Annotated in this window: 53 protein-coding genes and 1 pseudogene (2 of these 54 running past the window's edge); 35 read left to right on the forward strand and 19 right to left on the reverse strand. The window is 63.7% G+C overall.

All coding sequences use genetic code 11. The features are described 5' to 3' along the window. Positions 1-209: the beginning of a TatD family hydrolase gene (locus AAHK21_RS22925; RefSeq protein WP_367858421.1), read on the reverse strand. The gene continues 598 nt to the left of window position 1, outside the view; the window shows 209 of its 807 coding nt (coding positions 1-209); the start codon lies at positions 207-209; its stop codon lies off the left edge, out of view. A gap of 158 nt (positions 210-367) precedes the next feature. Here AAHK21_RS22925 and AAHK21_RS22930 point away from each other — a divergent pair, with 158 nt between their 5' ends. The 4 genes from AAHK21_RS22930 to greB all read left to right on the forward strand — a co-directional run bounded on the left by AAHK21_RS22930 (position 368) and on the right by greB (position 3,435). Next, positions 368-1,774, forward strand: coding sequence for a transglycosylase SLT domain-containing protein (locus AAHK21_RS22930; protein WP_367858422.1), 1,407 nt, complete (start codon positions 368-370; stop codon positions 1,772-1,774). A gap of 114 nt (positions 1,775-1,888) precedes the next feature. Further along, complete coding sequence (locus tag AAHK21_RS22935) at positions 1,889-2,323, forward strand: DoxX family protein (RefSeq protein ID WP_367858423.1); 435 nt, start codon at positions 1,889-1,891, stop codon at positions 2,321-2,323. Between the two features lie 228 nt (positions 2,324-2,551). Further along, positions 2,552-2,860 (forward strand): hypothetical protein, encoded by a 309-nt coding sequence (locus AAHK21_RS22940; RefSeq protein WP_046854898.1) that lies wholly within the window; start codon positions 2,552-2,554, stop codon positions 2,858-2,860. 89 nt (positions 2,861-2,949) lie between these two features. Continuing rightward, positions 2,950-3,435: a transcription elongation factor GreB gene (greB, locus tag AAHK21_RS22945; RefSeq protein ID WP_367858424.1), complete on the forward strand. Its 486-nt coding sequence runs from the start codon at positions 2,950-2,952 to the stop codon at positions 3,433-3,435. Here the strand turns inward: greB and AAHK21_RS22950 are convergent. Further along, positions 3,411-4,871 carry a PLP-dependent aminotransferase family protein gene (locus tag AAHK21_RS22950; protein WP_367858425.1) on the reverse strand — a complete coding sequence of 487 codons (1,461 nt, stop codon included), beginning with the start codon at positions 4,869-4,871 and terminating at the stop codon, positions 3,411-3,413. The two genes, greB and AAHK21_RS22950, sit on opposite strands and share 25 nt — an antisense overlap. 175 nt (positions 4,872-5,046) lie before the next feature. Between AAHK21_RS22950 and AAHK21_RS22955 the strand changes: the two genes are divergently transcribed. Next, complete coding sequence (locus tag AAHK21_RS22955; protein WP_367858426.1) at positions 5,047-6,585, forward strand: FAD/NAD(P)-binding protein; 1,539 nt, start codon at positions 5,047-5,049, stop codon at positions 6,583-6,585. Further along, complete coding sequence (locus AAHK21_RS22960; RefSeq protein ID WP_367858427.1) at positions 6,582-7,784, forward strand: MFS transporter; 1,203 nt, start codon at positions 6,582-6,584, stop codon at positions 7,782-7,784. Before AAHK21_RS22955 ends, AAHK21_RS22960 begins: the two co-directional genes overlap by 4 nt. A 9-nt stretch (positions 7,785-7,793) precedes the next feature. Here AAHK21_RS22960 and AAHK21_RS22965 read toward each other — a convergent pair whose 3' ends face one another. After that, entirely contained in the window at positions 7,794-10,301 is a 2,508-nt protein-coding gene (locus tag AAHK21_RS22965) for an ABC transporter permease (RefSeq protein ID WP_367858428.1), read from the reverse strand. Beyond that, complete coding sequence (locus AAHK21_RS22970) at positions 10,301-10,984, reverse strand: ABC transporter ATP-binding protein (protein WP_028692620.1); 684 nt, start codon at positions 10,982-10,984, stop codon at positions 10,301-10,303. The genes AAHK21_RS22965 and AAHK21_RS22970 overlap by 1 nt, the downstream gene beginning before the upstream one ends. 10 nt (positions 10,985-10,994) lie before the next feature. Between AAHK21_RS22970 and AAHK21_RS22975 the strand changes: the two genes are divergently transcribed. From AAHK21_RS22975 to AAHK21_RS22985, 3 genes are all read left to right on the forward strand, one after another. Further along, positions 10,995-11,600 carry an arylesterase gene (locus tag AAHK21_RS22975; RefSeq protein WP_046854903.1) on the forward strand — a complete coding sequence of 202 codons (606 nt, stop codon included), beginning with the start codon at positions 10,995-10,997 and terminating at the stop codon, positions 11,598-11,600. Positions 11,601-11,658: 58 nt separating this feature from the next. Continuing rightward, positions 11,659-11,940 carry a hypothetical protein gene (locus AAHK21_RS22980; RefSeq protein WP_046854904.1) on the forward strand — a complete coding sequence of 94 codons (282 nt, stop codon included), beginning with the start codon at positions 11,659-11,661 and terminating at the stop codon, positions 11,938-11,940. A 95-nt stretch (positions 11,941-12,035) separates the two neighbouring features. Continuing rightward, a complete protein-coding gene (locus AAHK21_RS22985; RefSeq protein ID WP_046854905.1) occupies positions 12,036-13,010 on the forward strand; it encodes a L,D-transpeptidase family protein in 975 nt (324 codons plus the stop codon). Positions 13,011-13,255: 245 nt separating this feature from the next. On the opposite strand, the gene oprI is transcribed toward AAHK21_RS22985, so the two are convergent. Further along, positions 13,256-13,507, reverse strand: coding sequence for an outer membrane lipoprotei OprI (gene oprI, locus AAHK21_RS22990; protein ID WP_003259780.1), 252 nt, complete (start codon positions 13,505-13,507; stop codon positions 13,256-13,258). Positions 13,508-13,998: 491 nt separating this feature from the next. Here oprI and AAHK21_RS22995 point away from each other — a divergent pair, with 491 nt between their 5' ends. Continuing rightward, complete coding sequence (locus tag AAHK21_RS22995; RefSeq protein WP_031315036.1) at positions 13,999-14,280, forward strand: GNAT family N-acetyltransferase; 282 nt, start codon at positions 13,999-14,001, stop codon at positions 14,278-14,280. Between the two features lie 62 nt (positions 14,281-14,342). Here the strand turns inward: AAHK21_RS22995 and AAHK21_RS23000 are convergent, their stop codons facing one another. After that, a complete protein-coding gene (locus tag AAHK21_RS23000; RefSeq protein WP_367858429.1) occupies positions 14,343-15,419 on the reverse strand; it encodes a 3-deoxy-7-phosphoheptulonate synthase in 1,077 nt (358 codons plus the stop codon). 260 nt (positions 15,420-15,679) lie between these two features. On the opposite strand from AAHK21_RS23000, the gene AAHK21_RS23005 reads away from it, so the two are divergent. From AAHK21_RS23005 to cysB, 3 genes are all read left to right on the forward strand, one after another. Next, entirely contained in the window at positions 15,680-16,642 is a 963-nt protein-coding gene (locus tag AAHK21_RS23005; RefSeq protein ID WP_367858430.1) for a putative 2-dehydropantoate 2-reductase, read from the forward strand. 95 nt (positions 16,643-16,737) lie between these two features. Beyond that, positions 16,738-17,235: a universal stress protein gene (locus tag AAHK21_RS23010; protein WP_046854907.1), complete on the forward strand. Its 498-nt coding sequence runs from the start codon at positions 16,738-16,740 to the stop codon at positions 17,233-17,235. Positions 17,236-17,362: 127 nt separating this feature from the next. After that, positions 17,363-18,337, forward strand: a complete 975-nt coding sequence (cysB, locus tag AAHK21_RS23015) for an HTH-type transcriptional regulator CysB (protein ID WP_011533140.1) — start codon at positions 17,363-17,365, stop codon at positions 18,335-18,337. A gap of 37 nt (positions 18,338-18,374) precedes the next feature. On the opposite strand, the gene AAHK21_RS23020 is transcribed toward cysB, so the two are convergent. The 5 genes from AAHK21_RS23020 to AAHK21_RS23040 all read right to left on the reverse strand — a co-directional run bounded on the left by AAHK21_RS23020 (position 18,375) and on the right by AAHK21_RS23040 (position 23,858). After that, positions 18,375-19,109 (reverse strand): phosphoadenylyl-sulfate reductase, encoded by a 735-nt coding sequence (locus AAHK21_RS23020; RefSeq protein ID WP_050705067.1) that lies wholly within the window; start codon positions 19,107-19,109, stop codon positions 18,375-18,377. 113 nt (positions 19,110-19,222) lie between these two features. Further along, on the reverse strand, positions 19,223-20,566 hold the full coding sequence (gene pabB, locus AAHK21_RS23025; RefSeq protein WP_367858431.1) for an aminodeoxychorismate synthase component I: 1,344 nt from the start codon (positions 20,564-20,566) through the stop codon (positions 19,223-19,225). A 234-nt stretch (positions 20,567-20,800) separates the two neighbouring features. After that, a complete protein-coding gene (locus AAHK21_RS23030) occupies positions 20,801-21,781 on the reverse strand; it encodes an alpha-L-glutamate ligase-like protein (RefSeq protein WP_038706442.1) in 981 nt (326 codons plus the stop codon). Further along, on the reverse strand, positions 21,781-23,316 hold the full coding sequence (locus tag AAHK21_RS23035; RefSeq protein ID WP_046854910.1) for an inactive transglutaminase family protein: 1,536 nt from the start codon (positions 23,314-23,316) through the stop codon (positions 21,781-21,783). Before AAHK21_RS23035 ends, AAHK21_RS23030 begins: the two co-directional genes overlap by 1 nt. 5 nt (positions 23,317-23,321) lie before the next feature. After that, on the reverse strand, positions 23,322-23,858 hold the full coding sequence (locus AAHK21_RS23040) for an ATP-dependent zinc protease (protein WP_023629916.1): 537 nt from the start codon (positions 23,856-23,858) through the stop codon (positions 23,322-23,324). Positions 23,859-24,143: 285 nt separating this feature from the next. Here AAHK21_RS23040 and AAHK21_RS23045 point away from each other — a divergent pair, with 285 nt between their 5' ends. The 5 genes from AAHK21_RS23045 to prpF all read left to right on the forward strand — a co-directional run bounded on the left by AAHK21_RS23045 (position 24,144) and on the right by prpF (position 31,070). Beyond that, the gene (locus AAHK21_RS23045; protein WP_023629917.1) at positions 24,144-24,860 is read left to right on the forward strand and encodes a GntR family transcriptional regulator; all 717 of its coding nucleotides are present in this window, start codon (positions 24,144-24,146) and stop codon (positions 24,858-24,860) included. Then, positions 24,857-25,747, forward strand: coding sequence for a methylisocitrate lyase (gene prpB, locus AAHK21_RS23050; protein WP_038706441.1), 891 nt, complete (start codon positions 24,857-24,859; stop codon positions 25,745-25,747). Before AAHK21_RS23045 ends, prpB begins: the two co-directional genes overlap by 4 nt. 95 nt (positions 25,748-25,842) lie before the next feature. Next, positions 25,843-26,970: a 2-methylcitrate synthase gene (gene prpC / locus AAHK21_RS23055; RefSeq protein ID WP_046854911.1), complete on the forward strand. Its 1,128-nt coding sequence runs from the start codon at positions 25,843-25,845 to the stop codon at positions 26,968-26,970. Between the two features lie 156 nt (positions 26,971-27,126). Beyond that, positions 27,127-29,715, forward strand: a complete 2,589-nt coding sequence (gene acnD, locus AAHK21_RS23060; RefSeq protein ID WP_367858432.1) for a Fe/S-dependent 2-methylisocitrate dehydratase AcnD — start codon at positions 27,127-27,129, stop codon at positions 29,713-29,715. A 164-nt stretch (positions 29,716-29,879) separates the two neighbouring features. Beyond that, a complete protein-coding gene (gene prpF, locus AAHK21_RS23065; RefSeq protein ID WP_367858433.1) occupies positions 29,880-31,070 on the forward strand; it encodes a 2-methylaconitate cis-trans isomerase PrpF in 1,191 nt (396 codons plus the stop codon). 210 nt (positions 31,071-31,280) lie between these two features. On the opposite strand, the gene AAHK21_RS23070 is transcribed toward prpF, so the two are convergent. Further along, entirely contained in the window at positions 31,281-32,849 is a 1,569-nt protein-coding gene (locus tag AAHK21_RS23070; RefSeq protein WP_367858434.1) for a winged helix-turn-helix domain-containing tetratricopeptide repeat protein, read from the reverse strand. Between the two features lie 237 nt (positions 32,850-33,086). Between AAHK21_RS23070 and AAHK21_RS23075 the strand changes: the two genes are divergently transcribed. From AAHK21_RS23075 to AAHK21_RS23090, 4 genes are all read left to right on the forward strand, one after another. Then, the gene (locus AAHK21_RS23075) at positions 33,087-33,830 is read left to right on the forward strand and encodes an SDR family oxidoreductase (protein WP_367858435.1); all 744 of its coding nucleotides are present in this window, start codon (positions 33,087-33,089) and stop codon (positions 33,828-33,830) included. A gap of 45 nt (positions 33,831-33,875) precedes the next feature. After that, positions 33,876-34,304: a cupin domain-containing protein gene (locus AAHK21_RS23080; protein WP_367858436.1), complete on the forward strand. Its 429-nt coding sequence runs from the start codon at positions 33,876-33,878 to the stop codon at positions 34,302-34,304. Between the two features lie 66 nt (positions 34,305-34,370). Then, complete coding sequence (locus AAHK21_RS23085) at positions 34,371-35,441, forward strand: HlyD family secretion protein (protein ID WP_367858437.1); 1,071 nt, start codon at positions 34,371-34,373, stop codon at positions 35,439-35,441. Beyond that, entirely contained in the window at positions 35,438-37,093 is a 1,656-nt protein-coding gene (locus tag AAHK21_RS23090; RefSeq protein ID WP_367858438.1) for an MFS transporter, read from the forward strand. The genes AAHK21_RS23085 and AAHK21_RS23090 overlap by 4 nt, the downstream gene beginning before the upstream one ends. 72 nt (positions 37,094-37,165) lie before the next feature. Here the strand turns inward: AAHK21_RS23090 and AAHK21_RS23095 are convergent, their stop codons facing one another. The 3 genes from AAHK21_RS23095 to AAHK21_RS23105 form a co-directional block, all read right to left on the reverse strand. Beyond that, a complete protein-coding gene (locus AAHK21_RS23095) occupies positions 37,166-38,101 on the reverse strand; it encodes a cyclase family protein (protein ID WP_367858439.1) in 936 nt (311 codons plus the stop codon). Between the two features lie 250 nt (positions 38,102-38,351). After that, positions 38,352-38,945 carry a hypothetical protein gene (locus AAHK21_RS23100; RefSeq protein WP_367858440.1) on the reverse strand — a complete coding sequence of 198 codons (594 nt, stop codon included), beginning with the start codon at positions 38,943-38,945 and terminating at the stop codon, positions 38,352-38,354. A 240-nt stretch (positions 38,946-39,185) separates the two neighbouring features. Further along, entirely contained in the window at positions 39,186-40,286 is a 1,101-nt protein-coding gene (locus tag AAHK21_RS23105; RefSeq protein WP_038706149.1) for a mechanosensitive ion channel family protein, read from the reverse strand. 295 nt (positions 40,287-40,581) lie between these two features. Between AAHK21_RS23105 and AAHK21_RS23110 the strand changes: the two genes are divergently transcribed. Then, entirely contained in the window at positions 40,582-40,770 is a 189-nt protein-coding gene (locus tag AAHK21_RS23110) for a hypothetical protein (RefSeq protein ID WP_367858441.1), read from the forward strand. A 238-nt stretch (positions 40,771-41,008) separates the two neighbouring features. On the opposite strand, the pseudogene AAHK21_RS23115 reads toward AAHK21_RS23110, so the two are convergent. Continuing rightward, positions 41,009-41,284, reverse strand: a pseudogene (locus AAHK21_RS23115) (short chain dehydrogenase); the annotation flags it as partial. Positions 41,285-41,478: 194 nt separating this feature from the next. Between AAHK21_RS23115 and AAHK21_RS23120 the strand changes: the two are divergent. Continuing rightward, on the forward strand, positions 41,479-41,859 hold the full coding sequence (locus AAHK21_RS23120) for a termination factor Rho (protein WP_367858442.1): 381 nt from the start codon (positions 41,479-41,481) through the stop codon (positions 41,857-41,859). Positions 41,860-41,930: 71 nt separating this feature from the next. On the opposite strand, the gene AAHK21_RS23125 is transcribed toward AAHK21_RS23120, so the two are convergent. Beyond that, on the reverse strand, positions 41,931-42,833 hold the full coding sequence (locus AAHK21_RS23125) for a LysR substrate-binding domain-containing protein (protein WP_367858443.1): 903 nt from the start codon (positions 42,831-42,833) through the stop codon (positions 41,931-41,933). A 116-nt stretch (positions 42,834-42,949) separates the two neighbouring features. Here AAHK21_RS23125 and AAHK21_RS23130 point away from each other — a divergent pair, with 116 nt between their 5' ends. Beyond that, entirely contained in the window at positions 42,950-43,405 is a 456-nt protein-coding gene (locus AAHK21_RS23130; protein ID WP_367858444.1) for a PACE efflux transporter, read from the forward strand. Positions 43,406-43,443: 38 nt separating this feature from the next. On the opposite strand, the gene AAHK21_RS23135 is transcribed toward AAHK21_RS23130, so the two are convergent. After that, on the reverse strand, positions 43,444-43,662 hold the full coding sequence (locus AAHK21_RS23135; RefSeq protein WP_023630431.1) for a hypothetical protein: 219 nt from the start codon (positions 43,660-43,662) through the stop codon (positions 43,444-43,446). Positions 43,663-43,960: 298 nt separating this feature from the next. Between AAHK21_RS23135 and AAHK21_RS23140 the strand changes: the two genes are divergently transcribed. The 3 genes from AAHK21_RS23140 (at position 43,961) to AAHK21_RS23150 (ending at position 47,615) form a co-directional block, all read left to right on the forward strand. Then, on the forward strand, positions 43,961-44,821 hold the full coding sequence (locus AAHK21_RS23140) for an RNA ligase family protein (RefSeq protein WP_367858445.1): 861 nt from the start codon (positions 43,961-43,963) through the stop codon (positions 44,819-44,821). Positions 44,822-44,835: 14 nt separating this feature from the next. Continuing rightward, positions 44,836-45,981 (forward strand): AAA family ATPase, encoded by a 1,146-nt coding sequence (locus AAHK21_RS23145; protein ID WP_367858446.1) that lies wholly within the window; start codon positions 44,836-44,838, stop codon positions 45,979-45,981. A 233-nt stretch (positions 45,982-46,214) separates the two neighbouring features. After that, a complete protein-coding gene (locus AAHK21_RS23150) occupies positions 46,215-47,615 on the forward strand; it encodes an MATE family efflux transporter (RefSeq protein ID WP_367858447.1) in 1,401 nt (466 codons plus the stop codon). Positions 47,616-47,845: 230 nt separating this feature from the next. On the opposite strand, the gene AAHK21_RS23155 is transcribed toward AAHK21_RS23150, so the two are convergent. Continuing rightward, the gene (locus AAHK21_RS23155) at positions 47,846-48,760 is read right to left on the reverse strand and encodes a LysR family transcriptional regulator (protein ID WP_023629001.1); all 915 of its coding nucleotides are present in this window, start codon (positions 48,758-48,760) and stop codon (positions 47,846-47,848) included. Between the two features lie 102 nt (positions 48,761-48,862). Between AAHK21_RS23155 and AAHK21_RS23160 the strand changes: the two genes are divergently transcribed. The 7 genes from AAHK21_RS23160 to AAHK21_RS23190 all read left to right on the forward strand — a co-directional run. Next, positions 48,863-49,831, forward strand: a complete 969-nt coding sequence (locus AAHK21_RS23160) for an ABC transporter substrate-binding protein (protein WP_367858448.1) — start codon at positions 48,863-48,865, stop codon at positions 49,829-49,831. Positions 49,832-49,907: 76 nt separating this feature from the next. Continuing rightward, the gene (locus AAHK21_RS23165; RefSeq protein ID WP_046855584.1) at positions 49,908-50,759 is read left to right on the forward strand and encodes a proline/glycine betaine ABC transporter permease; all 852 of its coding nucleotides are present in this window, start codon (positions 49,908-49,910) and stop codon (positions 50,757-50,759) included. Then, positions 50,756-51,589 (forward strand): glycine betaine/L-proline ABC transporter ATP-binding protein, encoded by an 834-nt coding sequence (locus tag AAHK21_RS23170; protein ID WP_023628998.1) that lies wholly within the window; start codon positions 50,756-50,758, stop codon positions 51,587-51,589. Before AAHK21_RS23165 ends, AAHK21_RS23170 begins: the two co-directional genes overlap by 4 nt. Positions 51,590-51,601: 12 nt before the next feature. Next, entirely contained in the window at positions 51,602-53,125 is a 1,524-nt protein-coding gene (gene hutH, locus AAHK21_RS23175) for a histidine ammonia-lyase (protein ID WP_367858449.1), read from the forward strand. Between the two features lie 152 nt (positions 53,126-53,277). Continuing rightward, positions 53,278-54,411, forward strand: a complete 1,134-nt coding sequence (locus AAHK21_RS23180; protein ID WP_367858450.1) for an alanine--glyoxylate aminotransferase family protein — start codon at positions 53,278-53,280, stop codon at positions 54,409-54,411. Between the two features lie 22 nt (positions 54,412-54,433). Continuing rightward, on the forward strand, positions 54,434-54,985 hold the full coding sequence (locus AAHK21_RS23185) for a YdeI/OmpD-associated family protein (protein WP_367858451.1): 552 nt from the start codon (positions 54,434-54,436) through the stop codon (positions 54,983-54,985). 704 nt (positions 54,986-55,689) lie between these two features. Then, positions 55,690-56,050 carry the start of an ATP-binding protein gene (locus tag AAHK21_RS23190; RefSeq protein WP_367858452.1) on the forward strand. Its footprint extends 797 nt past the window's final position, so the window shows 361 of its 1,158 coding nt (coding positions 1-361); the start codon lies at positions 55,690-55,692; the stop codon falls past the right edge of the window.

Consider the following 56,050-nt stretch of genomic DNA (forward strand, 5'->3'; position numbering starts at 1 on the left):
TGGGGGTGCACGCCGGCAGTACTGAACAGACGCTGGCCGGGTTCGTCCAGGCGTTGGCACAGTTCCAGCGCTTCGGCGCTGACATCCAGACTGGTGCCGGTGAGGACCATCTGTGCCACGCCGGCTTCCACGGCACGCTCGACGATAGCGGTCTGCTGGTCGCGGAAACTGCTGTTGGTCAGGTTGACGCCGATATCGATCAGTTGCATGGTGCTACCTCTTGCCGCAGGGCGGCCAGCATAGCAAAAACCGCGATATCGCGAAAAAACCAAGAACTTCAAACGTTTGCCGTGGTCTGTTGCGGTCATTTATCACGGATCGATCACAGCGCATGGTGCCTGCCAACCGCCCTCGGACCCTTACCGCCATGGTGCGAACCTTTTTCACCAGCCTGTTGCTGTCCGGGTTGCTGGCCGCCGGGCCGGTCGCTGCCGGCGAAGCGGGGCCGCAGCAGCATGTGCCAGCCAGCCAGGCCCGTGACCTGGCGCAGATCCGCTCGAGCAAGGTGCTGCGGGTGCTGGTCAACCAGAGCCGCAACAGTTCCGGCGAGGTTAAGGGTGAACCGGTCGGGATCGAGTACTACCGCCTGCGTGGCCTGGAGCACGCCCTCAATGCCCGGGTCGCCGACGGCCAGGAAATCACCCTGAAGATAATCCCCCGCGCCAAGGAGCAGTTACTCGGTGCGCTGCAGCGCGGCGAGGGCGATCTTGCCGCGCCCGGTGAACTGCTTGACCCCGGCCTGGTGCGCGGCGTCGAGGCCAGCGCCCCGGTGCTCGACCAGGTTCCCCTGCAACTGGTCGGGCGCAAGGGCGAGCGCGGCTACAACCGTGCCGAACAGCTGTCCGGGCGCACCATCGCCCTGACCACCGCCAGTGCCGCGGGGCCGGCGATCGAGGCGATCAACCAGCAGTTGGCGCTGCGCAAGCGGGCACCGATCAAGGTGGAGTGGGTCGACCCGACGCTGGCGGTGGAGGATGTGCTGGAGATGGTCCAGGCGGGCATCTACCCGCTTACCGTGGTGGAGCGTCCCATCGCCCAGCGCTGGGCGCGGGTGATGCCGCGCCTGCGGGTCGACAGCAAGCTGCAGCTGGCTCCGCCCCAGGCCATGCGCTGGTATCTGCGCAAGGATGCGCCGATGTTGCGCACGGCGGTGGACCGCTTCCTGGCCACCTACCGCGCGCCCGACAACCAGGACGCGGCGTTCGAGCGTATCTACCGGCGCCAGTACCGGGTGCACAATCCATTGGCCCGCCAGGACCGCCAGCGCCTGGCCGCGTTGCGCCCGGTGCTGCAGAAACATGGCGGCGACCAGCAGTTCGACTGGCTCAACCTGGCCGCCCTGGCGTTCAAGGAGTCCACCCTCGATCCCAAGGCGCGCGGCACCGGCGGTGCCCACGGGCTGATGCAGATCACGCCGTCGGCGGCCCAGCGGGTAGGCGTGAGCAACACCGCCACGGTGGATGGCAACGTCCAGGCCAGCGCCCGCTACCTGGCGCTGATCCGCCGCAAGTTCTTCGCCAGCCCCCAGCTCAACGAGCGCGAGCGCATGGCGTTCATCCTGGCCGCCTACAACCTCGGGCCGGAGCGGGTCCAGGCCATGCGCGCCGAAGCCCGGCGACGGGGGCTCAACGGCAACCAGTGGTTCTTCCAGACCGAGCGCATCGCCATGGAGCAGGTGGGCATGGGGCCGGTGAACTTCGTCAACAGCGTCAACAAGTACTACCTTGCGTTCAACCGCGAGCGCGCCTCCCTGGAGCGGGTGGCCAAACGCTAATTAAATCTAATTATTCGATATGATTTACGCGATTATTGCGATTTTCTTATTCGATGATTTGATTATGATGGCGCCCATCCAACACACACACCTGCTCAAACAAGGAAGCACCTCATGAACAATTCCCTGAAAGCCCTTTTCACCACCCGCGCCGGCTACGGCCTGAGCGTCGTGCGCATCCTGGTCGGTGTCATCTTCATGGCCCACGGCGCGCAGAAACTCTTCGGCCTGTTCGGTGGCTACGGCCTGGAAGGCACCGGCCAGTGGATGGAAAGCATCGGCCTGGCTCCGGGCTACCTCATGGCCCTGCTGTCCGGCAGCGCCGAGTTCTTTGGCGGCCTGGCGCTGGTGCTCGGCCTTTTGGCCCGCCCGGCTGCGCTGGCGCTAAGCGTGACCCTGGTAGTGGCGATCTTCTCGGTGCATATCGGCAACGGGCTGTTCATGTCCAACAACGGTTATGAGTTCGCCCTGGCGCTGCTGGCCGGCACCGTGGCTGTGCTGATCGAAGGCGCGGGCCGCCTGTCGCTGGACCGTGTGATCGCACGCTGAAACAAAGCTGCAAGCTTCAAGCCTCAAGCTGCAAGTGGTCAAAGCGATCGACTTGCAGCTTGTAACTTGCGGCGTGTCCCTCTAGCATACCGATTGCGCCGATTTAAACAGCTACTTGCGGGGCGCAGGAAGGGCCCCCGACGGGTCTTCCGAAATACCGCTAAAGCGCTGGTTCGGTGACGCCTCCCACCGCTGCCCAGCGGGATCAGCGAGGCGGAGAGAGACTCCATGAGTTGCCCACGTACCAGTGTCTGTTTGACCCCCCTGGCCAAGAACCAGGCTTCCCGTACCCCGCGCATCCTGCTCGGCGGCCAGCATCAACCCACGCTTTTGCGCAATCTCGATGGCTTCTCCCGGCGTAAGGGCCAGGCCTGTGCCTTCCTCATCCAGTTCTCCGACAGCTGTGACCAGCTCGATCAGTACGGCAACGACCGCTTCGACCTGGCCGTGATCCAGGCCCCCGCGGCGCAGGATGCCGACGAGGTCATCGGCCAGCTCACCCGCATCGCCCGCCAGGGGCTGATCACCCGCCGTTGAGCGGCGTGTCGCGGCCAGGCGTTTTTCGTTAAGCTCGGTCTCTCGGTGGGCGCCTTGCGCCTGCTGTGGATGCGCTGAGGAGACAGTCGTTGAGCACCAACATCATTACCACCGAAGGTCACGCGGCCCTGAAAAAGGAGCTCGATCATCTGTGGCGGGTCTATCGCCCGGAAATCACCCAGAAGGTTACCTGGGCTGCCTCGCTGGGCGACCGCAGCGAGAACGCCGACTACCAGTACAACAAGAAGCTGCTGCGCGAGATCGACCGCCGCGTGCGTTACCTGCGCAAGCGCCTGGAAGACGTCAGGGTGGTCGAGTACTCGCCCCAGCAGGAGGGCAAGGTGTTCTTCGGCGCCTGGGTGGACATCGAGAACGATGACGGCGAGCAGTTGCGCTTTCGCATCGTCGGCTATGACGAGATCCACGGGCGCAACGACTATATCTCCATCGACTCGCCCATGGCCCGGGCGTTGCTCAAGAAGGAGGAGGGCGACGAGGTGGTGGTGCATACCCCCACGGGTGAGGCGACCTGGTACGTCAACCGAATCAGCTACCCGGGCAGCGATGCCCGATAGACCTCTACCAGCACCTTTGCCGCTGCTGCGATCTGCTCGTCGGTGAGCGCTGCATAACCGATCAGCACGCCGGCGGGCCAGGTGTGCCGGCGGCAGAACAGGCCGATCGGCTGCAACACCAGCCCGCGTTGCCGGGCCCGCTCGCAGAACGCCTGCTCACTGACGCCATCGGGCAACCAGAGGACGAAGTGCAGGCCGGATTGCTCGCCGCTGACGGTCATGCCTAACTCTGCCGCGAGACGCTCGAGCAGCAGGTCGCGGCGGCGTTGGTAGGTCTGCCTTGCGATGCGCAGGTGCCGTTCATAGTGACCGCGCAGCAGATACTGGCGCACCGTCCGCTGGGCGATGATCCCCGGCGTCTGCCCCGTTGCCGCCAGCCAGTCGATGAACCGTGCGCGCAAGGTTCGCGGTACAACCGCGAAGCCCAGCCTCAGCCCGCTGAACAAGGTCTTGTTGAAACTGCCGCAGAACAGCACCCGGTCATGCTGGTCGAGCGCCTTGATCGCCGGCAGTGGCGCGCAGGCATAGTTGTATTCGCTGTCGTAGTCATCCTCGACGATGTAGCCATCGCGGGTCTGTGCCCAGTCCAGCAGCGCCTGCCGTCGCTGGACGCTCATGCAGATGCCCAGCGGAGCCTGGTGCGCTGGCGTGGTGTGCACCGCGCGGACGTTGTCGTGCCTGGCCAGTTGTTCGACGTCCAGGCCTGCCTGGTCCACGGCGACGCAGATCACCCGCCTGCCGGTCTGTTCGAACATGCGTGCGGCCCAGGAGTAGCCCGGATCCTCCAGGGCGATGGCGTCGTCCTGTTCCAGCCATTGGCTGATGAAGTGCAGGCTGTGGCGAATGCCCTGGGTCACGACGATATCCTCGACGTCGCACTCGATGCCCCGATAGAGGCGGATGTGCGCCGCGATAGCCTTGCGCAGCAACATGTCACCTGCGTGCGGAACGCTCTCGGTGATTGTCGCAAGGGCATCGGCGGCCAGTTGCAGATGACGCTGTTCAAGCAGCGTCGGGTCTGCCAGCCGGGCGACGAAGGGCACGCCTGTCTGCAGCCTGGCTTCTGGCAGGGCAGCAGGGCTGAGGCAGGGCGCGGGCTCGCGGGGGCAAGCGAGAGTGGCCAGGGACTGGTCGTTGGCCGCGATCAGCGCGTCGGGACGCAGCGGTGCGACCACTGAGCCCGCGCCTTGTCGGCGCAGGATGCAACCTTCCAGGGCGAGTTGTTCGAAAACCAGCTCGACAGTGCCCCGCGCCACACCCCACCGCTGGGCGAGGGTGCGGGTGGAGGGCAGACGTGTGCCGGGCGCCAGATGGCCACAGGCGAGCAGATCTTGCAGGAAGGCATAGAGCAGTTGGTGCTTGCGGGCCGAAGGTTTGGCGGACAGCTCGAACGGCAGGGCAAGGTCAAGGGCAAGGGGTTGTTTGCCTCTGGCCATAAGTGGTCCACATGCAGGAAGGCTTAATGGACCTTCATGGTATCCAGCGCAGTCCCTAAGCTCAATCCACGTAACAATTTGTTGCGGTGCGCAGAGAAGCGCGCCCGGTTCTGCTGCGCGCGCGTTTCGGGCGTTGACGGAGCCGGTATTCATTCTTTGAAGGAGTCAACGAGTCATGACGGTTCTGCAGTTGTTGCCTGTCCCATCGGCGTCGCAGCGCGGCCACGCGTCGCTGCGGGTCGCGATCATCGGCGGGGGGGCGACGGCGATCACGCTGATAGACGCCATCGAACTGCGCGCGCAGCAGGATGGCCTGGACGTGGAGATCACTGTGTACGAGGCCGATCCACGTATCGGTCCAGGCAGGGCCTACCAACACGATGGCGATTACGGCCTGCTCAATCGGCAGGCGTGTTTCATGTCGATCAAGCGCCAGGATCCCGGGCATTTCGTCGACTGGCTCAAGGCGCACCATGGCGAAGAACTGGCCAGTCAGGAGTTCCTGCCGCGACGCTACTTTGGTCAGTACCTGTCGGAGTGCTTCGCCCAGCAGCTAGGCAGTGCACGCCGGCGGGGGCGGCCGATCCAGGTGGTCGCGGCCAGGGCAACGAGCTTGTCGGTGACCGCCGAGGGCGTACTGGTGGGCACTGCTGGCGGTCCGGCGCGCAGCTTCGACCGCGTCGCGGTGTGCATCGGTACCGCAGAACCCCATGATCTGTTCGGCCTTGGTTGCATGCCTCGCTACATAGGCAATCCCTACCCAATGTGGACCCGCTTTGCCGGCATCGGCAGTCATGATCACGTGGCGATCATCGGCACCAGCCTGTCGGCGGTGGATGCCGTGCTGGCCCTCGCCGCGCAAGGCCATCAGGGCCCGATCAGCATGCTGTCGAGAAATGGCTTGCTGCCCGCCGTGCGGATGCCGCACCACGATTTCCAGTACCAGATCCTGACCCCCGAGCTGTTGGCCGGCAAGCGCGATACGGCCGGAAACATAGCCTGGCAGCACTGGTTGCAGATCGTCGCGGACGAGTTGTGTGCCCAGGGCGTGAACATGGACGGCTTGAGTGAGGAACTGGCGCCCGCGCAGTGCGCCAGGGCGCGCCTGGTCCGGCACCTGGCGGCGGCGCAGGCGTGCGCGAAGTGGCTGCCGATACTGGTGGACATCAGCAAGGACTACATCGAGCAGGCCTGGGACAGCCTCAGCGATGGCGACCGACGCGTCTATCTGAGCAATCACCATTGCGTATTCATGAGTCTGTGCAACCCGATGCCGCCGCAGACCGCTGGCAAGTTGTTGCAGTTGCTCGAATCCGGCCAGCTTTCCATCCGGGGTGGCCTCGAAACGGTACAGCCGGTTGATGAACGCAGCTTCATGCTGGTGCACGGTGGCGGCACGGACCAGGTCGACTGGGTGATCAACGCCACCCGCTCCGAGACCGGGGGGATCGGCAAGGTCGGCGAGGCGCTGGTTGGGGCTATGGTCGACAACGGCGTGGCCCAGTTGCACCCGTTCGGTGGCATAAAGGTGGAGTTCGGCTCACACCGGGTCATCGATCGCTACGGCCGGCCGAGCAGCCAGCTTTTCGCACTGGGTCAGCTGGCATCGGGCAATCACTACTACACCAGTTCGCTGCCGATGATCAGCCGGCAGATCGAGCGCCTTCTGCCTGCGTTGCTGGCCCCGCACTACGAACAGGTAATGCTGGCATGAGTGCGCCGAGCGCGAGACCCTGGTTGACCCTGGCGCTGTTGAGCGCCGTCGTGGTGCCGCAGGTGGGGCTGGGCGTGATGGTGCCGGCATCGGCGCGGTTGGCCCAGGACCTCCATGTGGGGGTGGCGAGCGTGCAGAACACGCTTGTGGTGTACATGGTCGGCTACGCCGTATCGGTGATCATGGCCGGGCTGCTTTCCGATCGGTTCGGCCCCAGGGCCGTGCAGTTGGGCGGTCTGGCGCTGGCGCTGGTCGGCGCCTTGCTGGCGGCCAGCGCTGAGGGCTTCACGCTGTTCATCCTCGGCCGTTTGCTGCAATCGCTGGGCGGCTGCGTCAGTACCGTGACCACACGCCTGGTCGTAAGGGAGGTGTACCCCGAAGCGCAGCGCTTGCCGGTTCTGAGCACCCTGGCCTCGGCCATTGCCGTCACGCCTTGCGTGGTGCCATTGCTGGCCGGTGCTGTGCTGCCTGAACTGGGGTGGCGCGGGGTGCTGCTGTGTGCCGGCGCATTCAACCTGCTGGTGTTGCTGGTGTTCGTCGGCTTTACCCGGCCCACGGCAGGCGGCGGGCAGCCGATCGGCTCGGTTGGCGCCATCTGGCGCGTGTACCGGCGCAACATGGGCAACCCTGACTATCGGCGCAATGCGGCCTGCATCAGCCTGGTGTGGATGAGCTACTTCGCGCTGCTGTCGTCTTCGTCCCATGCCTTCCAGCAGGTGCTGGGCTTCAGTGAGCTGGAGTATGGCGCGCTGATCGGCGCCTGTGCCTGTGGCTATGTGGTGGGCAGCACCACCGCGCGGCGCCTGAGCCAGACCCACGACCTGGACGCGCTGCTGGCGCTCGCCGCGATGATCGGCTTGGGAGGTTGCATAGGCCTGTCCCTGGGGCTGCTGCTGGTGGGGCCGGGGACGCTGGTGTTCCTGCTGCCGATGATCGCGCTGCTGGTCTGTACCGGCATGGTCATCCCGATCACGCAGGCAGGGTTGTTGCGTTGCGTCAGCCAGGACGTCGGCATGTCGTCGGGGCAGTTCTTCTTTCTGCAGATGATGGCCGGCGCCCTGTACTCACTGTTCCTCAGTTGCATCCCGCCGCTGGACCTGAACCACCTGGCGATCGCCGTCGCTGCCCCGGTAGTGCTCATGGCGGGGGTGGTGGGGCGGCTGCGCCTGCGTGGTCGTCTGCAGGCCAGCCAGCCCTGAATCCACGGTTCAGCCCTCGCGCAGCACGCTCAGCGGGCTGCTGTTCAGTGCCCGCCGGGTGCCATAGCCACCGGCGGCGCCGATCAGCAGCGCGCCCAGCAGCGGCAGCAGGAGCAGCGCCGGGTGCGGCGCCCAGGCCAGGTCGAAGGCATGACGGTACAGGCCGAAGGTGATCAGCTCGCAGCCCAGTGCCGCGAGCAGGCCGCTGGCGGCGCCGAGCAGGCCGAACTCGATGCGTCTTGCCTTTACCAGCAGCGGGCGTGCCGCTCCCAGCGCCCGCAGCAGGGCACCTTGGCGGATGCGTTCGTCGAGGGTCGCCTGCAGGCCGGCAAACAGTACCGCCAGCCCCGCGGCCAGCACGAACAACAGCACGTACTCCACTGCCAGGGTGACCTGGGCAAGGATGCTGCGCAGCTGGGCGAGCAGTGCATCGACCTGCAGCACGGTCACCGCCGGGAAGGCCCGGGACAGCGCGACGATTTCCTGGTCGTGGCCCGGCGCCAGGTAGAAGCTGGTGAGGTAGGTGGTGGGCAGGCCTTGCAAGGTGCCCGGCTGGAAGATCATGTAGAAGTTGGGCTGGAAACTGTCCCAGTGCACGCTGCGCAGGCTGCTGACCCGGGCCTGGCGTTGCTGGCCGCCGATGTCGAAGGTCAGCAGGTCGCCCAGTTGCAGGTGCAGGCTCTGCGCCAGCTCCGCTTCCACGGAAACCCCGGGGGTTTCATCGTTGGCGGGTGCCTGCTGCCACCATTGGCCGGCGCTCAGGGCGTTGCCCTGGGGCAGCTCGGCGGCCCAGGTCAGGCTGAGGTCACGCTGGATGGCACGTTCGCCGGTGGACTCCTTGCTGACCAGCTGGCGCACCGGCTGCTCGTTGATATGGGTCAGGCGGCCGGGAATTACCGGGTACAGCGGCGCGGCGGTGGCGTTGATCTGGGCCAGGCGCTCGGCAAACGGCTGGCGCTCGTCGGGCAGGATGTTCAGGGCGAAATGATTGGGTGCGTCCTTGGGCAACTGCGCCTGCCAGGTGTCGAGCAGTTCCGCCCGCAGCAGGGCGACCAGGCCCATTGCCAGGAGGATCAGGCCGAAGGCCAGGGCTTGGCCGGCGGCGGCCAGCGGGTGACGCAGCAACTGCCCGAGCCCCAGCCGCCAGGCCAGCGGCGCGCCGGCCAGCAAGCGGCGCAGGCTGCGCAGGCCGAGCAACAGTAATCCACCCAGCAGCAAGGCGGCGATCAGCCCCCCGCCGAGCAGGGCGAAGGTCAGCAGCAAGTCCAGGCTCAGGCGCCACATGATCAGGCCCAGGGCGAGCAGTGCGGCGCCGTACACCAACCAGCTGCTCGGTGGCAGTGGCAGCAGGTCGCGGCGCAGCACTCGCAGCGGCGGCACGCGACCCAGGGCTGCCAGTGGCGGCAAGGCGAAGCCGGCCAGGGCTACCAATCCGGTGCCGATGCCGGCCAGCGCCGGGGTGAGGCCACCGGGCGGCACCTGGCTGGGCAGCAGGCCTTCGAGCAGGCGGAACAACCCCAACTGAGCGAGCCAGCCGAGCAGCGCGCCGATGACTGCGGCGGCGACACCGAGCATTGCCAGTTGCAGGCTATAAAGGCCAAGGGCCTGGTGCCGGGACAGGCCCAGGCAGCGCAGCAGGGCACTGGCATCCAGGCGTCGCGCGGCGTAGCGGCTGGCCGACAAGGCCACGGCGACGCCGGCCAGCAGCACCGCCACCAGGCTCGCCATGTTCAGGTAACGCTCGGCCTTGCCCAGTGCGCCGCCGATCTGCCGGTTACCATCGCGGGTGTCGAGCAGGCGCTGGTTGGCGGCCAGGCTTCTTTCCGCCGTCTGCCGATACTTTTGCAAGGCGTCGATATCACCGCGCCACAGGTCGCGGTAGCTGACCCGGCTGCCGGGCTGGATCACGCCGGTGGCGTCCAGGTCGGCGAGGTTCATCAGCACTCGCGGCGTAAGGCTGTAGAAGTTGCCGGCGCGGTCGGGCTCGTAGGTCAGCACGCGGCTCATGCGCAGGGTCTTCATGCCCACGTCGATGCTGTCGCCGATGGCCAGGCCGAGCGCCGCGAGCAGGCGCGGTTCGACCCAGGCCTCTCCCGGCGCCGGGCCGCCGCCGGGCACTTCCTCGGCGTAGGGTGCCGGGGCGCTGCGCAATTGCCCGCGCAGCGGGTAGGCGGGGTCGGCCGCCTTGATGCTGGAAAGCTGGATGCCGCTGTCGCCACCCACCACGCTGGTGAATTCCACCACCCGCGCATGGCTCAGGCCCAGCGCCGTGCCATCGGTGATCTGCTGTGCGCTGGGCGCAGCACTGCCCTGCAGGACCAGGTCGGCGCCGAGGAACTCGCTGGCGCGCAATTGCATGGCGCCGTTGAGCCGCGCGCCGAAGTAGCCGATGGCGGTACTGGCCGCCACCGCCACCAGCAGGGCGAAGAACAGCACGCGTACTTCGCTGGCGCGCGCGTCACGCAGCAACTGGCGCAGCGCAAGGGTGCACAGGCGTGGGAACGATAGGCGGGTCATCAGGGCTCCAGGGGCGCCACCAGGCGTCCGGCATCCAGGCGGATCAGGCGGCGGCAGCGCTTGGCCAGGCGTTCGTCGTGGGTCACCAGCACCAGGGTGGTGCCGCGCTCCTGGTTCAGTTCGAACAAAAGGTCGCTGATGCGCTCGCCGGTGTGGCTGTCGAGGTTGCCGGTGGGCTCGTCGGCAAACAGCACGGCCGGTTGCGCGGCGAAGGCGCGGGCGATCGCCACCCGCTGCTGCTCGCCGCCGGAGAGCTGGCGCGGGGTGTGGCTCAGGCGTTTGCCCAGGCCGACCCGCTCGAGCAGGCCGCGGGCGTGCTCGCGGGCATCGCGGCGACCGTCGAGCTCCAGCGGCAGCATGACGTTCTCCAGGGCGTTGAGGCTGTCGAGCAACTGGAATGACTGGAACACGAAGCCGACGTGCTCGGCGCGCACCCGGGCGCGCTGGTCCTCGTCGAGGGGGCCGAGATCGTGGCCGGCGAGGATCACCTTGCCGGCGCTGGGGCGGTCGAGCCCGGCGAGCAGGCCCAACAGCGTGGACTTGCCGGAACCGGAGGCACCGACGATGGCCAGGCTGTCGCCCTGGGCGAGGTCGAGGGAGAGGGCGTGGAGGATGGTCAGGTCGCCTTCCGCGCTGGGGACCACTTTGCTAAGGTTCTGCGCAACGAGAATGCTGGGGCCCATGGAGAATCCGATGCGAATGTGGTGGTTGAGTGCCGGTCTGGCCCTGTGTTGCCTGGCCCAGGGCGCGGCGGCGGGAACATTGCTGGTCGTGGGCGATAGTATCAGCGCCGGTTTTGGCCTGGATACCCGCCAGGGTTGGGTCAACCTGCTGCAACAGCAACTGCGCAAGGAGGGTTTTGACGACCAGGTGGTCAATGCCTCCATCAGTGGCGACACCAGCGCGGGCGGCCAGGCGCGGCTGCCGGCGCTGCTTGCAGCGCACAAGCCGGACCTGGTGGTGCTGGAGTTGGGTGGCAACGATGGCCTGCGCGGGCAGCCTCCGCAGCAATTGCAACAGAATCTTGCGGCAATGATCGACCAGTCCCGCGACGCGGGGGCCAAGGTCGTGTTGCTGGGCATGCGCCTGCCCCCCAACTACGGTGTGCGCTACACTACGGCGTTCGCCCAGGTCTACGAGCAACTGGCCACGGAGAAAAAGGTACCGCTGGTGCCGTTTTTCCTCGACGGCGTGGGCGGGGTGCCGGAGCTGATGCAGGCCGATGGCATCCACCCAGCCGCCGCCGCCCAGCAGCGCTTGCTGGAAAATGCCTGGCCGGCGATAAAACCCTTGCTGTGACGCTTTTATCGGGGGCCGCTTTCGGCTAATGTTGCGCCCCCCGTTTCGAGTGCCCCCGATGCCGCGCCCTGCCTGGTCCCTGTACGCCTACCAACTGATCGAGCCCGACGAGCAGCTCGACCTGTTTGCCTGCCAGGAAGTGCGCATCCACCTCGCCGCCCGCCAGCTCGAGCTCGGCGTGCCTGTCGACCGTACCTTGTGCGGTGGCCTGCTGCCCGCGCAGCCGCGCTGGTCGGGCGTCGAGCGGGCCATCTACCGTGACGAGCGCCTGTGTGAGTTGTGCAAGGCAATCCTCGATGCCCAGCGGCGTGGCATGCGCCCGGTGTGGCCGGAACTCTGAGCGCCTTTCATCATCTGAAATGCTTGCGCCTCCCGCTTGTTTCGACGCGGGTGTACAATCGATTCCCTTGACTGACCTTTCGAAGGATTTCCCGGATGTTGCCGCGCTTTCCCGCCGTCACCCGTAGCCTGACCCTGGCCGCCTTGCTGGCGACAGGCCCCGCTGTTGCGCTGGAACTGCCGTTGCCACCCCCCGGTGAGGACGTCGTCGGCCAGGTCCACACCATCCAGGCCAAGTACGAAGACACCTTCGCCGACATCGGCACCGCCAACGACCTGGGCTACCTGGAGATGATCGCCGCCAACCCCGGCGTCGACCCGTGGCTGCCGGGCGCCGGTACCGAGATCATCCTGCCGACCCGCTACATCCTGCCGCCGGGGCCGCGCGAAGGCATCGTCATCAACCTGGCCGAGTACCGTCTCTACTACTACCCGAAAGGGCAGAACGTGGTGCATACCTTCCCGCTGGGTATTGGCCGCGAGGGCTGGGGGTCGCCGATCGCGAACACCAAGATCACCGCCAAGACGCCTAATCCGACCTGGACCCCGCCGGCCTCGATCCGTGCCGAGCACGCCGCCGATGGCGACATCCTGCCGACCGTCGTGCCGGCCGGGCCGGACAACCCGCTGGGTCCGTTCAAGTTCACCCTTGGGGTGCCGGGCTACCTGATCCATGGCTCGAACAAGAAGTTCGGTATTGGCATGCGCACCAGCCACGGCTGCTTCCGCATGCTCAACAACAATGTGCTGACGCTGTCGAAGATGGTCCCGGTGGGTACGCCGGTACGCATCATCAACGAGCCGTACAAGTTCGGTATCAGTGCCGGCAAAGTCTATCTGGAAGCCCACACGCCGCTGGACGATCACGGCAATCCGTCGGTGGTCGACAAGCACACCGCCGTCATCAACGCGCTGCTCAAGCGTGAAGACCTGGCCAACAACTTGCGCATGAACTGGGACATGGTTCGCGATGTGGTCGCTGCCGAAGATGGCATGCCGGTCGAGATCGCCGTGCCCACCAATGGTGCAAGCGCGCCGATGGTGTCGAGCATTCCACCGGAGTTGCAGTAAGCGATTGCCTACGGGTAACTAACTAGCAGGGCACTTTTTGTACAGAGCTAGGGGCCGCCTTGCGGCTCATCGCGGGACAAGCCCCCCCTACAGGTATGCGCGTGTTGCGCTGTAGGGGGGGGCTAGTCCCGCGATGGGGCGCAAAGCGGCCCCTGTTGTTTGGCCTTGCATCAACAGGTTTTCTTCCAGGCAATAAAAAAGCCGACCCACAAGTGGGTCGGCTCCATAACAATCCGTGAGGATTATTACTTGCGGCTGGCTTTGTCCAGCATACGCAGAGCGCGCTCGTTGGCTTCGTCAGCGGTCTGCTGAGCCTTCTGAGCAGCTGCCAGAGCGTCGTCAGCTTTGCGGTAGGCTTCGTCTGCACGAGCCTGGGCGCGAGCTGCTGCGTCTTCGGTAGCAGTCAGGCGAGCTTCGGTTTCTTTGGATACGCTGCTGCAACCGGTAGCCAGAACTGCGGCCAGAGCCAGAGCAGAGAATTTCAGAACGTTGTTCATCGTGTTCCCCTTCAAGGACTTTCTATTAAATAGCCATCTCTCGGAAAAGAGAAACTGGCCGGCGTACATAGTACCCATTACTTGTAGTAAGTAAACTGACTGAGCGCAAGAACTGCAAAAAAAATGCTGCCGAGGCCTCCGGCGACGGGGTTTGTAAACAAACTGTGAAAACCACGGGCAGCGTTCGCAAGCGATTGTAGTACAGGAACTTTTTTGTTGAACTAAGGGTGACTTTAACTGTCGGTCAGCGTCTTAGCCCTACAACATCCGGTTGCTGTTGCCAGGCGGTGCAGACGTTGCTGTCAGCATTTTCATTCAGGGCAGCTTGAGCATTCTTGCTGGTGCCGCCTACTATTTGAGGGTGCCATCGGCGCAGAACGATCCAGGTCGCGCTGCTGTCCAAGGGGCAACAGGTGGCGTGGAGGTTCCTCCGCCGGATAAACCACATCGGTAAGGTAAGGGTCTGCCGACAAGACCTGCGAGGAGTAGTGATGAGCGAAACGCTGACCATCCACCATGACCAGGCCGGTCATCAGTTCGAGACCACCGTGGACGGTCACCGGGCTTACCTGACGTACATGGACCTGGGCAAGCAGACGCTGGACATCTATCGCACCTTCGTTCCCAACGCCCTGCGCGGGCGCGGGATCGCCGCCGCGCTGACCGAAAAGGCGCTGGAGTACGCCGAGCAGATGGGCTACACGGTCATCCCGTCGTGCTCCTATGTCGAGCGCTACATGGAGCGCCAGCAGCGGCACTCGAGCAAGGCCTGACCTGGCAGCACGCACACATGAAAACGCCGGGCATTGCCCGGCGTTTTCGTTTGCGCGATTTCTCAGCCGCGCTGACGCTTGGGCAGCACATCCTTGAGCTTGGCGTGCATGCTGCGCAGGGTCTTCTCGGTGGCGGCCCAGTCGATGCAGGCGTCGGTGACCGACACGCCGTACTGCAGCTCGTCGAGGTTCTTCGGAATGGCCTGGCAGCCCCAGTTCAGGTGGCTCTCGACCATCAGGCCGATGATCGACTGGTTGCCTTCGAGGATCTGGTTGGCCACGTTCTCCATGACCAGCGGCTGCAGGGCCGGATCCTTGTTGGAGTTGGCGTGGCTGCAGTCGACCATGATGTTCGGCTTGATCTTCGCTTTGGTCAGGTCCTGTTCGCACAGGGCGACGCTCACCGAGTCATAGTTGGGCTTGCCGTTGCCGCCGCGCAGTACCACGTGGCCGTAGGCGTTGCCCTTGGTGGTGACGATGGACACGCCACCTTCCTGGTTGATGCCCAGGAAGCGGTGCGGCTTGGACACCGACTGCAGGGCGTTGATCGCCACGGTCAGGCCGCCATCGGTACCGTTCTTGAAGCCGACCGCCGAGGACAGGCCAGAGGCCATCTCGCGGTGGGTCTGGGATTCGGTGGTGCGCGCGCCGATGGCCGACCAGCTGATCAGGTCCTGCAGATACTGCGGGGAGATAGGGTCAAGCGCTTCGGTGGCGGTGGGCAGGCCTTTTTCGGCCAGGTCCAGCAGCAGTTGGCGGCCGATGTGCAGGCCGTCCTGGATCTTGAACGAGTCATCCAGGTACGGGTCGTTGATCAGGCCTTTCCAGCCGACGGTGGTGCGCGGCTTCTCGAAATACACGCGCATGACCAGGTACAGGGTGTCGGAAACTTCCTCGGCCAGTACCTTCAGGCGCTCGGCATACTCGTGGGCGGCCTTGATGTCGTGGATCGAGCACGGGCCGACCACCACGAACAGGCGATGGTCCTTGCCGTCGAGGATATTGCGCACCACTTCACGGCCGGCAGTCACGGTCTGCAGGGCCTTGGCGCTGAGGGGGATTTCCTTCTTGAGCTGATCAGGGGTGATCAAGGTCTCGTTGGAGGCAACGTTAAGGTCATCGATCGGTAAATCAGCCATCGTGTTACTCGTCAGGTCACGGGTGCCGGCCGCCAGCGATCCCCGTGCGGCCCAGCAGCAGATTGTTCGCAGCGGGGAGGCCGAACCTTAGCGCGTTAGCGGGGTCGCGACAATGGGCTGGGCCCCGTCGATACGGGGTTTTTGCCCGCCAAGCGGCATTTGGGCGCGAGCTCGCTGCCTGGCGGGACTATTTCACCGTGGCAGCGACACCTGGGTATAGTGGCTGACCAACAACAATGACTCTTGACCAGGAGCACGGCATGGCATCCCTCGACCCTCAGGTTGGCAAGCCCCGCATCGGCATCATCGGCAGCGGCGCAATCGGTGGTTTCTATGGCCTGATGCTGGCCCGCGCCGGTTTCGACGTGCACTTTCTGCTGCGCAGTGAATACCAGGCCGTGCATGAGCACGGGCTGCAGCTCGACAGCGCCGTGCATGGCCAGGTGCGCATGCCTGTGCAGGCCTACGCCTCTGCCGCCGACATGCCGCCTTGCGACTGGCTGCTGGTGGGGGCCAAGGCCACCAGCAATGCCGAGCTGGCGCCCTTGATCGTGCAAGCCGCAGCACCGCAGGCCAGGGTGGTATTGCTGCAGAACGGCCTTGGGGTCGAGGAGCAGCTGCGCCCGGCCTTGCGCCCGGACATGCACCTGCTGGGCGGGTTGTGCTTCATCTGTGTCAACCGCGAGCGCCCCGGGGTGATTCGTCACCAGTCGTTGGGCGCGGTGAACCTTGGCTATCACAGTGGGCCCGCACAAGCTGATGCAGCGGTCGTGGTGGAGGAGGGCGCGGCGCTGTTCCGGGCTGCGGGCATCGACTCCCAGGCCATGGCCGACCTCGACCAGGCGCGTTGGCAGAAGCTGGTGTGGAACGTGCCCTACAACGGCCTTTCGGTGCTGCTGCAGGCAAGCACCACACCCTTGATGGGCGATGCCGACAGCCGTGCGCTGATCCAGGCGCTGATGGCCGAAGTGGTGGCGGGCGCCAGGGCCTGTGGCCGTGAGCTGCCGACGGGCTACGCCGAGCACCTGTTCCGCGTCACCGAGAAGATGCCGGACTACTGGCCGAGCATGTACCACGACCATGCCTTGCAGCGGCCACTGGAGCTGCAGGCGATCTACGCCGAACCCTTGGCCCGCGCACGCGCGGCGGGGTGTGAGTTGCCGCGCATGGAGGCGTTGTACCAGGCACTGGCGTTTCTCGACCGGCGTAACCGGCAGGCCTGAAAGCCGCGGCGGCTGTGCGCCGGACGGCCAGGCGACGGCCCATGGCGCTGCTAAGCTCAAGCTTGCTCTGCCGAAGCGGCAGTCGAGGAGGTCGAATGATCCGTTCCATGCTGTTCGCTACAGACCTCGGTGTTTACGCGCCCTTCGTCATGCAGCACGCCTTGGCCCTGGCGCGGACCTTCAACGCGGAGCTGTATGTGATTCATGCCGTGGAGCCCATGGGCCAGTTTGCCGAGTCCTTGCTGCAGAGCTACCTCGACGAGCAGACCCTCGATGCATTGCACAGTGAAGGCGTGACGACGGTCATGGCCAATATCGAGCAGCGGGTGCTGGAGAACTTTCGCGAGGAACTGGGCGAGGTCGCCGACCTGGCGCTGATCCGCGCGGTGCGGGTGCGTCAAGGCGACCCGGCGCAGGTGATCCTCGAGCAGGCCCAGCGCCTGGCGGTCGACCTGCTGATTTTCGGCAGCCACAGTGCAGGGGCGGGGGTGGATGTGCCGATCGGTCGCACGGCGGTGCGGCTGCTGCAACTGTCGCCGGTGCCGGTGTACATGGTGCCGTTGGCCCAGCATCTTGGGCGTAGGAAAGTGTGAACCTAGCGGTAGGGTTTTTTCCTGCGAACGTAACAAAATAGTTCTAGATTTATTTCTCTAGCCACTAATATAGTTATAACTCGTCGCTGCCGGCGCGCCGGTGACCTACCGCCTTTGAGGGATATCTATGAAGCTTCAGCAACTGCGCTACATCTGGGAAGTGGCGCACCATGACCTCAACGTTTCCGCGACGGCGCAGAGCCTGTACACCTCCCAGCCCGGGATCAGCAAGCAGATCCGCCTGCTCGAAGACGAGCTGGGCGTCGAGGTCTTCGCCCGCAGCGGCAAGCACCTGACCCGTGTCACCCCGGCGGGCGAGCGCATCATAAATACTGCCGGCGAGATCCTGCGCAAGGTCGAGAGCATCAAGCAGATTGCCCAGGAATTCTCCAACGAGAAAAAGGGCACCCTGTCGATCGCCACCACCCACACCCAGGCGCGCTATGCGCTGCCGCCAGTGATCAGCAATTTCATCAAGCAATACCCGGAAGTCGCCCTGCACATGCACCAGGGCTCGCCCATGCAGATCGCCGAGATGGCGGCTGACGGCACCGTCGATTTCGCCATCGCCACCGAGGCGCTGGAGCTGTTCGGCGACCTGATCATGATGCCGTGCTACAAATGGAACCGTTGTGTGGTAGTGCCTCAGGGACACCCACTGACCAAGCTGCCGAAGTTGACCCTGGAGGCAGTGGCCGAGTATCCGATCGTCACCTATGTATTCGGCTTCACTGGTCGTTCCAAGCTCGACGAGGCGTTCAACCACCGTGGCCTGACGCCGAAAGTGGTGTTCACCGCGGCCGACGCCGACGTGATCAAGACTTATGTACGCCTGGGCCTGGGCGTGGGTATCGTTGCCAAGATGGCGGTGGACCCGAAGCTCGACAGCGACCTGGTGTGCCTGGATGCCAGCGAGTTGTTCGAGGCCAGCATCACCAAGATCGGCTTCCGTCGCGGCACCTTCCTGCGTGGTTTCATGTGCGACTTCATCGAGAAGTTCGCGCCGCACCTGACTCGCGAGGTGATGGCCAAGGCGATCCAGTGCCACAACAAGCAGGAGCTCGAAGAGCTGTTCGAGGGTGTCGAGCTGCCGGTGCACTGACCTGAAATAACTGGGGCCGCTTTGCGGCCCCAGTCGTTTATGCCTTGCTGATCAGGTTGCCGGCGTGCAACCCGCATTCCTTCTGGGTCGACTCCTCCCACCACCAACGTCCTTCGCGCTCATGCTGGTTCGGCAGCACTGGGCGGGTGCACGGCTCGCAACCAATGCTGATGAAACCGCGCTCGTGCAGGCTGTTGTACGGCAGTTCGAGCATGCGGATGTAGCCCCAGACTTCCTCGCTGGTCATCTGCGCCAGGGGGTTGAACTTGTACAGGGTGCGCTCCGGGGTGGAGAAGGCGCTGTCGATCTCCAGGGCCGCTACCTGGCTGCGGGTGCCGGGGCTCTGGTCGCGACGCTGGCCGGTGGCCCAGGCGCTCACGGTGGCCAGCTTGCGGCGCAGCGGCTCGATCTTGCGGATACCGCAGCACTCGCCATGGCCGTCCTTGTAGAAGCTGAACAGGCCCTTTTCCTTGACGAACGGGTCGAGCTTGTCGCGGTCCGGGCTGAGGATTTCGATCGGCAGGTTGTACTGCTCGCGCACCTGGTCGATGAAACGGTAGGTTTCCGGGTGCAGGCGACCGGTATCGAGGCTGAACACCTTGACCTGCTTGTTCAGTTTCCAGGCCATGTCCACCAGCACCACATCCTCGGCGCCACTGAAGGAGATCCACAGGTCGTCGCCGAAGTGTTCGAAGGCGAGCTTGAGGATCTCCTGCGGGGACTTGCTGGCGTAGGTCGCGGCCAGGGCGGCGACGTCGAAGGGTTGGCTCATCAGGCGGTTTCCATCGGGTGAGTGGCGCTGTGCGCTCGTAGTGATCAGATGGTAACAAAAAATGGCGGGGCAGACGCCTGGCGATCGCGGGGCAAGCCCGCTCCCACGGAGTTCTACAAGGCTTGCAGCGTTTCCATCAGCACGCGCACCTTGGCGATCGACTCTTCGTATTCGGCCTGCCAATCCGAATCGGCCACCACCGCGCCACCGCCCCAGCAACTGACCTGGCCGTCCTTGACCAGCAGGCTGCGGATGGCGATCGAGCTGTCCATCTCGCCGCGCACGTCGAGGTACAGCAGCGAGCCGCAGTACAGCGCCCGGCGCGTCGGCTCCAGCTCGTCGATGATCTGCATGGCGCGGATCTTCGGCGCGCCGGTGATCGAGCCGCCGGGGAAGCTGCCGGCGATCAGGTCCAGGGCGTCCTTGCCGGCGGCCAGCTGGCCGACCACGCTGCTGACCAGGTGATGGACGTTGGGGTAGCTCTCCAGGCTGAACAGTTCCGGCACCTTCACCGAACCGGTCTGGCAGGTGCGGCCGATATCGTTGCGCAGCAGGTCGACGATCATCAGGTTTTCCGAGCGGTCCTTGGGGCTGGCCAGCAGCTCGGCGGCGTTGCGGGCGTCCTCGGTCGGGTCGGCGGCGCGTGGGCGGGTGCCCTTGATCGGGCGGGTCTCGACTTCGCCCTGGCTGACACGGATGAAACGCTCGGGCGAGAAGCTCAGCAGCGCCGTGCCTTCATCCAGCTGCTGGTAGCCGGAGAACGGCGTCGGGCAGGCGGCGCGAAGGGCCTGGTAGGCGCGCCATGGGTCGCCCTGGCAGGGGGCGCGAAAGCGCTGGGTGAGGTTGATCTGGTAGCAGTCGCCGGCCTGGATGTAGCGCTGCACCTGGTCGAACGCCGCCCGGTACTGCTCGGGGCGAAGATCGCCGGTCATGGGTGCCAGCAGGTGGAAGTCACCGCTATCGCCCGGGGTGCTGGCCTCGAACAGCGCGATGAGCCGTTGCCGTTCGTCCTCGGGCAGCCGCGGGTGGAACACCAGCTGGCTGCTGCACAGCCGATGATCGGACACCAGTGCCCAGGCATACAGCCCCAGCCGGGCGTCGGGCAGGCCGAGGTCGTCGACCGCGTGCGTCGGCAATTGCTCCAGGCGCCGGCCAAAGTCGTAGCTCAGGTAGCCGATCAGGCCGCCGGCGAAGGGCAGTTCGATGCCCTCGGGCAGTTGCGCTTCCCCAAGTTCCGCCAGTGCCTGGCGCAGGCGCTGCAGGTAAGCCTGACCGTCCTCATCGCTGCGTGCCTGCAGCTGTTGCAGGGGCCAGGCGCTGAGCAGATCGTAGCGACCGCGTTCGGCACCCGGACGGGCGCTGTCGAGCAGGATCGCGCCGGGCGCGCGGCGCAGGCGTTCGAAGTAGAAGGCGGGGTCGGGCTGGTAGGGCAGGGGGTGCAGCGTACAGGTCGGCATCAGAGTGGACGGCGATGAAAAAGCGAGGAGGGCGATTGTAGACCTGTGGGGGGGATGCGCCTAGCGCCGGCAGCGACATTCGCATGTTGTGTCTCGCCTCGGGGTCGCTATGCGACCCTTTCGCCGCGGTTCGTCGTCACGGCAAGCCGGCTCCCACAGGTGGTGTGCAATCCTTGTGGGAGCTGGCTTGTCGTGGCGACGAACCGCAAGGGGCTGCAGAGCAGCCCCCGAGCATCACTGCGGATGAACGTGCCCGAACAGGCCTTGCGAGACCTTCACGCGCTGCTCGGCATCCTCGCTGCGACCTTCCTTGGCCAGCATCTCCAGGTGCGCCTCGATGGCGTGGGTGCGTTGCGTGAGCCCGCAGTCGTTGGCGATCTGGATGTTCAGGCCGGGGCGGGCGTTGAGCTCGAGGATCAGCGGGCCCTTGTCCTGGTCCAGCACCATGTCCACACCGATGTAGCCCAGGCCGCACAGCTCGTAGCAGCTGGCGGCAAGCTTCATGAAGCCGTCCCAGTTCGGCAACTGCACGCCGTCCACCGCGTTGGTGGTGTCGGGGTGCTTGCTGATGATCTTGTTCAGCCAGGTGCCGCGCAGTGTCAGGCCGGTGGCCAGGTCCACGCCGACGCCGATGGCGCCCTGGTGCAGGTTGGCCTTGCCGCCGGACTGGCGGGTCGGCAAGCGCAGCATGGCCATCACCGGGTAGCCCATCAGCACGATGATGCGGATGTCGGGCACGCCCTCGTAGCTGATGCTCTTGAAGATCTGGTCCGGAGTGACCCGGTACTCGATCAGCGCGCGGTCGCGGTGCCCGCCCAGCGAATACAGGCCGGTAAGGATGCTGGAGATCTGGTGCTCGATCTCCTCGTGGCTGATGATCTTGCCCGAAACCGTGCGGTAGCGGTCCTCGAAGCGGTCGGCGATCACCAGGATGCCGTCACCGCCGGCGCCCTGGGCCGGTTTGATGACGAAGTCGCTGCGCCCGCCGATGATCTCGTCGAGCTTCTCGATCTGTTTCTCGGTCTCGATGATGCCGTACATCTCCGGCACATGGATGCCGGCCGCCAGGGCGCGCTCCTTGGTGATGATCTTGTCGTCGACGATCGGGTACAGGTGGCGCTTGTTGTACTTCAACACGTAGTCCGCGTTGCGCCGGTTGATACCCATGATGCCCCGAGCCTCCAGGGCTTTCCAGGTCTTGATCAGGCCGAACATCAGGCGTCAGCCTTCTTCAGGAATGCCTTGAAGCGCACGAGCTCGGTCAGGCGGTAGCCGCGGTAGCGACCCATCGCCAGCATGAAGCCCACCAGGATCAGCAGCACCGCCGGGAAGGTGAAGACGAAGTACACGGCTTCCGGCACGGTCATCAGCAGGTGCGCGATGGAGGCGGCGAACAGGGTGCCGACGGCCACTTTCATGGCATGGCCGCCGCCACGTTCTTCCCAGGTGATCGACAGGCGTTCGATGGTCATGGTCAGGATCACCATCGGGAACAGTGCCACAGACAGCCCGCGCTCCAGGCCCAGCTTGTGGCTGAACAGGCTGATGGCGGCGATCAGCACCACGACGAAGGTCAGCACCACCGACAGGCGCGGCAGCATCTGCAGCTTGAGGTGTTCCAGGTACGAGCGCAGCGACAGGCCAAGGGCGGTGATCACCGTGAACAGGATGATGCCGAAGCCCAGTTGCGTCTCGCGGAAGGCCAGGGCGATCAGCACCGGGGTGAAGGTGCCGAGGGTCTGGATGCCGATCAGGTTGCGCAGCACCAGGATCACCAGCACGCCGATCGGGATCATCACCATGATCATGAAGGTCTGCTGGGTCTGCAGCGGCAGGCCGTACAGCGAGTATTCGAGGAAGTCGGCGTCGGTGTTCTCGTCGGTCAGCTTGGCCAGGCGGATGGCGTTCATCTCGCTGTTGTTCATGCTGAAGGTGACGGTGGCCTTCTTGCCGCCATCGACGGTAATCAGGTTGTCGTCGCCGGTCCACCACAGCAGGCGGTCGCTAGGCAGGCCTTGCTCGCCGGTCTCCGGGTTGAAGTACAGCCAGTCGTTGCCGTTGAAGCTGCGCAGCCACAGTTCAGGGCTCTGCGGGGTGTCGGCCACCAGACGGATGGTGTGGACCTTCTCCAGCGGGACGTGGGCGATGGACAGCAGCAGGTCGATGACCTGGGCTTTCTTCAGCGGCGAGTTGTCGCCGGCCAGCAGCAGCTTGGCGTTGTCGTCGTTGGCGTTGTTGACCCGTTTGATGGTCTCGCTGACGAAGGTTTCGACGTCGGCCGAGTGCTGGCGGATCGGTGCCATCAGTGCTTCGGCGGCGATCTTCTCCGGGCCTTCGACGGCCAGGCTGTCGCGGAAGGTCGGGCCCTTGATCTTGGCTTTCTCGGTGCTGTAGCGCTTGGTCAGCACCAGACGGTAGTAGAGGGTCTGGTTGCCGCTGGCGCGACGGGCCGACCAGGTCACCTTGCGGTTGCCGTCGGCGCGGTTGACGCTGACACCATAGTTGTTGGAGATGAAGCTCTCGTTGAGGCTCACGTAGTCACGGTTCAGCGGGGGCACGAACATCTGCACCTTGACCGGGTCCTTGGCGCTGGCGACGAACTCGACCTTGGCGTCGATGTTCCACAGATCATCGGTCTCGTCCTCGGTCACCGGGATGCCGAGGGCGAAGATCTGGTAGGCCGTGATCGCGATGCCCAGCACCACCAGGACGGTGATCAGGACTTTCAGGTGGAGGGTAAGAGAGCGCATCGGAATTACTCTGCTTTGGGAGCTTCGGTGGCACAGGCAGGTTTGCCGGCCGCGTATTTAAGGCTTGGGTCGACCAGCGCACCGAAGTGCTTGAGGGCCTCGGAGCCGATCAGCAGCGGGAACTGGAAGGCGCTGCGGTCGGTGAGGTTGACCTCGATGGTGCGTCGCGTCTGGCCCATGCAGATGTCGAGTTCGATGACTGGACGGGCAGTGTAGGCCTTGCCCGAGTCGGCGTCATAGTCCCCGGCGCGGCGCTTGATCTTGCTGACGCGGGCCAGGGGGCGTTCGATGGGGTGCTTGTGCGCGGCGTCGATGGCCAGGTAGAAGCGCACCCAGCTCTCGCCGTTGCGCTTGAAGCGCTTGATGTCGCGGGCGCTGAGCGAGGCGGTCTTGGCGCCGGTGTCGAGCTTGGCTGCCACTTCCAGGTCAAGGTCGCCCAGGCGGGCGTATTCGTTGAGACCGTACACGGTCTTTTCGGCCGCGGGCGCGAGTGCCGGCAGCAGGGTCAGGCAGAGCAGCAATGAAGCGGGTTTGAGTCTCATAATCCTGGCGCGGTGCTGTGCAAAGTTCAGGGCAAGGCGACTGGCCAAGCGTCCTCATTGATCTGTCATGGGCATGAAATGATGACAGACACACTATCCATGCTCCCGAAGGAGCGCGGCATTCTATCACGCCGGTGCCTTGACGCCAGCGCGCCCGCGATCTGACCGCGGCTAGGCTTGGTTAGTTCGTTATTAGACGATTGTCGACAATGTTCTTTTTGTCTTTGACTGTGGCTGTCTATTTAGCTAGTTTTGCCGTCATCGATTTGCAAGGTGTCGACAATCATGCTGGATGTATCCCAGGCCGTGGCAGTGCCGCAGGACGAGACCGAGACCCTCTCGGAGCATGTCTTCCGGCGTATCCAGGCCGCCATCGTCAAGGGCGAGATCGCCCCCGGCAGCAAGATTTCCGAGCCTGAGCTTGCGCGTACCTACGGCATCAGCCGCGGCCCGCTGCGCGAGGCCATCCACCGTCTCGAAGGCCAGCGCCTGCTGGTGCGCGTGCCGCATGTCGGCGCCCGGGTGGTATCGCTGAGCCACGCCGAGCTGATCGAGCTGTATGAAATCCGTGAGTCGCTCGAAGGCATGGCCTGCCGCCTGGCCGCCGAGCGCATGAGCCAGGCCGCCATCGACGAACTGCGCCATGTGCTCGATACCCATGAGCGCGATGCCGCGTTCCAGGCCGGGCAGGGCTACTACCAGCAGGAAGGCGACTACGACTTCCACTACCGGATCATCCAGGGCAGCGGCAACCAGACCCTGTACAAGATGCTCTGCGGCGAGCTGTACCAGCTGGTGCGCATGTACCGCATCCAGTTTTCCTCCACGCCCAACCGGCCGCGCCAGGCCTTCGCCGAGCACCACCGTATCCTCGATGCCATCGAAGCCCGCGACGGTGAGCTTGCAGAACTCCTGATGCGCCGCCACATCGGCGCGTCCAAACGCAATATCGAGCGCCATTACCAAGGTGCCGACAACAATAGCCCACGAGGTGAGTCATGACAGTGAAGAGCACGCCCGGCCAGCGTTTCCGTGACGCGGTCGCCGCCGAACATCCGCTGCAGGTGGTCGGGACCATCAACGCCAACCACGCCCTGCTGGCCAAGCGCGCCGGTTTCAAGGCCATCTACCTCTCCGGTGGCGGTGTTGCCGCCGGCTCCCTGGGCCTGCCGGACCTGGGCATCAGCGGCCTGGACGACGTGCTCACCGATGTGCGCCGCATCACCGATGTGTGCGACCTGCCGCTGCTGGTGGATGTCGACACCGGCTTTGGCGCCTCGGCCTTCAACGTCGCCCGCACCGTCAAGTCGATGAGCAAGTTCGGCGCCGCCGCCATTCATATCGAGGACCAGGTCGGCGCCAAGCGCTGCGGCCACCGCCCGAACAAGGAGATCGTTTCGCAGCAGGAGATGGTCGACCGCATCAAGGCGGCCGTGGATGCCCGCAGTGACGACAGCTTCGTGATCATGGCGCGCACCGACGCCCTGGCGGTGGAAGGCCTGAACGCCGCCCTGGACCGCGCCGCCGCCTGCATCGAGGCTGGCGCCGACATGATCTTCCCTGAAGCGATCACCGAGTTGCACATGTACAAGACCTTCGCCGACCGGGTGAAGGCGCCGATCCTGGCCAATATCACCGAATTCGGCGCCACGCCGCTGTACACCACCGAGGAACTGGCCTCGGTCGACGTGTCGCTGGTGCTCTACCCGCTGTCGGCCTTCCGCGCCATGAACAAGGCGGCCGAGAACGTCTACACCGCGCTGCGCCGCGACGGCACCCAGAAGAACGTGATCGACACCATGCAGACCCGCATGGAGCTCTACGATGCCATCGGCTATCACGCCTTCGAGCAGAGCCTCGATGCATTGTTCGCGCAGAAGAAAGGGTAAGCGAATGCCTGTACCGGCCCTGCGACAGGGCCGGTACGAATCACCAGGATTAGCCAGCAAGACTTCGATAACAAATTCAAGAAAGGAGAAACACCATGGCCGAAGCAAAAGTACTCAGTGGCGCGGGCCTGCGTGGCCAGGTGGCCGGCCAGACCGCGCTGTCGACCGTCGGCCAGGCCGGCGCCGGCCTGACCTACCGCGGCTATGACGTGCGCGACCTGGCCGCAGGCGCCGAGTTCGAGGAAGTGGCCTACCTGCTGCTCTACGGCGAGCTGCCGAGCAAGGCCGAGCTTGCCGATTACAAGCGCAAGCTCAAGGGCCTGCGCGACCTGCCGCAAGCGCTGAAGGAAGTGCTCGAGCGCATCCCGCGCGATGCACACCCGATGGACGTGATGCGTACCGGGTGCTCGGTGCTCGGCACCCTGGAGCCGGAGCTGACCTTCGACGCCCAGCGCGACAAGACCGACCGCCTGCTGGCGCTGTTCCCGGCGGTGATGTGCTACTGGTACCGCTACACCCACCACGGCGTGCGCATCGACTGCAGCAGCGACGAAGACACCCTCGGCGGCCACTTCCTGCACCTGCTGCACGGCAAGAAGCCGAGCGAGCTGCACGTCAAGGTGATGAACGTCTCGCTGATCCTTTACGCCGAGCACGAATTCAACGCCTCGACCTTCACCGCCCGGGTCTGCGCCTCGACCCTGTCCGATTTGTACTCCTGCGTGACCGCCGCCATCGGTTCGCTGCGCGGCCCGCTGCACGGTGGTGCCAATGAGGCGGCCATGGAGCTGATCGAGCGCTTCCAGAGCCCGCAGGAAGCCACTGCCGAGCTGCTGCGCATGCTCGAGCGCAAGGACAAGATCATGGGCTTCGGTCATGCCATCTACAAAGAGTCCGACCCGCGCAACGAGGTGATCAAGGGCTGGGCCAAGCAGTTGGCCGACGAAGTGGGCGACAAGGTCCTGTACCCGGTCTCCGAAGCCATCGACAAGACCATGTGGGAGCAGAAGCGCCTGTTCCCCAACGCCGACTTCTACCACGCCTCGGCGTACCACTTCATGGGCATCCCGACCAAGCTGTTCACCCCGATCTTCGTCTGCTCGCGCCTGACCGGCTGGGCCGCGCACGTGTTCGAGCAGCGCGCCAACAACCGCATCATCCGCCCGAGCGCCGAGTACGTCGGCGTCGAGCAGCGCCAGTTCGTGCCGATCGAACAGCGCTGAGGCAACGACCGCTAGGGCTGCCATGCAGCCCTTTCGCCGGCAAGCCGGCTCCCACAATGTCCATGCGTTGCTGTGGGAGCCGGCTTGCCGGCGATGGGGTGCGCAGCACCCCCAAGGCCTGACCTGCAAACCGAATACCGTGAGCCCGATAACGATATGAACACCGCATTCCGCAAGAACCTGCCAGGCACCGCCCTGGACTACTTCGACGCCCGTGCCGCGGTCGAGGCGATCAAGACCGGCGCTTACGACGGCCTACCGTATACCTCCCGCGTACTGGCCGAAAACCTGGTGCGTCGCTGCGATCCGGCCACCCTCGACGCATCGCTCGAGCAACTGATCGAGCGCAAGCGCGACCTCGACTTCCCCTGGTTCCCGGCCCGCGTGGTGTGCCACGACATCCTTGGCCAGACCGCCCTGGTCGACCTCGCCGGGCTGCGTGACGCCATCGCCGACAAAGGCGGCGACCCGGCCGCGGTCAATCCGGTGGTGCCGGTGCAACTGATCGTCGACCATTCGCTGGCCGTGGAATGCGGCGGCTTCGACCCGCAGGCGTTCGACAAGAACCGCGCCATCGAAGACCGCCGCAACGAAGACCGTTTCCACTTCATCAACTGGACCAAACAGGCGTTCAAGAACGTCGACGTGATCCAGCCGGGCAACGGCATCATGCACCAGATCAACCTGGAGAAGATGTCGCCGGTGATCCACAACGACCGCGGCCTGGCCTACCCCGACACTTGCGTCGGCACCGACAGCCATACGCCGCATGTCGACGCCCTGGGCGTGATCGCCATCGGTGTCGGTGGCCTGGAGGCCGAAAACGTCATGCTCGGCCGCGCCTCGTGGATGCGCCTGCCGGAGATCGTCGGCGTCGAGCTGACCGGCCGCCTGGCGCCAAACATCACCGCTACCGACCTGGTGCTGGCCCTGACCGAGTTCCTGCGCAAGCAGAAAGTGGTCGGCGCCTACCTCGAATTCCACGGTGCCGGCGCCAGCGCGCTGACCCTGGGCGACCGTGCCACCATCTCCAACATGGCCCCGGAGTACGGCGCGACCGCGGCGATGTTCGCCATCGACCAACAGACCATCGACTACCTCAAGCTGACCGGCCGCGATGACCAGCAGGTGCAGTTGGTGGAAACCTACGCCAAGGTCGCCGGCCTGTGGGCCGACAGCCTGGCCAAGGCCGAGTATGAGCGCACCCTGAGCTTCGACCTGTCGAGCGTGGTGCGTAACATGGCAGGCCCGTCCAACCCGCACGCGCGCGTGGCCACCAGCGACCTGGCGGCCAAGGGCATTGCCGGGCAATGGCAAGAAGTACCGGGGCAGATGCCGGACGGCGCGGTGATCATCGCCGCCATCACCAGCTGCACCAACACCAGCAACCCGCGCAACGTGATCGCCGCTGGCCTTATCGCCCGCAACGCCAACAAGCTTGGCCTGGTGCGCAAGCCGTGGGTCAAGTCGTCGCTGGCGCCGGGCTCCAAGGCCGTGCAGCTGTACCTTAAGGAAGCAGGCCTGGAACAGGAGCTGGAGCAATTGGGCTTCGGCATCGTCGCCTTCGCCTGCACCACCTGCAACGGCATGTCCGGCGCGCTCGACCCGGTGATCCAGCAGGAGATCATCGATCGCGACCTGTACGCCACCGCCGTGCTGTCGGGCAACCGCAACTTCGACGGGCGTATCCACCCCTACGCCAAGCAGGCGTTCCTCGCGTCGCCGCCGCTGGTGGTGGCCTACGCCATTGCCGGTACCATCCGTTTCGACATCGAGAAGGACGTGCTGGGCGTGGTCGACGGCAAGGAAATCCGCCTCAAGGACATCTGGCCGAGCGATGAAGAGATCGACGCCGTGGTGCGTGCCTCGGTCAAGCCCGAGCAGTTCCGCCAGGTGTACATCCCGATGTTCGCCATCGAGGAAGACAAAGGGCCGAAGGTCGCGCCGCTGTACGACTGGCGTCCGATGAGCACCTACATCCGCCGCCCGCCGTACTGGGAAGGCGCCCTGGCCGGTGAGCGTACCCTGCGCGGCATGCGCCCGCTGGCGGTGCTGCCGGACAACATCACCACCGACCACCTGTCGCCGTCCAACGCCATCCTGCTCGATAGCGCCGCCGGTGAATACCTGGCGAAGATGGGCCTGCCGGAGGAAGACTTCAACTCCTACGCCACCCACCGTGGCGACCACCTGACCGCGCAGCGCGCCACCTTCGCCAACCCCAAGCTGTTCAACGAGATGGTGCGCAAGGACGATGGCAGCGTGAAGCAGGGTTCGCTGGCGCGCATCGAGCCGGAAGGCAAGGTGACCCGCATGTGGGAGGCCATCGAGACCTACATGCAGCGCAAGCAGCCGCTGATCATCGTCGCCGGTGCCGACTACGGCCAGGGGTCGTCCCGTGACTGGGCGGCCAAGGGCGTGCGTCTGGCTGGCGTCGAGGCGATCGTCGCCGAAGGCTTCGAGCGCATCCACCGTACCAACCTGGTAGGCATGGGCGTGCTGCCGCTGGAGTTCAAGGCGGGCACCGACCGCAACACCCTGGGCCTGGACGGCGGCGAGACCTATGACGTGCTGGGCGAGCGCAAGCCGCGGGCGACGCTGACCCTGGTGGTCACGCGGCGCAACGGCGAGCGCGTCGAGGTGCCGGTCACCTGCCGCCTGGATACCGCCGAAGAGGTGTCGATCTATGAGGCGGGTGGGGTGTTGCAGCGCTTTGCCCAGGACTTCCTGGAAGGCACGGCCTGAATAAGCGGGGCCGCTGAGCGGCCCTTTCGCCGGCAAGCCGGCTCCCACAGTAGGTGCGGCATGCTCATGTGGGAGCCGGCTTGTCGTGACGACGAACCGCGGCGAATGGGCTGCGCAGCAGCCCCAGTCTTTGCGTAGCAATGAAAAAATCAGGAAGCACGGCAATGGCACATGCACCACAGGTAAAAATCCCCGCCACCTACATCCGTGGCGGTACCAGCAAAGGCGTGTTCTTTCGCCTGCAAGACTTGCCCGAGCGCGCGCAGGTCCCAGGCCCGGCCCGCGACGCCCTGCTGCTGCGGGTGATCGGCAGCCCCGATCCGTACGGCAAGCAGATCGACGGCATGGGTGGCGCCACCTCCAGTACCAGCAAGACGGTGATCCTGTCGAAAAGCCTCAAGGCCGACCACGACGTCGACTACCTGTTCGGCCAGGTCTCGATCGACAAGGCCTTCGTCGACTGGAGCGGCAACTGCGGCAACCTGTCCGCCGCGGTCGGCTCGTTCGCCATCAGCGGCGGGCTGGTCGATGCGAGTCGCATTCCACGCAATGGCATCGCTACCGTGCGGATCTGGCAGGCCAACATTGGCAAGACCATCATCGCCCATGTGCCGGTCACCGAGGGCGAGGTGCAGGAAACCGGCGATTTCGAACTCGATGGCGTGACCTTCCCGGCCGCCGAGGTGCAGTTGGAGTTCCTCGACCCGGCCGCCGACGAGGATGGCGGGGGCGGGGCGATGTTCCCCACCGGCAACCTGGTCGACGACCTCGAGGTGCCGGGCGTCGGTACCTTCAAGGCGACCCTGATCAATGCCGGTATCCCGACCATCTTCGTCAATGCCGCCGATATCGGCTATACCGGTAGCGAGTTGCAGGACGCCATCAACGGCGATGCCGCCGCATTGCAGCGTTTCGAGACCATCCGTGCCCATGGCGCCGTGCGCATGGGGCTGATCGAACATATCGACCAGGCCGCCGGGCGCCAGCACACGCCGAAAGTGGCGTTCGTCGCGGCGCCGAGCACCTACACTGCCTCCAGTGGCAAAGCGGTGCCTGCCGAAGAGATCGACTTGCTGGTGCGTGCACTGTCGATGGGCAAGCTGCACCACGCGATGATGGGCACCGCAGCGGTGGCCATCGGTACCGCCGCGGCGATTCCCGGGACGCTGGTCAACCTGGCTGCCGGTGGCGGAGAACGCAGTGCCGTGCGTTTCGGCCATCCGTCCGGGACACTGCGGGTCGGAGCCGAGGCGCGTCAGGTGGACGGGCAATGGACCGTGACCAAGGCAATCATGAGCCGAAGCGCTCGGGTGCTGATGGAGGGCTGGGTGCGCGTGCCCGGTGATAGCTTCTAAAGGCATCAGTAGTGCTCGGCATTCGTTGAACGGGGCCGCTTTGCGGCCCATCGCCGGCAAGCCGGCTCCCACAGGGACCGCGCAATCAGTGAGGCCTGCGCTGTACTTGTGGGAGCCGGCTTGCCGGCGATGGGCTGCGTAGCAGCCCCAGTGACGCTAACGACAGTCATCAGACGGTGGCCCGGCAAGCGCTTGATCCGGTATCGGCACCTACTCCGGCAACCCTGCCCGACGCAGTCCCTCAGCCAGCAGGGCAAGATCTTCATCCCGATAGATCGGCAGCCAGTCCCTGAGTTGCGAGACCCGCAGATTCGGGTCCAGCTCACGCAGCCTGGTCATGGCCTGTCTGGCCTCGTCCTCCCGCCCCAGGTGCGCCTGGCTGGCCGCGACCAGCACGGTAGCGGCGAGCAGGCTGGACAGATTGCCCAAGGCCTTTTCAGCCCAGCCCAAGGCGCAGTCGAAGCGCCCGGCAAAAAAGTGGGCCAGGGCCATGCCCACGTGCATCCGGAACATTTCCGGATCCAGGGGGCTCAGGCGTGCCGCGTGCTCCAGGTTGGCGATGGCCACCTCGGCCTCGCCGCGCAGCGCGCGCAGGATCCCGCCAAGGAACCAGGCCGGTGCCAGGTTGGGGTTGAGCAGACGGGCGCGGTCGAGCAGGGCGATACCTTGATCGAGGTCCCTGGCCAGGTGGCCCAGCGCATGGCCGCCGCGAGTCAGGGCAACGGCGTCGTCGCGGCCGAGCTCGACTGCCAGCCTGGCCAGCCGCGCGCCTTCGGCAATCTCACGCGGGCGATCGGCCATCCAGCCGTTGAGCTTGCGCCAGAAATGACACCAGGCAGCCATGCCGTAGGCCGAGGCGAAGTCCGGGTCCAGCTCGATGGCGGTGTAGAACAGCGCCAATGCCTGCTCCACAGCCTCGCGCGTGCCGATGTGCAGCTTCGCGGTGCCGCGCAGGTAGTAGTCATAGGCGCACAGGCTGTCGGTGGGCTTGCGCTTGGCCCGCTCTATCTCGGCGCGCTCGAGCTGTGGCGCGATCGCCCCGACCACGCTTTCGGCAACCTGGTCCTGGAGTTCGAAGATATCGTCGAGCAGGCCTTCGAAGCGTTCCGCCCAGATATGCGTACCGCTGGTGGCGTCGATCAACTGGCCGGTGATACGGACTCTGTTCGCCACTTTGCGCACGCTGCCTTCGAGCACATAGCGCACTCCCAGGGTGCGCCCCACCTCAATGATGTCGACTGGGCGGTGCTTGAAGGTAAAACTGGAGTTGCGGGCGATGACGAACAGCCAACGGATGCGCGACAGGGCAACGATGATGTCTTCGACGATGCCATCGGCAAAGTAGTCCTGCTCGGGGTCGCCACTCAGGTTGTGGAAGGGCAGGACGGTGATGGACGGTTTGTCCGGCAGGCTGAGGTTTTGCTCGGCTGTCTGCTCGGCGGGCTCAGTGGCGGGTTGTTCGAGGCCAGGTACTTCCCGGGCTTCACCGACGAAGCGATAGCCCTTGCGGGCGACCGTGCGCAGCAGGCGCTGGGCCTCGCCAGAGTCGCCGATGGCCTTGCGCACGGCATTGATATGGCTGGTGACCGTCGACTCGGAGACTACCCGTCCGCTCCAGACCTTCTGCAGCAACTCGTCCTTACTGATCACCCGGTCACGCTGGCTCACCAGCAGCAACAACAGATCGAAGACCTGCGGGCCGATGGTCACCACCTGGCCGCGCAGGGCCAGCTCCCGGCGCTGTTGATCGAGCACGTAGTCTTCAAACACGAATTGCAACGTCTTGTCCCCTGGCCGAGCGCCTTAGGCATCGTGTCCGAGGCGATTGCTTCATAAGTGTCGCCGTCGATGATACGGCAGCGCGAAACGGCCTGCACTGTCCGCACGGGCTTGGACGCAAAACCAAGCTTTCTTGAAGGTAAATACAGCCTCACTGCAAAGACTCCCCAAGGGCCCGGAGCGCATCTTGATCCTGCATCGACGGCAATGGTTGCGGTCGAGAACAGGAGAGACCCCATGAAGATCGTTGTCATCGGAGGCACCGGCCTTATCGGCTCGAAACTCGTCAAAAGCCTGAGTGAGCGCGGCCATGAAGCCGTGGCGGCGGCGCCCAGCACAGGCGTCGACAGCATTACCCGCGAAGGGCTCGCCGCGGCCATGGACGGTGCGGAGGTGGTCGTCGATGTCGCCAACGCGCCGTCCTGGGAAGACCAGGCCGTGCTGGAGTTCTTCCAGACATCGACCCGCAACCTGCTGGCCGCCGAGGCGGCGGCCGGGGTTCGCCACCATGTCGCGTTGTCGATCGTCGGTTGCGAGCGCCTGCCGGAAAACGGCTACTTCCGCGCCAAGGTCGCCCAGGAGGCGATTATCAAGGCCTCAAGCATCCCCTACACCCTGGTACGGGCCACGCAGTTCTTCGAGTTCGTCGGCGGCATCGCCCAGGCGGCCACGGTGGCTGACGAGGTGCGCCTGTCGCCGGCACTGATCCAGCCGATGGCCTCGGCTGACGTGGCGGCGGCGCTGCTCGAGGTGGTACTGGCGGCGCCGGCCAACGACACCGTCGAGGTGGCCGGCCCAGAGGCCATGCCCCTTGACGAGCTGGTCCGACGCTTCCTGCGCCTGACCGGCGATGCGCGCACAGTCGTCGCTGACGTGCATGCCCGCTATTTCGGCGCCGAGCTCGATGACCAGTCGCTGACACCGGGTAGCGCGGCGCGCCTGGGCAAGACCCGCTTCGAGGACTGGCTAGCGCGTTCCTGAAAGACAGCTGTTTCCACCTCAAACAACCTTCACCAGGAGTTCATCATGTCCAGTCGAATCCTCGGCGCCGTGGTAGTCGCGGCACTGTCACTTACCGCTGCAGCCATCAACCCGGCGTTGGCCGACGAGCGCCCGGCCAGCAAGGTCACTGTCGTGTTCGACAAGCCATTGCCGAATGTCCCCGGCAAGAGCATGCGCGGCGTGATCGTCGACTACGCCCCAGGGGCGTCATCACCCTCCCACCGGCATCCGAAGTCCGCCTTCATCTACGCAACCGTGCTCGAAGGAGAGATACGCAGCAGCGTCAACGGCGAGCCGGAAAGAACCTATAAGGTAGGCGAGAACTGGTACGAGGCACCCGGCGCGTTCCACGCCGTCAGTGCCAATGCCAGTGACACCAAGCCTGCCCGGTTGATGGCGGTGTTCGTGCTGGACACCACCGAGACCGTGCTGGTGACCCCCAGCGCCAAGTAACCGACGTCACGACCGATGGCCCCGGTGGCTGGCTCGCTGCCGGGGCACCGCACAGGAATCCGGATAATGAACACCCTCGAGGAGCCTGTCGCCACGGGCGACAGCACCAGGCCCGACAATAGAAAGCGCATTGGCATCGTCCTGTGCATCGTCGCCCTGGCGGTGCTGGCCGCAGGGTGGGCCATTGCCCGCTCGAGCAGTGCGACGTACACCGACAATGCCTATGTGCGCGGCGATGTCACCTCGCTGGCCGCCAAGGTGGCGGGTTATGTCGTGGCGGTCGAGGTCGAGGACAATCAACGCGTGCAGGCGGGGGAGGTACTGTTTCGGATTGACGACCGCGACTATCGGGCGCAGCTCGCGCAGGCCGAGGCCAACCTCAAGGCGGCCGAGGCGAGCCTGACCAATGTCGAGGCCCAGACCCAGCTGCAACGCGCGCAGATCCGCGAGGCAGAGGCCAGCGTGCAGTCGGCGCTCGCGCAGCGTGGCCTGGCCAACAAGACCCACGAACGCAGCCGCAAGCTGATCGTGTTCAGCGCGGTCAGCCAGTCGGTGGTCGACCAGACCGCTGCTGCACGCAGCAGCGCCCAGGCAACGGTAGCGGCCGCGTCGGCCACGCTCGAGGCCCAGCAGCAACGCATTGCCGTGCTGATGGCCCAGCGTGAGTCGGCCCTGGCGACGATCGCCCAGGCCCAGGCCGCACGCGACCTGGCCAGGCTCGAACTGGAACACACGGTGGTGCGCGCGCCGGTATCGGGTGTCGTCGGCAACCGCCAGGTGCGCGTCGGGCGTTTCGTTACCCCGGGCGGGGCACTGCTTGACCTTGTCCCCGTAGAGGATGTGTGGGTGGTGGCGAACTTCAAGGAAACCCAGGTTGCGCAGATTCAACCGGGGCAGCGGGCGCTGGTGACGATTGACGGTTATCCGGACGGCGCGCTCGAAGGCGTGGTCGACAGCTTCGCGCCAGGCAGCGGCGCAGCGTTCAGCCTGCTGCCAGCGGACAACGCAACGGGCAATTTCGTCCGGGTAGTGCAGCGCGTACCGGTGAAAATCCGCCTGCTGCACAACCCGCTGCCGGGGCGCATCGTGCCGGGGCTGTCGGCGCGGGTCGAGGTTGAAACCGGAGGCGGCTCGTGAGCGCTCGCGGCCCTGGCGTCCAGAACGCCGCATCGATCGAAGGCCGATCGCTGCAGGGGCTGCTGCTGATCATCGGGATCGTCCTGGCCGCGCTGACCGAGGCCGTCGCCAGCAGCGTCCTGGCACTTGGCCGCAACGACATGCTGGGCGATACCCATGCCACGCCGGACGAATTCGCCTGGCTGGATGCCGGCTACACCGCCTGCAAGCTCATCGGCTTCATGAGTGCGGCCTGGTTTCTGGCGCGTATCCAGCCACGCAACGTGATCATCGTCGCGACCTTGGTCATGGGGCTGGCGTGCGGTGTGTCGGCCTTCACCGCCAGCCTTGACCTGCTTACCGTGCTTCGCGTGCTCCAGGGGCTTGCCGGCGGCGTGCTACTGGTGGGCGGGCAGGCCTTGATCTTTCTCGTCTGCTCACGTGGCCAGCAGCCTGTACTTCAGGCGCTTTTCGCCATGGGCGCGGTGGTTGCGCCCGCCACCCTGACGCCAGCCTTGCAAGGTTGGCTGATCGACAGCCAGTCATGGACCTGGATTTTCTTCAGCGTCTTGCCCTTGGCCCTGGCCGCGACAGGCGTGCTCCTGGTAGCGGGCGTGCCGAACGTCGCGCTGCCGGCCGCCCCAAGGTCCGACGCCGTGGGCATGCTGTTGGCGTTCTCCAGCCTCGGCTGCCTTACCTACGTGCTGAGCCAGGGCAGCCGCTGGGACTGGTTCGCAGAACCGCACATCCTCGGGGCCACGGCAGTCGGAGTCGCGGCATTGCTGCTGTTGCTCGGTCATCAGTTGTTGAGCAACCGCCAGGGCCTGCTCGACTTCAGCCTGTTCCGCTGCCGCGACTTCACCTTTGCGTTCATCGTCAGTTTCGTCGCAGGGGCGGCGTTGTTCGGCAGTGCCTACCTGATCCCGGCATTTGCCCTGTCAGTGCTGGCCTTCACGCCCACCGACGCCGGCTTGCTGCTGTTGCCCAGTGGCGTGTGTTTCATCAGCGCGCTGCTGTTGGCGGCCTATCTCATCCAGGCCCGTGGCGTGGCGCCGTTCGCCACGGTGCCCTTCGGCATCCTGATGATCATGGGGGCGATGTGGATGCTCTCGGGTTCGACCAGTGAAAGTGGCGCGCCGGACATGATGGCCGGCGTGCTGTTGCGCGGGCTGGGCCTGGGTTTTCTGTTCCTTTCCATCACCCTGATCGCCTTCGGCAAGCTGACGCCTGAAAACCTCGCCAGCGGGATCGGTCTGTTCAACGTCGGGCGCCAACTGGGCGGGCTGATGGGCGTCGCCGGCTTGCAGACGCTCATCGACCAGCAGTTGGCGCACAATGCGGCAGTGCTGAGCGCCCACGTCACGGCCGGCGCCGCCACGGTCATCGAGCGGCTCGGCAGCACGGTTGCCATGCTGCAGGGCAGGGGGCTGGATACCCTCGCGGCCGGCCGGGCTTCGCTGGCGCTGCTGGGGCGCGCCGTGTCCGGGCAGTCGGCGGTAATCGCCTTCGATGTGGCGTTCACTGCCGTGGTACTGCTGTTCGCTGTCGCGGCGCCTTTGCTGGTGTGCATCAAGGTTCTGCTTGCGCGTCATGCCAGTGGACCTGAAGCGAAGTATCCGGTTCAGGTCCAGCGCGACCACCACAACTTACGAAGCGAAGTCAGTGGACAGTGACAGTTCCCGCCATTGCGCCAGCTCCCGTTCGACTGCGCTGTTCTTGGCCTCGATACGTGCGACGGCTCGCACTCAGTGGATGGCCACCGGGTTGATATTGACCTGGGTCGACCCCTTGTACAGCGGCTGGCCTAGTACGAACAGGAACTCGAAGGCCTTGTCGCGCACCAGCGCCCGGGTATCGATCAGTTCCAGGTTGTAGATGCCGCGTTTGGCCAGCATGTATTGGTTGACCGGAAACTCTTCGCCGGTGGGGTTCGGGTAGACCTCCGAGGCCCAGGTGTCACCGCCGAAGGCGACGATGCCCTGGTCGGCCAGCCACTCGGCCGCCGGCAGGTCAATGCCCGGTTCGGTGGCGAGGAACTGCTGGTTGTCCTTGCCGATCAGTTCCAGCCAGCCGGTGTTGAACAGCACCACGTCGCCCTTGCGCAGGGTGATGCCTTGTCGCTTCAACACCGTCTTGATGTCGTTGATGGTGAACGACGTACCGCCCGGCACGACGGCCTTGCCGTAGTACGCGGTCATGTCCAGCACCACGCCACGGGTGACCATCGGCGGCACTTTCTCTACACCAAGCTTGGTCACGCCTTCGACGGTGACGAAGTCGGCGGCCTTGTTGCCGTTGTAGTAGACGTTGTCGATACCGATATGGCCGATGCCGTTGAGCTGGGTACCGACGCCGGTCCAGCCGTTGACCAGTTCATCGTTGAAGCTGAACTTGTTCTTGCCCAGGGTCTGGCCGGCCTGTTCACCGGGCTGGATGTTGTAGAGGTGGAAGCTGCGGTGGCGGAAGGCGGGCAGATCCTTGCTGACGGGGACGGCGAGGGGGTAGGTCTTGCCGGTTTTCACCAGGCTGATGGCTTGCTTGACCACCTCGGGAGTGAGGAGGTTGGCGGCGCCGATTTCGTCGTTTGGGCCGTAGGGGGAGGATTGCCAATCGGCGGCCAGGGTGGTTTGGGTGATGGTGGCCAAGGCCAAGCTGAGTAGTAGGGGGTTGAGATAGCGCAATTTGTGGGCTCCTGAACGGGGAATGGTGTCAGGGGCGGATTGTGGGTGGCGCTGGGAAAGGGAAACAGTGGTGAAGGGGACAAGGAGTTTTGCGTGCAAGTCAAAGGAGCGCTGCCTTCAAGCAGCGCGCTGGCTTGCAACCGTGTTTTACATGGATCAGTTACCCAGATGCCCTAGCGGTGCGATGTCATGAGTGCCTTTCGCTTCGAAAAACCTGAACCATCATACGCTGCACGCCTGGAGAGACCGGTCAGGCCTCGCGCAGGTGGACTATCTCTTGATGGATGGCTTCTACTACAAATTCTGAACCTGGCCGAATCAGCACCTCCCGCTCTCCGCTCTCATTGGTGAGTGTTCCAAGATACCGTGCTCGTGAAGTTGGTCGAAAACGGAGCCGAGCTGGGCCATTGCTAAGATGTGACCAGTCATGAGGGGAGCAGCTCATGAAACTCGTTAGCGCCATGCTGTCGCCGATCTCGAGCCGGTTCCAGATATCGTCTTTGGAATAATGGATAAAGTCTCGATCTGGCAGAGGTAGAAGATCCCAATGCGTAAAGAAATCACTGATGATCCGTCGAGTTTCTTCGTCCAGAGTATCGTTGTCCTGCCCCTCACGAATGTCCGAGTAGTTTCCCCCGGTCCAGATATCAATCAGGCAATGCAGCTTCGGCCTTAAATAGCTCAGGATGCCTAGGCACTGGTTCTCGAGCCCCCGGTCTTGGCGAACCAATTCTTCTATAAGGGTTTTCGCATCAGCATCTGACAGATTTGCCAGCGGGGCGAGCAACATATCTGGATCATCTTGACGAAAATGCTCGGAGAGCGCCGCGAACGTATATTCCATTATCAGTTCTGTTTATCTGGTTTCTGGGTGGTCGGAGGTATGACCACAATTGTAAGTAAAGGCGGAGCTCTGTGCATCTGGTTGTCTCAAAGGGTTGTGTTCCTGGGGGCTGAGTATTGCTGGCAGCTTGGCGTTTGCGCAGGAGACGTACGACGCCATGTAGAAGCTTGGGCAGGATTCGGTGACCGGCGCACGAGGCGCCCTGATGACGCTATGGCGCTGATCACCAGCCAACCGCATTCAGGCCTCTTTGAAGCGCAGCATGTCTTCCTGGGGTAACGCGGTAACCTTGATCGCACGCACTGGCACGGCAAACTTGGCGCCGATCCTGGAGAACCGCTCAAGCAGGTGGAAATTGATGGCCTGCTGGATATCCATGTACAGGTTGTAGCCGGGGTCCTTGACGATATACACGCACTCGAACTCCAGCGCCTCCTTGCCGAAGCCACGCAGGTGGGCGCGGTCGAAGCGCGCCTGGCCCTGTGCCTTGATCGCCTCCTCGATGATGCCGGGCGCCTTTTTCACGGCATCGGTGGGGGTGTCATAGGACAAGCCGAACTCGAACACGATGCGTCGCTCCTGCAGGCGCTTGTAGTTCTGGATGGTGCTGCTGATCATGCTGGCATTGGCCATGACGATCTGTTCGCCGCCCAGGCTGCGGATGCGCGTGGTCTTCAGCCCGACATGCTCCACGGTGCCGGCCAGGGGGCCGACGACGATGAAGTCGCCCACCTCGAAGGGTTTGTCCACGGCGATCGACAGCGAGGCGAACAGGTCGCCGAGGATGTTCTGCACCGCCAGCGCCACGGCGATGCCACCCACCCCGAGGCTGGCGACGAAGGCGGTGATGTTCACCCCCAGGTTGGACAGCATGGCCAGCACCACCACCGACCACAGCAGCACCCGCGCGCCCCAGGCGGACAGCGTGGCCAGCGCGCTGCCCTGGTTCAGCCCGTCGCCGCCGTGCCGGGCGAAATAGCGGCGCAGGCCCAGGGCGATGGCGCGGTTGGCCCACAGGCCGATCTGCAGCGCTGCCACCACGAACCACAGGCTGCCTACCCGCGCCAGCCAGCGCTCGGGCAAATCGAGCATGCCCAGGCCCACCAGCAGCGAGGCCAGCAGCAGCAAGGCATTGCTGGTGCCGTCGAGCACCTTGGCCAGCACCTGGCTGAACGCGCCGTCGTGTTCCGACCAGCGCCGTACCCGACGTTGCACGAAGCTGATCGCCGCCCGTGCCGCGACAAAAGTCAGGGTGGCGACGCCCAACGCCAGCAGCAGGTTGAGGATGGAGATACCGAACAGCGTGGTATCGGTGAACAGTTCAATGATGCGGTCATTCATGAGTGGCTCGCCTCCTGGTTGCCCTCGTTGATGTGCAGCGTCCTTTCATGGGACGTCGAGGTGCGGCCAGAGGTCGATCGGATTTTCACGGCCGGGTTTATGGAACGTCTTGACCCTGCCAGCGCTCCACCGCGTTACAGCAGCTGCCATTCGTCCGACACTTGCGACTTGGCCTGAACGCCCGGGGGGTAAAGCGCCCTTATTCAAGTCGAACACGCGCTGTTTACCTTCCAATAAAAATTTTGCCCGAGGCCTTTGTAAAATGGTGACCACCCCTACCGATCTGGAAGTGGCAATGGAAATCGGCATCAGCGAAACCGAGGTCAAGCGGTATCGGGGCGATACCTTTCTGCTGGGTGACGGCGCATGGCTGATCCATTTCGGATACACCATGCCCAAGGAATTGCGAGCGCGCCTGACCGGCAGCTTTACGCTGATCTTCAAACCTGAGATGGCTGTCAGCGACAGGCGCAGACCGGGGTAGGGCGCACTTGCGCCTGGTGCGCTTACCGACGCCTGCGTTCAAGTGCCGCCAGCACCCACCCCGCCAGAAATCCCAAGGCCAGGGCGCTTGCCAGGATGGCTGCGGGGTGGCGTTGCAGGCGCTCGACCCCAGCCACCAAACGCCGCCCCTGCGCCACTGCGAAGGCTGGAGGTTCAGGTGTCGATGGCCGCTGCCCGTACGGCTCAACCTCACCGGCATCCTCGCCGGGAGGCCAATGTTCAAGGCGCGCCACTTGCAGGGGAGTGCCATCGACCAAGGTCAACACCAGGTCCTTGATCTCGCCGGCGAAGCGATCCGCGAACACGGGCTCGCCCGTGGCATCGAGGTTGTCATAGATGAATCGCCGACCCTCCAGCCACCCCACGGCGGTCAGCATTTCCGGCCCCAGATAGTACTTGCCGTCGAGGAAGAAGCCGGTGAACGGATGCACCCGCTCGAGGTTTTCCACGGCATAGCGTTCTCCCGGCTTCATACCGGTGGCGGGATCGATCAAAGCGCTCATGGGTTGGATCTCCTGCACGCTGTGGTGACGGGTCTATGCAGGGGAAGCCAGGGAGCGCGCGAAAGTTCAGGCGCAGATCACCAGTGGCATTGCCTTGCGGTGACCGACCACTCGTCCTGTCAATCGCACTTCGCTAGCGGCAGTGGCTTCAACCGTTCAGCCAAACCCATTCAGGAGTGAGCGACATGCCCCGTGGAGACAAAGACAAGTACACCGAGAAACAGAAGCGCAAGGCCGAACACATCGAGCAAAGCTACGAGCACAAGGGCCTGTCCAAGGACGAGGCCGAGTCCCGCGCCTGGGCCACCGTCAACAAACAGTCCGGCGGCGGCGACAAGGCCGGTGGGTCGGGCAGCAAGACTTCGTCGAGCGAAAAGAAGACCGCACGCTCCGACTCGGCCAAGCGGGCGGCGAAAACACGTCAGGGCCATGCGCGTGAGTCAGGTGCGTCACTGGAGACGCAGACCAAGGAAAGCCTGATGAAAGAGGCGCGCAGCAAGGATATCAAGGGGCGTTCGCGCATGACCAAGGCGCAACTGGTCGAGGCGTTGCGCAGGAAAGGCTGATGCGGCGCTTACCGGCCAGTGACGGTTCCGGGCTTGGAGAAGGGCAGCCATGCCTGATCCACCGGCGTCACTCAACGCGCATCCGTTATCGTCGCTGCGGCCACTTCGGCCAGCCAGGCCAGCAGCGCCTTCATGTGTGGCTGCCGTTCCCGGCCCGGTACGCAGACCGCCATGTAGCGCGGCCCCGGCAGGCTGACGTCGGGCCGGAAGGCCGCCAGTTCGCCACGTTGCACGCTATCGGCCACCAGTACATTGCTCGCGAGCACCAAGCCCTGGCCGGCGACGGCGGCACTCAAGGCAAAATGCTCGTCATCGAATTCGCGCATGCGTGCACGCTCCAGCCAGTCTTGGCAGCCCGCCGCCTCACACCAAAGCTGCCAGCTAATCGAACAGCCTTGCGGGACCTGCCAGCGCAGGTCGATCAACTGGAGCTGTTCAACCGCCATGGCGGCGAGCACCGCAGGCGCGGCATAGACCGCGAAACGCTCCTCCATCAGCGGCAGGTTGAACAGCTTCGGGTCGGTGTGGCTGACGGCTCGAATCGCCAGGTCGATGCTGGAATCGCGCAGCAGGTCGACCAGTTCGTTGCCGGTGTCGATGCGCAGGTTGAACGCCTCGAAAGCACGGTAGAAATCGCCCAACCTCGGAATCAGCCAGGCGGCGGCCAGCCCGGGCGTAGTGGACAGGGTCAGGGACTGTGATGCAGTGCCGGGCAGGAAGTGCTCCAGGCTACGACTGATATCCAGGAGTGCGCCATGGACCTGGCGATAGAGCCGCTCGCCTTGCTCGGTGAGTCTCACGCCCTGCGCGCTGCGCTCGAACAGCAAAGTGCCAAGCCGGGTCTCCAGCACCTTCACCTGGTGGGAAATGGCCGCCGGCGTGACCGAGAGCTCCTCGGCCGCGGCCTTGAAGCTGGTGAGGCGCGCCGCGGCCTCGAAGCTGCGCAGCGCGTTGAGCGGAAGCGAAGAGAACACCGACCACCTCGTGGGATGAATTGGATTGATGCCGGCTCAATTTATCTCATTTTTCGTGGCGTTCACCGAGCGCTAACGTGGCGGCATCCGCTTTCACCGCCCACAGGTGCACTGTCATGCAAGGTCCCGCCCGCAAGATCGTCCAGGCCGTTCTTTACGAGGCGATCGCCGTCGCTGTGCTGTCACCGGCCATCGCCCTGGTCTACGACAACGGTTTGGCGCATGCCGGCGCGCTGTCGTTGATGCTGTCCGCCAGCGCGCTGGCCTGGAACGTGGTGTACAACTATCTGTTCGAGTTTTGGGAGCGCCGTCAGCCGAAGCGTGCCCGCACCCTCGGCAGGCGCTTGCTGCACTCGGCGGGGTTCGAAGGTGGGTTGGTGCTGTTGCTGGTGCCACTGGTGGCCTGGTGGCTGCAGATTTCCTGGTGGGCGGCGCTGGTGACCGACCTGGGGCTGTTCGTGTTCTTCTTCTTTTATGCGCTGGTGTTTCAGTGGGCGTTCGACCGCGTGTTCGATGTGCCTGTCTCGGCGCAGGGCGAGGTATCGGCCGAGGCTTGTGCGGGGCGAGGGTAGGGCGGCTGCGAGGCGAGGTGCCGAGCCGCCCGGATGCGTCAGTCCTTGCTGGCGTTGAGCTTGCGCAGCTCTTCGTAGGTGGCCGACTGGACGAACCAGAAGCCGGAAACGATGCACCAGCCGAGGCTGCCGACCACGAACACACCCAGGGCTGGCAGGAATCCGCCGGTGAACAGGGTGATGAGGGCGAACAGCCAGATAACGGCCAGGGAGACGTAGAGGACGATGTTGTTGACGCTGATGACGAAGTCTTTCACGAAGCGTATTCCTTGCGGGATATCAAAAGATTGCCCCTCCAGGGGCGCGCAGATGCTATCACATTGCTGCTATCGAGGGCTTGACCCGCGACCGATACCTGCTGTTGAATATGCGCCCTCGAATCCCCGCAACCTTTTGCCAAAGTGGTGAAGCCAGTGCCCTGCGCCATCAAACACGCCTGATACCGACGACGGTCCATCGTGCCTGATGGCTGCCCGTGCTTGTGCGCGGCGGCGCTTCATCCTCGTACCTGCCTGATCCTGTCGTCGGTTTTTCCCTATTTCCAAGGAGAAACCCATGAACATGGATTTTCGTGCCGACGCACATTCCCTCGAACTGCTCAAATACCCCCGCACAGCGCATCTGCAAGGCTCGCGCCTGCAGGACGGCGACAGCGATGCCGGCCAGGTGGCCTATGGCTCGCTGGTCGGCCAATGGCTGGTAGTGGAAGAGAAACTTGACGGCGCCAACGCCGGCATCAGCTTTACCAACGGTGGCGAGCTACGCCTGCAATCGCGTGGCCATTACCTCAGCGGCGGCGGCCGCGAGCGCCAGTTCAACCTGTTCAAGCAGTGGGCCGTGGCCCACGAACACTGGTTGCTCGAGCGTCTTGAAGACCGCTTCGTGCTGTATGGCGAGTGGCTGCACAAGAAGCACTCGGTGTTCTACGACCATCTGCCGCACTACTTCTGCGAGTTCGACGTGTGGGACCGCGCCACAGGCCAGTTCCTGTCCACCGCGGCGCGCCGACAGCTGCTCGCGGACGGCCCGGTGCTGTCGGTACCGGTGCTGTACGAAGGCCCGGCACCGCGCCGCTACGCCGAGCTGATGGCGTTGCTCGGGGACTCGCTGGCCAAGACCGTGCGTTGGCGCGAAGTGTTCGAGCAGGTGGTACGCCGCGAAGGCCTCGACCTGGCCCGCGCCTGGCGCCAATGCGACCGCTCGAGCCGCATGGAGGGGCTGTACCTGAAGCTCGAAGACGAGCGCCAGACCCTGGGCCGGCTCAAGTGGGTGCGCCAGGACTTCGTCCAGGCCATCCTCGACGCCGACCAGCACCATGCCAACCAACCGTTCATACCCAATCAACTGGCCGCAGGCGTCGATCTCTACGCACCGCGCTTGTCCCTGGACTGGCACGGCGATCGCCGCGGCTACTGAAGGAGCTTCCCGAAATGGATATTCGCCAACTGCAACAACTGGTGCCCGACCCCGGGCACGACATGGACAGCGCCGCCTGCCTGGCGGCCATCCCGGCCCTGGCACGCCTGGCCGACACCCCGCAGGATCCGACCTATCACGCCGAGGGCGATGTGTGGGTCCATACCCGCCTGGTGGTCGAGGCGTTGCTGGCGCAGAGCGCCTACCGCGACGCCAGCGCCGAGCAGCGCTTCGTGCTGTTCTTTGCAGCCCTGCTGCATGACATTGCCAAGCCCGACACCACGGTAATCGACCCGCAGACCGGGCGCATCGGCCAACCCGGCCACTCGCGCCGAGGCGCGGTGGATGCGCGCCTGCTGCTGTGGCGCGCCGGCGTGCCGTTCGCGCTGCGCGAACAGATCTGCCGGATCATCACTGTGCATCAATTGCCGTTCTTCGCCTTGCAGGGCGACCGCAGCGGACGCAGCGCGGAGTTTCTGCTGCACAAGCTGTCCTGGGAACTGCCGGTGTGGATGCTCTGCGCGGTGGCTGAGGCCGACATGCAGGGCCGCCACTATGCCGGCAAGGCCGATGTGCTGACCGCCATCGAACTGTGGCGCGAACTGGCCGCAGAGGAGGGGTGTTTGTACGGCCCACGGCCGTTCGCCGACGACTACACGCGTATTCAGTACCTGCGTGGCACCCGCGTGCATCCGGACTATGCGCTGCACGAACCCCAGGGCTCCCAGGTGGTGATGCTCTCCGGCCTGCCGGCCAGCGGCAAGGACACCTGGACCGCCCGACACCACCCAGACCTGCCGGTGGTGTCGTTCGACGACGCACGCCAGGCCCTGGGCCTGCGCCACGGCCAGAACGAAGGCGCGGCCGCGCACTACGCCATCGACCGGGCCAAGGCGCTGTTGCGCGAGCGCAGGCCCTTCGTATGGAACTCGACGCACCTGTCGGCGCAGATGCGCAGCCGGACGCTGGACTTGCTGTACGGCTATGGGGCGCAGGTGGAGATCGTCTATCTGGAGCGGCCGGAGGACGAGATCATGCGGCGTAACCAGCGCCGCGATACGTCGCTGCGCAATGACGATATACGGCGGATGATGTTCAAGTGGGAGGTACCGCTGCCGACTGAGGCGCATCGGGTGAGGTATGAGGTGGTGACGGGGTGAGCATCGATCAGAAGAATATTGACAAGTTTCTCACTCTTCTGACTTTAGTGCGCCTTTTCGATCTGACGGGCTTGTTCGGAGTTGTCTTAACGGCGAAAAGCGATCAGTTGGCAGCTTGTCCGCTCTAGTGGGAAAACCGCCACAGGCGGGGTATATCGGTCAGGTATTATTTAACACTGGCGTAGCGCTGACTAAGTGCCCTCGCGGTAGTTGCTAAACAAAGGAATGTGAATATGCGGCACTGGTTTGACTCAGGAGTGGCGAAAAGAATCTTCACTGTCTCGTTTCCGTTGATGGGAACGATGGTCGGCAATTTACTGATGATGCTGGTCGACAGACTATGCCTGGTGCACTACTCCCAAGATACGCTGGCCGCGTCTGGTCCAGCGGTATTCACAAGCATGGCGATCATCGCGTTTTTCTGTAGCACCGTGGGGGTGGCACGTTCCTTTATTGCGCAGGCGCATGGTCGATCAGGGCTCAGTGCAGCCTCGCGTGAAGCTGCACTGGGGCTGCTCCTTGGTATGGCCTGTGGTGCCCTGCTGTTCATCGCAGCCCCGCTGATCGCGATGATTCCACAGCTCAGCTCTCGACCAGCGCAGATTGTCAACCTGGAGTCGCGGTACATGCTCTGGGCGGCGCTCTTCGGTGGCGTAATGACGATCGACACGGCGCTGTCCTCGTTTTTCAACGGTGTTGGTCGCACCCGCGAAACACTTATAGTGGGAATCATCGGTCAAGTAGTCGACTCGATCTTCACTGTCGGCCTGGTCTTCGGCAAGTTCGGGCTGCCCGAAATGGGCATGACTGGGGCCGCTGTCGGTACATTGATCGGCACGCTGTCCATGCTGGCATGCTATGCCGTAATGCTGCCTCGAGAAGTCTGGCTTGAGGTGATGAACATCTTCATTGCCCGCAGCGAGCACCTAGTGCCGCAGCTGTTTTTCCGGTTGCGTAGAGGTGTTCCCGGTGGCCTATCCGCCGGAGTGGATCAGCTTGGAAACACTGCGTTCATCTGGATTGTGGCGGTACTGGGCGCCAGTGCACTAGCGGCAAACAACGTCAACCTAACCGTGAATTACCTAGGCATCATCCCAATCATTGGTTTAGGCATTGGTTGCAGCATTCTGTGTGCCACTGCAGTGGGCAAGGGGCGCTACACCGAGTTGGCAATGATCCTGCGGGTCACGGTGATCATTGAACTGCTCTACGTCCTGCTGGTTTCCACCGTTCAAATCACTGTGCCGCAAGTCTTGCTCAGGGCGTTTGGTGATCTGGGACAAAACGCGCAGACCATGGCCCTGGCTATCGATACACAACGCGTGCTGTGGACATTCTCCACCGCTTTTGTCTTCTCGATGACCGGGGCCGCCGTCCTGGAGAGTATTGGCATGGCCCGATTTTCACTGGTCGTGCGCCTGACGCTGATGTGGTGCATGAGCATTCCGTTGATCTATTGCGTCGCCATGAGCAATCGTGACGCCCCGTCGTCGCTAATAACCTGCTGGGTTATTGGTTCGGTGTTCGAACTTTTGATTGGCTTAATTTACTTCTGGCGAATCGCCAAAGCCATTCGGGGGGCCGAAAACCGTCTTCACCTGGAGTCTCATTCAGCTAGCGAGAACGCTTTGTGAACCTGAATGCGAGCATCAGCGACTAGGCCAAGCGTTCTACAACCACTTTAACCTGCACAAACTCGCCGATCAGGCTGCATTGTGTAACCTATACGAAGCAGACGGTGAGAAGGCGTCAGGCTTGATCTTGAAGCTTTTTCGTCTGCACTGAATGGCAGCTTCCGACCCAATGAAGACACTCCTCAGCTGAGTATCAGCCGTCCTCCTGTGACATGCGCCCCAGCTGTTGTTCACTCGGATGCAAACGACGGTCGCTCGGCGAACCATGCCACCGCCAGCTCCTTGAACGCCTCGGCCGAAGGCGTCAGCGGGTAGCGCTGGTCATGCGCCAGTACGATGCTATGGGTTGGCAGTTTCTCCTGAGTCGGCCGACACACCAGCGCTTGGCCATCGTAACTATGGTCACCAAATGGCCGGGTATAAATCAGCGCCACGCCAAAGCCATTGGCGACGAGGCTGCGCTGCAACTCAAAAGTGCGCACACGGTGCACAACAGCGGGTGAAATGTCGTAGAAGCTGAACAGATCCAGCACATGCTGCCAACTGTGGACCTGATCGGTGACGACCAGGGTGTATTCGGCCAGCGCTTTTAGGCTGACGCGCGGCGCCTTGGCCAACGGGTGATCGGCCGACAGCAGCACCTGGGCGGTCAGCTGACACAGCTGGGTGCATTGAGTGTTTGGCGGTAAACCCAGGTCATAGGTGATGGCCAGCTCTATCGCGCCCTCGCTGAGCCGCTTGCCCACATAATCGAAGCTGCCATCGCGCATATCGACCGTGACCCTTGGGCAGGACTGCTGCATCCGTCGCACGATCTGAGGCAGGCAATAGGGCGCCAGATCTTCAAAACAGCCCACCACCAGTTCCCCGACACACTCTCCTGCATCGGCATTGATCTCGGCAAAGGTCTGGGCCTCTGCCAGCACGCGACGCGCTTGCACCATGACGGTACGACCGAAGGGGGTCAGCGATATGCCGAGGCCACGCTGGCGTATGAAGATTGCCTGGCCCAGCACTTCCTCCAGTTCGGTGATGGCCGCCGAGATGGAAGGCTGTGATACATGAAGCTCCATGGCGGCAGTGGTCAGGTTTCCGTGCTTGGCTGCTGCGAGCGCGTAGCGAAGCTGCCTGAGCGTGAACTTCATAGTTTTTTCCGTGGTGATGCATCAGGACTTATTATTTTATCCTTTTTTATCGTTGTGAAATATTTCTCCTGCGCAGTGATCATCTTGTTTGGGAGCGTCACAATGACAATTACAAAAGCTCTGCTGTCCACGACATTTTCCATAGGGCTCTTGGCGTGCGCTGGCGCCAGCCAGGCCGCCGGCTGGTGCGAGTCTGGCAAGCCGGTGAAATTCGCCGGTCTGAATTGGGAAAGCGGGATGCTGCTCACTGAGGTGATGCAGTTCGTGCTGAAAAATGGCTACGGCTGTGACACCGACAGCCTGCCGGGTAACTCCATCTCCATGGAGAACGCCCTGAGCAGCAACGATATCCAGGTGTTCGCCGAGGAGTGGGTAGGGCGCAGCGAGGTCTGGAACAAGGCGCAGGCCGCCGGCAAGGTCGTCGGTGTCGGCTCGCCGGTGGTTGGCGCGGTCGAAGGCTGGTACGTGCCGCGTTATGTGATCGAAGGCGATGCCAAGCGCAAACTCGAAGCCAAGGCACCGAACCTCAAGAGCATTGCCGACCTGGGGCAATACGCCCAGGTATTCAAGGACCCGGAAGAACCGGACAAGGGGCGCTTCTACAACTGCCCGGCCGGCTGGACCTGCGAGCTGGACAACAGCCAGATGCTCAAGAGCTATGGCCTGGAAAACACCTACACCAACTTCCGCCCGGGCACCGGCCCGGCACTGGATGCCGCCGTGCTCTCGAGCTACAAGCGTGGCGAGCCGATCCTCTTCTACTACTGGTCGCCAACCCCGCTGATGGGCCAGGCCGACCTGGTCAAGCTGGACGAGAAGCCAGGCGTGGATAAATCCGTGACCATCAAGGTGGGCGTGTCGAAGACCTTCCACGAGCAGGCGCCGGAACTGGTGGCGGTGCTGGAAAAGGTCAACCTGCCGATCGATCTGCTGAACCAGAACCTGGCGCGCATGACCAGGGACCGCATCGAGTCGGCGGACCTGGCGAAGGCGTTCCTCAAGGAGCACCCCGAAGTCTGGCACAGCTGGGTCAGCGAAGACGCAGCCAAAAAGGTAGACGCGGCACTCTGAAGGGTGTGGGCCGGTCCGGCGCCTGCCGGGCATGCCACACAGCAGTCCGCTTCACGCACTTGCTCGAGAGAACTCCATGTTTCCCAAAGACTTCACGTTTTCCATTGCCGACTGGGTCAATGGTTGGGTCGATGCGCTGGTCACCAACTACGGTGACGTGTTCCGGCACATTTCCGACACCCTGCTGTGGGCCATCGTCAATCTCGAAGGTTTACTGCGCGCTACACCCTGGTGGCTGATGCTGGCCATCGTCGGCGGTATTGCCTGGCACGCCACCCGCAGAATCGTACCCACCGCGGTAATCGTCGGCTTGCTGTTCCTGGTCGGTGCGGTGGGGCTTTGGGACAAGCTGATGCAGACCCTGGCGCTGATGCTGGTGGCCACGCTGATCTCGGTCCTGGTCGGCATCCCGCTGGGTATCCTGTCGGCGCGCAACGATCGCCTGCGGGCGGTGTTGATGCCGCTGCTCGACATCATGCAGACCATGCCCAGCTTCGTGTACCTGATCCCGGTACTGATGCTGTTCGGCCTGGGCAAGGTGCCGGCGATCTTTGCCACCGTCATCTATGCCGCGCCGCCGCTGATTCGCCTGACCGACCTGGGCATTCGCCAGGTGGATGGCGAGGTCATGGAGGCGATCAATGCGTTCGGGGCCAATCGCCTGCAACAACTGTTCGGCGTGCAGTTGCCACTGGCGTTGCCGAGCATCATGGCCGGTATCAACCAGACCACCATGATGGCCCTGTCGATGGTGGTCATCGCCTCGATGATCGGTGCCCGTGGCCTGGGTGAAGACGTCCTGGTCGGCATCCAGACCCTGAACGTGGGCCGCGGCCTCGAAGCGGGCCTGGCCATTGTGATTCTGGCGGTTGTGATCGACCGCATTACCCAGGCCTATGGCCGGCCACGGCATGGGGTGGGCAAATGAGCGCCAAACAGACGATGAACAAGATCGAAGTCAAAAACGTCTTCAAGATCTTCGGTGCGCGTGCCGAAGATGCCCTGAAACTGATCCGCCAGAGCAAAAGCAAAGAGCAGGTCCTGGCCGAAACCGGTTGTGTGGTGGGGGTAAACGATCTGTCGTTGTCCATCGGCAGCGGCGAGATCTTCGTGATCATGGGGTTGTCGGGCTCGGGCAAGTCGACCCTGGTGCGTCACTTCAACCGCCTGATCGACCCCACCAGCGGCCAGATCCTGGTCGATGGCGAGGACATTCTGCAGTACGACATGCAGGCCCTGCGCGAATTCCGCAGGCGCAAGATCAGCATGGTGTTCCAGAGCTTCGGCCTGCTGCCGCACCGCACCGTGCTGGACAACGTCGCCTACGGCCTGAAAGTACGTGGCGAGAGCAAAGCCCTGTGCACGGAGCGAGCCCTGCACTGGATCAACACCGTGGGCCTGAAGGGTTACGAAAAATCGTACCCGCACCAGTTGTCGGGCGGCATGCGCCAACGTGTGGGGCTGGCGCGTGCGTTGGCTGCCGACACCGACATCATCCTGATGGACGAAGCCTTCAGTGCGCTCGACCCGCTGATCCGCGCCGAAATGCAGGACCAGTTGCTGGAACTGCAAAAGACCCTGCACAAGACCATCGTCTTCATCACCCACGACCTGGACGAAGCGGTGCGCATCGGCAACCGCATTGCCATTCTCAAGGACGGCCGCCTGATCCAGGTAGGCACGCCGAAAGAAATCCTCTACCAGCCTGCGGACGAATACGTCGATCGTTTCGTGCAGCGTCGCGTAGCTTCGCTATAAGGACCCGCGTGTATGTCGTTTGCCGAAAAGATCATCATCGCCGACACGCCCGTTCGCTGGCAGGACGTGGTGGCTGTGGCCCGGCATGGCGCGAAGCTTGAGCTGGCCCCATCGGCCTGGGCGCGGATCGAGAACGCCCAGGCGATTGTCCAGCGCATCGTTTCCAGCGGTGACCGCGCCTATGGCGTCAACACCGGCCTTGGCGCCTTGTGCAATGTCTCGTTGCAGGACGAACAGCTCAGCCAGCTGTCGCACAACACCTTGCTCAGCCATGCCTGCGGCGTGGGTACCGCGCTGTCGGACGAGCAGACCCGGGCGATCATGTGCGCGGCGATCATCAACTTCTGCCAGGGCCGTTCCGGCCTTCAGCGCAAGGTGGTCGAGGCGCTGCTGACCTTGCTCAACCAGCACATCACCCCGCAGGTGCCGAAACAGGGGTCGGTGGGGTACCTGACCCACATGGCCCATATCAGCATCAGCTTGCTGGGCGTCGGCCAGGTCAGCTATCGCGGCCAGATCGTACCGGCGCAGCAAGCCTTGGCCGAGGTCGGCCTGGCGCCGATCAAACTGGGGGCCAAGGATGGCCTGTGCCTGGTCAACGGTACCCCTTGCATGACCGGCCTGAGCTGCCTGTCTTTGGACGATGCCACTCGGCTGAGCCAATGGGCGGATGTGATCGGCGCCATGAGCTTCGAGGCCCTGCGCGGCCAGCTCGATGCTTTCGACCCTGAAATCATCGCGCTGAAACCGCACCCTGGCATGCAGCGCGTGGGCAGCAACTTGCGGCGCCTGCTCGAGGGCAGCGAAATCATTGCCAGCAGCCATGGCATCCGCACCCAGGACGCCTTGAGCATTCGCTCGATCCCGCAGGTGCATGGCGCCGCGCGCGATCAACTGGAACACGCGGCGCGGCAGATCGAGACCGAACTCAACTCCACCACCGACAACCCGATGTTGCTGGGTACACCCGAGTCGTATCGGGTGGTTTCCCAGGCCAATCCCCACGGCCAGTCCGTGGCCATGGCGGCCGACCTGCTGGCGATTGCGGTGGCCGAGATCGGCGCGATTGCCGAGCGTCGTCTCGATCGCCTGATCAACCCGTTGGTCAGCGGTTTGCCGGCCTTCCTGGTCAGTCAGCCGGGTGTGAACTCGGGGATGATGATCGTCCAGTACGTGGCCGCTTCACTGTGTGCCGAAAACCGTCAGCTGGCACAACCGGCCGTCATCGACAACTACGTCACCTCCGGCCTGCAGGAGGATCACCTGAGCATGGGCACCAATGCCGGGTTGAAGCTGCACCGTGCCCTGGAGAACTGCACGCAGATCCTCGCCATCGAGTACCTGTTGGCGGCCCAGGCCTTCGAGTTCCTCAAGGAGCAGCGCTTTGGCGCCGGTACCAGCATTGCCTGGCGGTTGTTGCGCGAGCGGGTCCCGGCCTATGCCCAGGACCGTTGGCTGGCGCCGGATATCGCCAGCAGTGCATCGATCCTGAAAGATCCCGGCCTGCTTGGCGTGGCCTTCCCCGAACTGCTATGAGCGATGCAGGCAGCAGGAGCGGCGGCAGGCCAAGGTCATAAGGCTGGTGTGTAATTGAGGGCCTTATCGCCGGACCCTCAATGCATCTTGTCATTTGCAATGGCTTAGGGCAGGGTCGATGCCAAGGACAACTCTGCCAAAGGAGCCACACCATGTCGAAGATATATCCCGGTATCGATCCCGAGGGGCTGGTCGAGTATTCGGTGGTCTACACGGACCGCTCGCTCAATCACATGTCCCAGTCGTTTCAAGGCGTGATGAAGAACATTTCAACCACCCTGAAACAGGTCTACAACGCCCAGGCGGTTGCGGTGATCCCGGGCAGTGGCACGTTCGGCATGGAAGCGGTAGCCCGGCAGATTGCCACCGGCCAGCAATGCCTGGTGCTACGTAACGGCTGGTTCAGTTATCGCTGGAGCCAGATCCTTGAGATGGGCAATATCCCGGCGGCCACAACGGTGCTCAAAGCCCGCCCGGTTGAAGCGGGGCGCCAGGCGGCCTACGCCCCGGCCCCTCTGAAAGAAGTGTTGGCGGCCATTGAGTCGCAGAAGCCGCAGATTGTCTTCGCCCCCCACGTTGAAACGTCATCAGGGATCATCCTGCCCGATGAATACCTGCGGGCCGTGGGCGACGCCGTGCATGCGGTGGGTGGCCTGTTCGTGCTGGACTGCATCGCCTCAGGCGCGATCTGGGTTGATATGGACAAATGCGCTGTCGACCTGCTGATCAGCGCACCGCAGAAAGGCTGGAGCGCCTCACCTTGCTGCGCCCTGGTGATGCTCAGCGCGTTGGCCCTCGAGCGCATCGAGTCGACGCAAAGCACCAGCTTCGCCTGCGACTTGAAGAAGTGGCTTCAGATCATGCAGGCCTATGAACAGGGCGGCCATGCCTACCATGCGACCATGCCCAGCGACGCCCTGGCGCGATTCAACGAAGTGATGAAAGAGACACAGGCCTACGGTTTCGACAAGGTCTGCGACGAACAACAGGCCTTGGGTGATCGGGTACGCGCAATGATGACCCGCAAAGGCATCAAGAGCGTGGCCGCAGCAGGCTTCCAGGCCCCTGGTGTGGTGGTGAGCTATACCGATGATGCCGATATCAAGAGTGGCAAGAAGTTTGCCAGCCACGGCCTGCAGATTGCCGCCGGCGTGCCGTTGCAATGCGACGAGCCGGCCGACTTCCAGACCTTCCGCATCGGCCTGTTCGGGCTCGAAAAGCTGCACAATCTCGAGCGCACGGTCAGCACCCTTGAGCAGGCGCTGGACGAGGTGATGGTTAAGTAAGCGCACGGTTGGAGAACCTGCCATGACAACAGAGGATGCGAGGTCGCGATTCGAAGCCAAGCTTCTGCGTCCGGCAAAGCCCGGTGATGGCAGGTTGTGGGCGTTCGTAGTGCTTCCGAGGGACGCGAGTGAACGGCTTCCGAGGCGGGGAAGGGCGACTGTTGACGGGACGATCAATGGGCGTCCTTTTCGGGCAACCCTTGAGCCAGATGGGCAGCTGAGCCATTGGTTGAAGGTCGGTGGCGAGTTGCTCGATGCGGCGGGGGTGGCTGTTGGAGATATCGTTACCCTCGAACTGATCCCGGTGGAGAAGGAGCCCGAGCCTGATATCCCAGCGGATTTCGAGGAAGCCCTGGCAGCCACACCTGAGGCTCAAAGGGTTTGGAACACTACGACGACCCTCGCGCGGGTGGACTGGATCCACTGGATTACTTCAGCGAAGCAACTCAAGACGCGTGAAAAGCGAATTGGGGATGCCTGCGAGATGCTTGCGACCGGTAAAAAGGCGGTTTGCTGTTTCGACTCGTCGGGCTATTACAGCAAAGCGTTTCGGGCGCCTGAGGCGGAAAATTGACCTTGGGCTGGCAATGCGCAGCAGGGCACACAGCGTTGGCAGTAGCTGAGCACGGTGTTGGTGCGGTGCCTGTTGGGAGAATACCTTAGCGGCGGCGTTGGTACTGTCGGCCAGTTCTGCCATCACCGACCATCCTAATTTGCCCGCGAGGGGCCTTCGGCTGGTTCAGTTACACCACTTCCAAGGACACGATCATAAAACCTAAATCAACCTTGAGTACGGCGCTGGTGATCGCGATCTGGTCGACTTTCTCACTTCTCAGCTCAGATTTCAAAAAAACAGATAACCGGCCTCTGCTTACGAAAATCGCAGTCGCCGTGACCTTCCTGCTGCGGCTGAGCATCATGTACTGAGTACCCAAATCGTAGCGGCTGGGCAGACACGGGCCCTCAAGCTACCCAGTTCGCTGGGCTGGAACATATGGCCTGGCTTGAAGCCAAATGCTCCGCTGTATGGACGCTATCCGACTGCGCGTCGCACCGTTCAAACCGGTTTCACCTATAGCTTCTAAGCCCCTGTCAGAGCGCGATGGATCATCCGGTAGCGATTTGGCATTATTGTGAAGAGGCTGCCGCCCCGCATAGAAGAGCTTCTATCTCGGAGCTGCAGTCATCGTGGCAGGCTGAGCAGAGGGGCATGGCTACCAGTTTAATCGAACACCGCCAACCTAGTCACCGTATCAAGTCTTTGCACAAGGACGCGAAGTGATAATTCAAAAATCTGTAACCATAGATAGCATTGAAGAACTGCTGACCAGTGAGTCAATGCATGACTCTGTACGTATTCCGCTTAACACTAGCTATGGCGGAATATTCGGTATTGAAGCTGCCTTGACACAGCTCATAATTACCTGGGCGAAAGGAGAGGGTGAAAAGGTTTTACACCTGCACTGTGATGAAGATGACTGGGCATCCCATGTTGGCGCGCTAGGTCGATCCAGTGCTGGCCTCGCTGGTTTGGTGATGTGCACGAAGGTTGATACGAAGAGTCATGTAGAAATTGAGAAAAGCGATGCCTTGTTGATACTGCTACCAATGATACAAGCGATGTATGACGGAGCATTAA

It is taken from the genome of Pseudomonas sp. TE50-2, assembly GCF_040813665.1.
GTDB lineage: Bacteria > Pseudomonadota > Gammaproteobacteria > Pseudomonadales > Pseudomonadaceae > Aquipseudomonas > Aquipseudomonas soli.

Bases quoted from the DNA above. Each gene is read 5' to 3' on its own strand.
- AAHK21_RS22985 (WP_046854905.1), top strand. From the start codon at position 12,036: ATGTTGCCGCGCTTTCCCGCCGTCACCCGTAGCCTGACCCTGGCCGCC.
- AAHK21_RS23085 (WP_367858437.1), top strand. From the start codon at position 34,371: ATGAACACCCTCGAGGAGCCTGTCGCCACGGGCGACAGCACCAGGCCC.
- AAHK21_RS23120 (WP_367858442.1), top strand. From the start codon at position 41,479: ATGCCCCGTGGAGACAAAGACAAGTACACCGAGAAACAGAAGCGCAAG.
- prpC (WP_046854911.1), top strand. From the start codon at position 25,843: ATGGCCGAAGCAAAAGTACTCAGTGGCGCGGGCCTGCGTGGCCAGGTG.
- pabB (WP_367858431.1), bottom strand. From the start codon at position 20,566: ATGCCGACCTGTACGCTGCACCCCCTGCCCTACCAGCCCGACCCCGCC.
- AAHK21_RS23035 (WP_046854910.1), bottom strand. From the start codon at position 23,316: ATGCGCTCTCTTACCCTCCACCTGAAAGTCCTGATCACCGTCCTGGTG.
- AAHK21_RS23160 (WP_367858448.1), top strand. From the start codon at position 48,863: ATGACAATTACAAAAGCTCTGCTGTCCACGACATTTTCCATAGGGCTC.
- AAHK21_RS23010 (WP_046854907.1), top strand. From the start codon at position 16,738: ATGATCCGTTCCATGCTGTTCGCTACAGACCTCGGTGTTTACGCGCCC.
- hutH (WP_367858449.1), top strand. From the start codon at position 51,602: ATGTCGTTTGCCGAAAAGATCATCATCGCCGACACGCCCGTTCGCTGG.
- cysB (WP_011533140.1), top strand. From the start codon at position 17,363: ATGAAGCTTCAGCAACTGCGCTACATCTGGGAAGTGGCGCACCATGAC.
- AAHK21_RS22950 (WP_367858425.1), bottom strand. From the start codon at position 4,871: ATGGCCAGAGGCAAACAACCCCTTGCCCTTGACCTTGCCCTGCCGTTC.
- prpB (WP_038706441.1), top strand. From the start codon at position 24,857: ATGACAGTGAAGAGCACGCCCGGCCAGCGTTTCCGTGACGCGGTCGCC.
- AAHK21_RS22995 (WP_031315036.1), top strand. From the start codon at position 13,999: ATGAGCGAAACGCTGACCATCCACCATGACCAGGCCGGTCATCAGTTC.
- AAHK21_RS23185 (WP_367858451.1), top strand. From the start codon at position 54,434: ATGACAACAGAGGATGCGAGGTCGCGATTCGAAGCCAAGCTTCTGCGT.
- AAHK21_RS23165 (WP_046855584.1), top strand. From the start codon at position 49,908: ATGTTTCCCAAAGACTTCACGTTTTCCATTGCCGACTGGGTCAATGGT.
- AAHK21_RS22975 (WP_046854903.1), top strand. From the start codon at position 10,995: ATGCGAATGTGGTGGTTGAGTGCCGGTCTGGCCCTGTGTTGCCTGGCC.
- AAHK21_RS23170 (WP_023628998.1), top strand. From the start codon at position 50,756: ATGAGCGCCAAACAGACGATGAACAAGATCGAAGTCAAAAACGTCTTC.
- AAHK21_RS23105 (WP_038706149.1), bottom strand. From the start codon at position 40,286: ATGAATGACCGCATCATTGAACTGTTCACCGATACCACGCTGTTCGGT.
- oprI (WP_003259780.1), bottom strand. From the start codon at position 13,507: ATGAACAACGTTCTGAAATTCTCTGCTCTGGCTCTGGCCGCAGTTCTG.
- AAHK21_RS23130 (WP_367858444.1), top strand. From the start codon at position 42,950: ATGCAAGGTCCCGCCCGCAAGATCGTCCAGGCCGTTCTTTACGAGGCG.
- AAHK21_RS22955 (WP_367858426.1), top strand. From the start codon at position 5,047: ATGACGGTTCTGCAGTTGTTGCCTGTCCCATCGGCGTCGCAGCGCGGC.
- AAHK21_RS22965 (WP_367858428.1), bottom strand. From the start codon at position 10,301: ATGACCCGCCTATCGTTCCCACGCCTGTGCACCCTTGCGCTGCGCCAG.
- acnD (WP_367858432.1), top strand. From the start codon at position 27,127: ATGAACACCGCATTCCGCAAGAACCTGCCAGGCACCGCCCTGGACTAC.
- AAHK21_RS23140 (WP_367858445.1), top strand. From the start codon at position 43,961: ATGAACATGGATTTTCGTGCCGACGCACATTCCCTCGAACTGCTCAAA.
- AAHK21_RS23150 (WP_367858447.1), top strand. From the start codon at position 46,215: ATGCGGCACTGGTTTGACTCAGGAGTGGCGAAAAGAATCTTCACTGTC.
- AAHK21_RS23030 (WP_038706442.1), bottom strand. From the start codon at position 21,781: ATGTTCGGCCTGATCAAGACCTGGAAAGCCCTGGAGGCTCGGGGCATC.
- AAHK21_RS23080 (WP_367858436.1), top strand. From the start codon at position 33,876: ATGTCCAGTCGAATCCTCGGCGCCGTGGTAGTCGCGGCACTGTCACTT.
- AAHK21_RS23020 (WP_050705067.1), bottom strand. From the start codon at position 19,109: ATGAGCCAACCCTTCGACGTCGCCGCCCTGGCCGCGACCTACGCCAGC.
- AAHK21_RS23110 (WP_367858441.1), top strand. From the start codon at position 40,582: ATGGAAATCGGCATCAGCGAAACCGAGGTCAAGCGGTATCGGGGCGAT.
- AAHK21_RS22930 (WP_367858422.1), top strand. From the start codon at position 368: ATGGTGCGAACCTTTTTCACCAGCCTGTTGCTGTCCGGGTTGCTGGCC.
- AAHK21_RS22935 (WP_367858423.1), top strand. From the start codon at position 1,889: ATGAACAATTCCCTGAAAGCCCTTTTCACCACCCGCGCCGGCTACGGC.
- AAHK21_RS23005 (WP_367858430.1), top strand. From the start codon at position 15,680: ATGGCATCCCTCGACCCTCAGGTTGGCAAGCCCCGCATCGGCATCATC.
- AAHK21_RS22970 (WP_028692620.1), bottom strand. From the start codon at position 10,984: ATGGGCCCCAGCATTCTCGTTGCGCAGAACCTTAGCAAAGTGGTCCCC.
- AAHK21_RS23040 (WP_023629916.1), bottom strand. From the start codon at position 23,858: ATGAGACTCAAACCCGCTTCATTGCTGCTCTGCCTGACCCTGCTGCCG.
- AAHK21_RS23000 (WP_367858429.1), bottom strand. From the start codon at position 15,419: ATGGCTGATTTACCGATCGATGACCTTAACGTTGCCTCCAACGAGACC.
- AAHK21_RS23045 (WP_023629917.1), top strand. From the start codon at position 24,144: ATGCTGGATGTATCCCAGGCCGTGGCAGTGCCGCAGGACGAGACCGAG.
- prpF (WP_367858433.1), top strand. From the start codon at position 29,880: ATGGCACATGCACCACAGGTAAAAATCCCCGCCACCTACATCCGTGGC.
- AAHK21_RS22960 (WP_367858427.1), top strand. From the start codon at position 6,582: ATGAGTGCGCCGAGCGCGAGACCCTGGTTGACCCTGGCGCTGTTGAGC.
- AAHK21_RS22940 (WP_046854898.1), top strand. From the start codon at position 2,552: ATGAGTTGCCCACGTACCAGTGTCTGTTTGACCCCCCTGGCCAAGAAC.
- AAHK21_RS23075 (WP_367858435.1), top strand. From the start codon at position 33,087: ATGAAGATCGTTGTCATCGGAGGCACCGGCCTTATCGGCTCGAAACTC.
- AAHK21_RS23155 (WP_023629001.1), bottom strand. From the start codon at position 48,760: ATGAAGTTCACGCTCAGGCAGCTTCGCTACGCGCTCGCAGCAGCCAAG.
- AAHK21_RS22980 (WP_046854904.1), top strand. From the start codon at position 11,659: ATGCCGCGCCCTGCCTGGTCCCTGTACGCCTACCAACTGATCGAGCCC.
- AAHK21_RS23100 (WP_367858440.1), bottom strand. From the start codon at position 38,945: ATGGAATATACGTTCGCGGCGCTCTCCGAGCATTTTCGTCAAGATGAT.
- AAHK21_RS23145 (WP_367858446.1), top strand. From the start codon at position 44,836: ATGGATATTCGCCAACTGCAACAACTGGTGCCCGACCCCGGGCACGAC.
- AAHK21_RS23180 (WP_367858450.1), top strand. From the start codon at position 53,278: ATGTCGAAGATATATCCCGGTATCGATCCCGAGGGGCTGGTCGAGTAT.